The sequence below is a fragment of the Ensifer soli genome, from assembly GCF_041928815.1.
Classification (GTDB): Bacteria; Pseudomonadota; Alphaproteobacteria; order Rhizobiales; family Rhizobiaceae; genus JBHFEI01.
This window is the reverse complement of the sequence record NZ_JBHFEI010000014.1, coordinates 1-57,400: the sequence shown is the minus strand read 5'-3', so window position 1 is coordinate 57,400 and position 57,400 is coordinate 1. Positions and strand designations below refer to the sequence as shown.

Here is a 57,400-nt window from a genome sequence, read left to right as displayed (position 1 = left end):
CCCTCCCACCGTCAGTTCGGACTGACCTTTTCGTTTTCGGCATAGCTGCCGCCCCCGCCTCCGACCGAAAAACCGGCCGATGACGGAGACGCGACCGGCGCCGCAGCACCGCCGCCGAGCGCGCCGCCACCGGCAATCGGCGCGGCCGCGACAGTGCCGTCGCCGACCGCCGCCGCCGGCGCATCGACAGACCCCGTCCGCACCTCGCCGGCGGCGGCCTCGAAGGCGGTGTCGACGGCAGGATCGCCGAGGCCGGCGACCTTCTCCTGAAGCGCCGCCGCATAGCGCGGATCCGCCGCCACGCAGGCGCGCGCGGCCCGGGCGAAACCCGCGCCGATCGCCGCGGCCTGGGCCGGCGTGGCGCCCTGCACGAGGCCGAGGAGCGGATCGACCGTGCGCCGGTCCGAGCCGGCGAGGGCCCGGACCCGGGCCGAAAGCAGGATGCCGCCGTCGGGATGCCCGGAGAGAAGCGCCGGAGGCGCCGCGAGGAAGGCGCCGACCTCCTCTCCGGACAACCGCGCCGCGCCGGCGAAGCAGCCCGCACCGGCCTGGGCGCCGGTCTTGGACTGCGCCGGACCGTCCTCGGCCGCGCCGGGAAACGGCGCCAGCAGCAGCACGGCGAGGACGGCTGAGCGGCGCAAGAGCGCAGTGCCCCGCCGGACGGGGCCGTCCGGCCGCCCAGAAGATCGTGCCCGAGGGGCATCGACGCGTCGCGGCCCAAAGGCCGCCGGCCCGCGCATCACAACGCCCTCAGCGCATCGCGCGTGTCGACGACGTCGCCGCTGACGCCCGCCGCCGTCGCCGAGACGGAATTGGCGATCGTCAGGATCTTCAGCAGTTCCACCGCATCGGCATTGGACACGAAGAGGATGTCCTTGTCGTGCATGGCGAATGTCTGAACGGCGAAGAAGGCCGCCGGATCGCGCAGGTTGGCGCGGAAGATCACCGGCACGTCGCCCGGTCCGAAGCGGGCCGTGTCGACGCCGAGCGCCGAAAGCGTGTCGCGCGGCACGCGGCGGTAGAGCATGACGCGCGCCGGATCCGCCCGCCCGTCGAGAAGGCCGCCGGCCTTGCCGAGCGCCTCGCCGAGCGTCAGGTTCGCCTCCTCGAAATCGAAGCGCCCGGAGAGGCCCGTCGCGCCGAAGGCGAGATAGGTGCGGCGCTCCCGCGTGACGAAGATCGTATCGCCCGGCGCAACGAAGATGTTTTCCGCCGGCGTGGCGACGAGATGGTCGTAGAGCACCGTCGCCGACCGCCCGCGGCGCTGCAGCGTCACATAGGTCTCGATCCCCGGCGCGCCGAGGCCGCCGGCCTGCGAGAGGATGTCGAGAACCCGGTCGCCCGCCGGGCTGAGCTCGAATTTCGCCGGCGCGCGCACGTCGCCGAGCACCGAGACCTGGCTCGACCGGCTGCGGATCGTGGTGATCACCACCTGCGGTTCGATGGCGCGGTTGGCCAGAAGGTCCTCGATCTCGCGCTGCACGGCGTCGACTCCGCGCCCGGCGGCGCGCACCCGCCCGGCATAGGGCACGTTGATCGTGCCGGCCCGGTCGATCGTCTGTTCGGGCAGGGTGACGAAATTTCCCGGGCGGCTGCCGGCATCGACGGGAATGAACAGGCCGCCGGTCTGGGATTCGAAGATCGACACCGCCACCACATCGCCGACGCCGAGCGGCAGGGCCGGCGGCCCGCCCCGCCCGCCGCCGAAACTGCCGAAGCTCGCCGCATCCGCGCCGCCGAAGAAGGGCAGCACGCGCGCGGTGATGTCGACGAGGGCGTAGTCGATCCCGACCTTGCGGTCGGCGGCGGTGACCTTGACATAGGCATTGGCTTCGACGGCGCGATCGTCGGGTCCGGATCGAGGTGTCGCCGCGCAGCCGGACAACACCGATACAACCAGGGCAAGGCCCCGGATCAGCCTGAAATGCCCCAGCATATGAATGTCCTGAAATCGCGCCCGAAGTCCTGTTCGCGGTTGCAGCAACAGGATCGGCAACTTTCACCTGCAATCATGGCAAGTTTTCAGGAAAATACAAGAGATGCCGTGATCATCGATGAATTTTTACATCGGACTGCAGATCTCCGGGCCAATTTATAAAATAAATATCACTTTCGACATCGAAGAAAATTTGAATATCTCAAAAATTTCTTTGATATTCATGCGAAGTATCGAAGTAAAATCTCCACTCATTTACGAATAAGATGGAATCCCGAAACGAGACATGACCCCTGCACACCTGGATCGGGCGTCGACGGCAAGGAAAGAGTGAGTAAGGATTCGTTCATATTCTATCGATGACCTATCATGCGTTGTACCGGGCGAACCGACCGGATGCATGATGATCTTGCGCCGGGCGACATTCCGTCGCGCGGGCCCGGCTCTATACACGGCATGATTGCTGGAGGCCGAACGGCTTTTCCAGCGACTGTTCCAGAATGGCACACCTTCCCGGCGCTGGCGATCGCGCCGGGAGGGTGTGCCCCGCGCGATCAGCGCGAGACGTCGACCGTCATCGTCTTCAGGTCGCACATCTCCATCAGCGTGTGGCGGCCGCCGGTGCGCCCGAGCCCGCTGTTGGTGCCTGCGGCGCCGCCGGCGGGGATGTGCGGCTCCCAGTAGCAGCTCATCTCGTTGACGTTGACGATGCCGACCCGCAGCGTTTCCGTATAGTGGAAGGCGCGCTTGATCGAATTGGTGAAGACGGCGGCCGAAAGGCCGTAGGGGCTGGAGGCGGCGAGCGCGAAGGCCTCCTCGTCGGTGTCGAAGGTCAGCACCGGGGCGACCGGACCGAAGGACTCCTCGACATTGAGCAGGCTCTCCCGCGTCAGGCCGGTGACGACGGTCGGCTCGAAATAGAGGTTGGTCGGCTTGCCCTTGGCGATGCCGCCGCCGGTCAGTACGCGGGCCTGGCGCGCCTCGGCGTCCGCCATGTGCGACAGCATCTTGTCGAGCGAGGCGGCGTTGTTGAGCGGCCCCATCGTCGTTTCCGGATCGAAAGGATCGCCCATCCTCACCTTGCCCGCCGCCTTCACCAGGCCCTCGACGAAGTCGTCATGGATCGACTGGTGGACGAGGAAGCGCTCGGTCGCGGTGCAGATCTGCCCGGCATTGGCAAAGCAGCCGGCGCCGACCTGGGCGGCGGCCATCTCGACATCGGCGTCGGCGAGCACGATGGTCGGGCCGTTGCCGCCCATTTCGAGGAGCAGCGGCTTGCCGGCGCCGCGCCGCGCGATCGCCGCCCCCGTCGCGGAGCTGCCGGTGAAGCCGATCGCGTGCACGCCCGGATGGATGACCGCCTCGTCGCCCACCTCCGCGCCCTCGCCGAGGACGAGATTGACGGCGCCGTCCGGCACGCCGGCCTCGATCAGGCATTCCATCAGCTTGACCGCGATCAGCGACGTGGTCGGCGCCGGCACCCAGACGACGGCGTTGCCGGTGGCGAGCGCCGGCCCGAGATAGTAGAGGCAGGGGAGTGCGGCCGGGAAATTCCACGGCGTGATGATGGCGAAGACCCCCTTCGGCTGCAGGAAGCTGAAGGCGCGCTTGTTGGCGTCGGCGACGGGGAAGCAGGCGGTTTCCAGCCACTTGATCTGCTCGGCGGCGTTGCGGAAGCCGAGTGCCGCGCCGGCGACCTCCGCCTTCGCCTCCTTGTGGAAGGGCTTGCCCTGTTCGAGGCAGAGCAGGCGCGCGAGGTCGTCGGCATGACGGTCGATCGCGTCGGCGACCTTCATGCACAACGCCGCCCGGGCGAAGACGCCCATGCGCCGCAGCGTCTCGCGCGCGCCGTGGGCGGCGGCGACCGCGCGGCCGACATCGGCGCGGGTCGACAAAGCGAGGTAGCCGAGATGCTCGCCGGTCGCCGGGCTGTCCACCTTCAGGAAGCGGCCGGCGCTGCCCGCCACCCAGTCGGCGCCGATGCGGTTGACGCCAACGGTCTTGCCGCTCTCGGTTTCGGTGACGATCGGCATGCCGCGCAGGTTCGGGCCGTCGAGCGAGGATTTGAAGAAGACCGTCATGGAGAACTCCTTTGACCGTAGTCGGATTGCAGCTTAAGAAGCGCGGCGCGGCTTCGCGCCGCCGCCGCTTCGAAGAGGCGGGCGCCGGCCTCTGGCGAGGCCTCGGACGGCGTGCCGATGACGCCGTTGTCGCGGATCACCTCGAAGGGCCGCCAGACGGAGACGGCCGGGCCGGCATAGAGATGCGGATCGGGCCAGGAGGGCGGAGTCGTGCCGCCGGGGATCAGGGTTTTGCGCACGCTTGCGCCGACGGCATGCATCATCAGCGAGGTTTCGAGCGCGCAGGCATGGCCGGTGCCATGGGCGGCATCGGGCAGCACCTCGGCGGCGACGTCGGCGATCAGGTCGAAATAGGAAAAGCCGGCGGAGAGGATACCCTGCCGGCCGAGCGTCGTTATCGCCACCTGGATCGCGGCGCGGTTGCCGCCATGGCCGTTGAGGATCACCGGAAGGAACCCGTCCTTAGCGAGGCAGGAGAGAAGATCGACGAGAACGGCGATGAAGGTCTCCGGCCGGAGGCTCATCGTGCCGGCGAAGGCGCGGTGATGCTCGGAAGAACCATAGGCAAGAGGCTCGCAGACGCGGATGGCGTCCTGCCCTTCCGCCGCCGCCAGCGCCACGGCCTGCGCCAGCCAGATGTCGACGCCGAGCGGCAAATGCGGCCCGTGCTGCTCGACGGCCCCGGTCGGCAGCACGGCGAGCGGCTTTCTCGGTCCCGATGCGGCGAGCGCCTTCGCCTCGGGCGATGTGAGGAAGGCGAAACCGGTCGGCCCCTGGGTGCCGGACGGGCTCATCGCGCCGCCTCGACGAGGCGCGCCTTGCCAAAGGTCATGGCGGCGTCGGCGAGGAGGGCGGCCATGATGATCGCGCCCTTCCACAGTTCGAGGCTCGACGGATCGGTGCCGAAGATGCGCAGCGCCGTCGTCAGCAGGCTGACGATCAGCGCGCCGACGACCGCGCCCCAGACCGTGCCGCGCCCGCCGAAGATCGAGGTGCCGCCGAGGACGGCTGCCGCAATGGCGTCGAGCAGCAGCGAGGTGCCGCCGATGTTCGGCGTCACCACCGGCACGCGGCTGATCATGATGGCGGCGGTGAGGAAGACGAAGAGGCCGGAGGCGCCGTAGACGAGGATGGTGTGGCGCGTCACCGGGATGCCGGCGAGCTCGGCGGCGGCCGGATCGGAACCGAGCGCATAGGTGCGCAGGCCGAAGCGCGTCTGGCGCATCAGCAGCGCGGCGAGAAGCGCGATCACGAGCGTGGCGAGGATGACATGGGGCAGGCCGAGGCTGCGCTCGACGCCGACGAAGCGCAGCCAGGGTTCCTTCAGCATCAGCACGCCCTTCGAGGCGACGGCGAGCGTCGCCCCCTGCAGCACGACCATCATGGCGAGCGTGGTGACGAAGGGCGGGATCTTCAGGAGCGCGATCACCGAGCCGTTGACGAGGCCGACCACGACCATGACGACGAGGCCGATCGACAGCGCGCCCGAAAGGCCGAATCCGGCATCGATGAGGCTCGCGACGAGCACGGCGCAGAAGGCGACGCCGACGCCGGCCGAAAGATCGATGCCCGCCGTCAGCAGCACGATGAGGGCGCCGAGCGCCAGCACCGCGATCGGCGTCGCCTGGGCGGCGATGTTGATCAGGCTGGCGGTGGAGACGACGCGCGGATCGACGATGGCGAAGACGACGGTCAGAACGACGAGCAGGATCAGCGGCGAGAGATCGAGCGCACGGCGGGCGAGACGGTTGCGGTTGGTGCTCATGGTTCTCTCCCGGCCCTCAGATCCGCCAGTCGGCGACGGTCTCGCGCTGGCCGGACGCGACGCTTGCGAGGATCGCGTCGTTGACGGCGACGGCCCGCAGCGCATCCTCGACCGGCATGACGAAGGGGCGGTCGTCAAGGACGGCGCCGATGAAATGGCGGACCTCCTCGTAAAGGTCGCCGGTGATATGGCCATGGGTCTCCGGCCAGTGCAGCCCGTCCGGCAGCGACCACTGCCCGCGCGAGAGGATGCGCAGGCCGTGGTCGCGCACGTCGAGATCGATCATGCCCTCGGTGCCGATCACCTCGGTGCGGGCCCAGATGCCGGTCGGCACGCTCTCGGGAAGGGTCCAGCCGGAATGGAGCTGGCCGGCCATGCCGTTCTCCATCTCGACGGTGGTGAAGATCGCATCCTCGGACGCGACGCCGAGCGAGGGCATCAGCGTCGAGACGGTGCGGGAATAGACGGTCCGGACATTCGAGCCGGTGATCCATTGCAGCATGTCGACGTCGTGGATGCCGAGATAGAAGCAAACGCTCGACCGGCCGTTCATCCGCTGGCCGACCTCTCGGTTGGTCAGGCGGCCGCTCGAGGCATGGATCGGCGTGCCGATCCTGCCCTCGCGCACGGCCTTGGCCGCCGCCGCATAGCGCGGATCGAAGCGCAGGATGTGGGCGACGAGCAGGCGCGCGCCGCTTTTCTCGGCTGCCCGCGCGATCGCCTTCGCGGCCGTGAGAGTATGTGCCATCGGCTTTTCGAGCAGCACCGGCTTGCCGGCGGCAAGCAGGGCGCAGGTGACGTCCTCGTGCAAACGGTCGGGGGCGGCGACGATATAGGCGTCGGCGGCATCCGCCGCGAGTGCTTCCCCGGCATCGGCGAAATGCGGCACGCCGAAGGCCTCCGCCGCCGCGCGGCCGCCCGCAACGTCGGGATCGATGATCGCCGCGACGGTGGCGCGGTCGCTGTCGGCGACGACGCGGGCATGCAGCAGGCCCATGAATCCGGCGCCGACGATGGCGATGCGAAGCGTGCTCATGGCGTTCTCCTCATTGTGCCGGCTGCGGCTGCAGCCGGGCGCCGTTCGATGGCGGCGGCGGGGGCGGGGCGGCGCGTTCGCCGAAGGCGAGTGCCATCACGTCTTCCTCGGAGGCGCCGCGCGCGAGTTCCCCGACCGAGCGGCCCTCGCGCATGACGACGATGCGGTCGGCGACGCCGAGCACTTCCGGCAGTTCGCTCGACACCATCAGGATGGCGGCGCCCTCCTGCTTCAGCCTTGCGATCAGGTGGTGCAGCTCGGACTTCGCCCCGACGTCGACGCCGCGCGTCGGCTCGTCGAGCAGGATGATCCTCGGCTTCGTCGCCAGCCATTTGCCGATGACGACCTTCTGCTGGTTGCCGCCGGACAGCTCGATCGTCGCCTTCTCCGGCTGGGCGGGCCGCACGCCGAGCGAGGCGATCAGTTCCCTCGACAGCGCGGTGATGCGGCGCGGCGAGACGATGCCGAAGGGGCTGTTGCCGCGGATCCAGGCGAGCGAGAGATTGTCGCGGATCGACATGGTGCCGACGAAGCCTTCGAGATGGCGGTCCTCGGGGATGTAGACGATGCCGGCGCGGTTGGCGGCCTTGACGTCGCCGCCCTGCTGCTCGGTGCCGAAGATGCGGATCGCGCCGCGCTCGGGCGCCTCCAGCCCGGCGATCAGCCTGAGCACCTCGGAGCGGCCGCTGCCCATCAGCCCGGCAAGCGCGACGATCTCGCCGCGATGCACGGTGAGCGAGGCGGATTTGAGCAGCCGGCCGTTGCCGATGCCGGCAACCTCGACCGCCGCCTCGCGGACAGTGGCGTCGACATGGGGGAAGATGTCGCCGACGTCGCGGCCGACCATCATCGAGACGATCTCGGCCTCGCTGGTCGCCGCCGTCTCGCGCTCGCCGATGAACCTGCCGTCGCGCAGGACCACGACGCGGTTACACTGGGTGAAGATCTCCTCCATCTTGTGGGAGATGTAGAGGATGGCGGCACCGCGGGCCTTCAGCGTGCCGATCAGCTCGTAGAGATGGTCGCGCTCGCGGTTGGAAAGCGCGCTGGTCGGCTCGTCCATGACGAAGAACCAGGCGTCGGCGAGCACGGCGCGGGCGATCTCGACCATCTGCTGGCGGCCGACCGAGAGCGTGCGCAGCTCCGCGTCGACGTCGATGTCGAGCGCGAGTTCGGCGAGGATCGCGCGCGCCTCCCGGCGCATGCGCGCGCGGTCGAGCAGGCCGAGGCGGGTGCGGGGCTCGCGGCCGACGAAGAGGTTTTCCGCCACCGTCAGGTCGGGCGACAGGCTGAAATGCTGGTGGATGACGCTGATGCCGCGCGCGTCGTTGGGCGAATGGAAATCGGCGACCTTGCCGTCGATGACGATCTCGCCCTCGTCGGGGCGGTAAAGGCCGGAGATGCACTTCACCAGCGTCGACTTGCCGGCGCCGTTCTCGCCGGCAAGCGCCACGACATCGCCGGGGGCGACCGAGAAGGAGACGCCGTCCAGCGCCTTGACGCCGGGAAAGGTCTTGCCGATGCCGTTGAGGACCAGGCTGTGGCCGCCCTTCGCCGGCGGGGCGGGAGCGTCGGCGGCGACCGGCGCCTTGCGGCGATGGCCGCGAAACAGCGCCTTGACGCTTTCCGGCTGGCTGGTCAGCACCGCGACGAGGATCAGCGCGCCGGTGATGTAGTAGATATAGATCTGCGGCACCTGCAGGAAGGACAGGCCGGTGTTGATGACGCCGAGCAGCAGCGCGCCGATCGCCGTGCCCCAGATCGAACCCTTGCCGCCGGAAAGCTTCGTGCCGCCGACGATCGCCGCGGTGATCGCGGTGAATTCGAGGCCGGTGCCGGCGAGCGGCTGGGCCGAGCCGAGACGGCCGATCGTCAGGATGGCGCCGAGCCCGGCCGTGGCGCCGGCGATCAGATAGACCGAGATGCGCACCCATTCGACCGGCACCATCGAGGCCCGCGCCGCGTCGGCATTGCCGCCGACGGCATAGATCCAGCGGCCGTAGACGGTGCGCTTCAGCACGAACCACCAGAGGACGAGGCAGAGAAGCGCGATGACGACGGAGGCGGGCAACAGGCCGATCGAGGCGCTGCCGGCAAAGAGCACGACCGGATCGGCGATCGCGATGCTGGAGGCGCCCGAGAGGCTGAGCGACAGGCCGCGCGCGAACGCCATGGTGGCGAGCGTGGCGATGAAGGGCGAGATGCCGGCCATGCCGATCAGCAGGCCGTTCAGGAGGCCGATCGCCGCGCCGCTGAGGATGGCGGCGGCGAGCGAGAGCACGGCCGAGCCGGTCGCGGCGAAGACGAGGCCGGCGGAAACGCCGGAAAAGGCGAGCGCGGCGCCGACGGAGATGTCGATGCCGCGGGCGATGATCACCGCGGTCATGGCGAAGGCGACGAGCGCGATGACGGCGCTCTGCTGCGCGATCGAGACGAAATTGCCGGCCGTCAGGAAAAGCGGATCGATCCAGCCGAAGACGGCGACGGCAACCGCCAGCACGACGACGAGCACCGGCTCGTTGCGGCGAAGGAGCGTTGAGGTCAATGACTGCGACATGATCGGCCGCCTCTTCTGGACGTTGGCGCCTGCCGGGAGAACGCGACAACCGATTGTCGCGAAGCGGCGGGCGGAAACAAGGAGATCCGGAGCCCGGAGAGGTTCGGGATGAACCGTGCGGACGTCAAGGACAATCGCCCGCCGCTCCCTAGCCGGGCCGGCGCCGGGCGACCCGACGGCAGGCGCCGGCGCGGGACACGCCGCGCCGGCCGCGCCGCCGGATTTACTTGCCGGCGGTCATGGCGCTCGCCGGCAGCTTCGGCCCGAGCTGCTCGGTGTAGTTCTTCGCCTCGACGGCCGCCTTCTCGGTGGAGATATAGTCGAAGGTGACGCCGGCGGCCTTCAGCTTCTCGGCAGTCGCGTCCGAGGTGATGAAGTAGGTCGGCATGTAGAGGTCCTTCGGCATGCCGGTCTCGCCATTGGCGAGGCGGGCGGCGACCGCGATGTTCCAGTAGCCGACGCGGTAGGCGCCGGTCAGCACGTCGATGACCATCTTGCCGCTGTCGATCAGCTCCTTCATCTCGGCGTCGCCGTCATAGCCGCCATAGATCAGGTCCGTGCCCATGGTGCTGGCGACGCTGTCGGCGGCAAGGCACAGGCTGTCGGAGATGCAGGCGATCGCCTTCAGGTCCGGATAGGTGGTAAGCCAGGTCTGCGCGGCGTTGGTCGCCTTGGCGGCGTCCCAGTTGGTCGGCTCGATGCCGACGACCTTGATCTTCGGATATTCCTTGGCGAGCGTGTCGAGGAAGCCCTTCTCGCGCGTGTCGGAGACGAAGTTGCCGCGCGAACCGACCAGCAGCGCCACCTCGCCCTCGCCGCCGAGCGAGGCACCGATGGCGCGGGCGACCATCGACATGTTCTCGTAGTCCGGATAGAGCGTCGAATAGTTCTCGCCGGCCTCGACCTTGTTGCCCATGGTGATGACCGGGATGCCGGCGGCCGTCGCCTTCTGGATCACGGGAACGACGGCGTTCTTGTCGATCGGGTCGATCAGGATGGCGCTGACGCCCTGGTTGATGAAGTTCTCGATGATGCCGACCTGCTTTTCGAGGCTGCCCTCGGCGCTCTGCCAGGTGGCCTTGACGCCATAGTCGGAGGTGGCGACGTCGCCGGCTTCCTTCATGCGGACGAAGAAGGAATTCTGCAGGTCGATGGCGGCGAGGCCGAGCACCTTCTCCTGAGCCATGGAGGGGGTGGCGATCGCCAGCGCCAGAAGGGCGACGGATGTCTTCAGAATGTTGCGCATGTTCAGTTCTCCTCTGCCCCTCGGGGGCCTTTTGACACTTTTGAAAAGGTCGGGCGATTGTTCGCCTCTTCTTGATCTTGTCCGGACGCCGGTCCCCCCAGCGAGGACGGGCGGCCGCAGCACCGGCGCGCAAGCCGCGCCGGGGTTAAGGCGTTTCAGGCGGCGAGCGCGTCGGTCCCGGCACCGCAGACGAGGCCGGCGATGCGGGCGCCTGGTTCGGGCATCACCGCTCCCGCCATCAGGGCCGCCAGCGACGCCGCGCCGCTGAGGTCGGCCGCGATGCCGAACTCGAACCAGAGAAGGTCGGCCGCCCTCTGCATGTCGGCGTCCTCGATCAGCACGATCTCGTCGACATGCCGTCGCGCCGTCTCGTAGATGCGCGCGTCGGTGCGGCCGCAGGCCATGGTGGCGACCCTGGTCGTCACCTGCGGTAGGCGCACGACATGGCCGGCGGCAAACGAGGCGTGGAGCGTCGGCGAGCCGACCGGCTCGACGCCGACGACGCGGGCCTGCGGCTTCAGATGCTTGACCACCTGCGACAGGCCGGTGATCAGCCCGCCGCCGCCGATGGCGACGATGTAGAGATCGGCATCCGGGATCTGCTCGACCATCTCGATGCCGACCGTGCCCTGGCCGGCGACGATGGCGTCGTCGGCGAAGGGATGCAGGTAGAAGGCGCCGCGGTCTTCGGCGAAGGCAAGCGCGGCCTCGTGCGCCTCGTCCCAGACCGCGCCGGCATGGCGCACGTCGGCGCCCCATCTCGCAAGCTTCTCGGCCTTGATCGGGCTGGCGTTCGTCGGCAGGAAGATCGTCGCCGGCACGCCGGCCTGCCGCGCCACATAGGCGGTGGCGAGGCCGTGATTGCCCCCGGAAGCGGCGACGAGGCCCGTCGCGATGGCCTCGGGCGGCAGCGACGTCACCCGGTTGGTGGCGCCTCGGATCTTGAAGGAGCCGCTGACCTGCAGGCATTCGAGCTTCAGGTGGACGTCGTTGCGAAGGTCGAAGCCGGAACAATGGTCGAGCTTCAGAACCGGGGTTCGACGCACGAAAGGCCGGATGCGCTCGGCGGCGGCGGCGATATCCTCAAATCCCATCGGCGAGCGCCTCCGGATAGTCGACGGCGAGCACGAAGCAGCAATTGCCGGGACGCACGCGTCCGGGCTGGCGCTTGGCGAAGACGATGCCGTCGATCGGATGGGTGAGCGTCACCGGTTCGCGGGCGGGCTGGCGCAGGAAATGGATGCGGCCGGCGACGTCGCCCGCCTTGACCATCGCCCCGAGCGGGCTCACCGGTTCGAACACGCCGTCCTCGTCGGAGACGACATAGGCCTTGGCCCCGGGCACAGTGAGCACGCGGGCATTGGCCTCGGGCACAATCTCCGGCTCGCCCTTCAGGATGCCGGCATGTTTCAGCACGTTGCGGATGCCGCGCCGGCAGATTTCGAGCGCCTCGGGGCTGACGAGGCCGCCGCCGGCCATCTCGCTGCCGATCACGACCAGCCCCTGCAGGTTGGCCGCGGCGGTCGAGGTGCGCGTTTCCCCCAGATTGTCGACCATGACGACGGTCGGCGCGCCGAAGGCGAGCGTGGCGGCGATGTTCCGGCGGTGTCCCTCGGGCGTCGGGGAGGGCTCGATGATGGCGCTTGGGAGGATCATCAGGGACGACCCGCCGGAATGGAGATCGAGGAAATAGTCGGAGACCGGAAACAGGCAGTCGTTGACATAGGCGGCGATCTGCTCGGTCAGCGTGCCGTTGAAGTCGCCGGGAAAGGTGCGGTTGAAGTTGAGCCCGTCGACGGGCGAGGTGCGCGTGCCGGCCTCGACGGCGCGGATGTTGATCGCAGGGATGGCGATGATGCGGCCGGAGACCTCGGACGGATCGATCTCGCGCAAGAGCTCGCCGAGCGCGATCGGCCCCTCATATTCGTCGCCGTGGTTGCCGGCCTCGATCAGGATCGTCGGGCCTTCGCCGTTCTTGATGACGGCGAGCGGCACCTGCACCGCGCCCCAGGCGTCGTCATGCGGCGACTGCGGCACGGAGAACGTGCCGATCTGCTTGCCCGGACGGTCGAGGTCGACGGCGCTGAAGACGCTGTTGCGGCGCGGCGCGAGGCGGGCGCGGCCCTGGCTTTCAGATGTGACGACCGTTGGATTTGTCATCGTTCCCACTGAATTTCTTCTTGTCGGAGGCATCATGACGGTTTTATATATGGTGTCAAGTTCGAATATGAAACGAACGCAGCCCGGAACCCCGATGACAAGTCGCCGCTCCCTTCTCTATGGTTCAGCTCGCAACGGAGGCTGCGACGCATGAGCAACGACACGAACGACACGGGGAAACCGTCCTATTCCGCGCCGGCCCTGACCAAGGGCCTCGAAGTGCTGGAACTGCTTGCGGAGGCGAACGCGCCGCTGACGATGAAGGCGATCGCCGACCGGCTTGGCCGCTCGAAGAACGAGATCTTCCGCATGCTGGTGGCGCTGCAGGAGCGGCGCTACATCGAGCGCGACCCGGAGACCGACGCCTTCACGCTCACCGACCGGCTGTTCAAGCTCGGCCTGCACACGCCGACGGCGCAGGACCTGATGACGGTGGCGATGCCGGAACTTTCGCGCATCGCCGAGGAGAGCCGGCAGTCGCCCCATCTCGTCGTCATCCATCGCGGCTTCACCGTGGTGACGGCGGCGGTGCCCGGCGGCGAGGACATGTCGCTGACGCTGCGCCTCGGCTACGGACGGCTCTCGACCGACGCCACCTCGGGACAGGTGATCCTCGCCTTCCAGTCGGAGGCGGCGGCGAGGAAGCTGATCGACGAGGCCGAGCTGCATGCGCCCGCGCCGATCGACCGGGTGCAGCTCGGCCGTCAGCTCCAGGCGATCCGCGCCCGCGGCCACGAGCTGCACGACAGCCGCGACCTCGTCGGCATCACCGACATCTGCTGCCCGGTGATCGGCGCCGACGGCAATGCGGTCGCCTCCGTCATCATCGCCTACATCAACCGGCACATCCGCGTCAGCCGGCACCAGGAGACGCTCGCCGTGCTCAAGGCGGCCTGCGCCCGCATGTCGACGCGGCTCTCGACGCGCGTGCGACAGCAATAGGACAGGACATGGCACCGGACGGCACGACGCCCCTTGATCGGGATCTTCTCAGGCACGGCCTGATCGTGTCGTGCCAACCGGTGCCGGACGGGCCGACCGACACGGCCGAGTTCGTCGTGGGCTTCGCCCGCGCCGCCGTCGCCGCCGGGGCCTGCGCCGTGCGCATCGAATCCGTGCGCTATGTCGCGGCGGTGCGCGCCGCCGTCGCCGTCCCCGTCATCGGCATCGTCAAGCGCGACCTCGACGACAGTCCCGTTCGCATCACGCCCTTCGTCGCCGATGTCGAGGCGCTCGCCGATGCCGGCGCCGACATCATCGCCATCGATGCCACCGACCGGGTGCGCCCGGCAACGGTCGGGGATCTCGTCGCCGCCATCCGCCGCCGCGGCCGCCTCGCCATGGCCGACTGCGCGACCCTTGCCGACGCGGAGCGCGCACTGGCGCTCGGCGTGGCCTATGTCGGCACGACGCTGTCGGGCTATACCGACGGGCCGGTGCCGGAAGACCCCGACCTCGCGCTGGTCCAGGCGATGCGCGCGCTCACGCCCCATGTCATCGCGGAAGGCCGGCTGAAGGTGCCGCAGGATGCGCGCGACGCGGCCGAGGCCGGCGCCTTCGCCGTCGTCGTCGGCTCGGCGATCACGCGGACGGAACACGCGACCGGCTGGTTCCTCGACGCGGCGCGGCAGGGCTGGCGCGCCGACAACGCCGCGCCGTCGCTGGCGATCGACCTCGGCGGCACCAAGACGCTGGTCGCGCTGGTCAGGGGCGCCGCCGTGCTCTCCTCGCAGGTGATCGCCACCGACCGCGCCGCCCGGCCCGAAACCTGGCTGAAAGCCGCGCGCGACCTTTATCACGGCTGGGGCGCGCCGGAGATCGGCGGCGTCGGCCTCGCCGTCACCGGGGTCGTGCGCGATGGCGCGTGGTCGGCGCTCAATCCCGGCACGCTGCCGGTCCCCGAGGGGTTCCCGCTCGTCGACAGCGCGCGCGGCCTCTTTCCCGGCCTGCCGGTGACGGCGCTGAACGATGCGCAGGCGGCCGCCTGGGGCGAACACCGCCACGGCGCGGGGCGCGGCGCGCGCGACCTGGTCTTCCTCACCGTCTCGACCGGCATCGGCGGCGGCATCGTCCTTGACGGACGGCTCAGGCGGGGGCTTTCCGGCCATTTCGGCCAGACGGGCGGTCCGGAGTGTCGTTTCGAGGACGGCGCCAGCGGCCGCTTCATCGCCGACAGCGCCGCACGCGCCGGCCATCCCGCCGATGCGAAGGCGGTCTTCACCGCCGCCGGCGCGGGGGCGGCCTGGGCGGCGGCGATCCTCGACGACAGCGCCGCCCGCATCGCCGGCCTCTGCCGCAACATCCGGCTGACGCTCGATGTCGGGCGCATCGTCATCGGCGGCGGCATCGGGCTGGCGCCGGGCTTTCTCGAACGGGTGTCGGAGCGGCTGGCGCTCCTGCCCGGTCACTTGCGTCCCGACGTCCTGCCGGCGGCGCTCGGCGCCGAGGCCGGCATCGTCGGCGTTGCCGATCTCGCCGCGCGCGCCTGACCCTTGCATGCAAAACAACGACACGAGGAGAACGACATGTTTCAACTGGACGGAAAGACGGTGGTGATCACCGGGGCGGGCGGCGGCATCGGCCGGCCGCTGGTGAAGACCTTCCTCGACGCCGGCGCCCGCGTCGTCGCCTGCGACCGCTCCCCGGAGCTGATCGCCGACCTCGATGTCGCCCACAAGGCCTATTTCGAGCTGACCGACCGGGCCTCGATCGCCGCCGCCGCCGCCGACATCCTCGACACGGTCGGCGTGCCGGACGTGCTCGTCAGCAATGCCGGCTTTACGCGCGGCGAATATTTCGAGAAGGTGACGGACGCGCTCTGGTACCAAGACATCGAGGTCAACCTCAACGGCGTGCGCCATTTCGCCGATCCGATCATCACCGCGATGATCGCAAACGGCGGCGGCACGCAGGTCTTCATCGCCTCGGTCAACGGTTTTGCCCATTTCGGCCATCCCGCCTATTCCGTCGCCAAGGCCGGGCTTCTCGCCTACATGAAGGCGATCGCCACCGAGCATGGCCGGCGCGGCATACGCGCCAATGCGGTCTGCCCCGGCTCGGTGCGCACCGATGCCTGGAACTACCGCATCGCCGGCGAGCCGGATCTGATCGACCGCGCCAGCCGCTATTACGCGCTTCAGCGCCTCGTGACGCCGCAGGAAGTGGCGAATGCGGCGCTGTTCCTCGCCTCGCCGCTCTCCTCCGGCATCACCGGCGCGGAGCTTCCCGTCGACGCCGGTCTGACGGCCGGCAATGTCCGCTTCGTCGACGACATCGTCCGCGCCGCGGTCCTGAAGGACTGAGCCGATGGACCAGGCCGCCAGGACAGGAACCATCGATCGCGAGGAGGTGCGCAGCCTCCTCTGCGCCCTCGTGCGCATCCCGAGCATCAATCCCTTCTTCCGGCGCGAGGACCGGCCGGCGGACTGGTTCGGCGAGGCGCGGCTCGCCACCTTCATCGCCGACTGGCTGGCGGCCGAGGGCATCGAGGTCCGCCTCGAGGAGGTCCTGCCCGGCCGGCCGAACGTCGTCGCCCGGCTTCCCGGCCCGCCCGGCGCGCCGCGCCTCGTGTGGGAAGGCCATATGGACACGGTGCAGGTCGAGGGCATGGAGGCGCCCTTCAGCCCGCGCGTCGAGGGAAGCCGCCTCTACGGGCGCGGCGCCGTCGACGACAAGGGCTGCCTCGCCATGTTCATGCTGGCGCTCAGGGCGCTGAAGCGGCGCGGCACCGCCGCCGAGGTCACCTTCGTCGCCGCGATCGACGAGGAGACGACCTTCGAGGGCGTGCTCCACCATGTGCGCACCCACCCGCCCTATGATCTCGGCATCGCCGGCGAGCCGACGCGCCTGGCAATCGTCACCGCCTGCAAGGGCGTGATCCGCTTCACGATCGAGATCCGCGGCCGCTCCGCCCATGCCTCGCAGCCGGAGGAGGGGATCGACGCGGCACGCGTCGCCGCCGACCTCGTCACCCATCTCGACGCCTATATGCGGGCGACGGACCTGCGCCATCCGGTGCTCGGCCGGCGCACGCTGACCTGCACGCTGATGCAGGCGGGCGAGGGGGTCAACACCGTGCCCGGCCATGCGCGGCTGACCTTCGACCTGCGCACGCTTCCCGCCCAGACAGGGGACGAGGCGTGGGAAGAGGTGGCCGGTGTGGTGAAGGCGTTCGCCGACGGCCATCCCGCCGGCGCGGCGATCGAGATCCGGCGCCCCTTCATCGATTCGGTGTCGATGGAGGTGCCGGAGGATGCCGCCGTGGTGACGGCGCTGTCCGCGGCGCTGCGGGCGTCCGGACACACGCCCGAGATCGTCGGCGTCGCCTTCGGCTCGGACGCCACGAAGATGACCCGCACCGGAACGCCGACCGTGGTCTTCGGCCCGGGACGGATCGAGGAGGCCCATGCCGACCACGAGCATGTCGACATGGACGAGGTGGCGGCGGCCGCCGAGGTCCTGGTGAGGCTCGCCCGGGGGCTCTAGAGCATTTCTGGTGATCTCGGGATCACCTTCAACGCTCTATGCTCTTGTTTTTACCGCATTGTCCGACGCCGAAGCGATCATGCTTCGGCTGGAAATGCTCTAGCGCATGTCCCGTCAGATCGGAATCGGATGCGCCGTCGGACACTGCGTTCAAACAGAGGGATGGAGCATTCCCGGTGAACCCGCGATCGCCGGACATGCCCCAGCGCGTGTCCGTCCGAGGCGGAGCCGCTGCGACGTCGGGCGAGAGGAGGACCATCGCCGGTGATCACCGGACATGGTCCGGCGCCTGTCCGGCCGGGTCAAGGCCGCGCGCGCTGCTGCGCTGGAAAAACAGACGGACGGGGCCGTGTCGTTCGATCCCGGGTCTACGCGACACGGCCCCGTGCCCGGCGGACCCGTTGCGAGGGGCGGGCGGGGCGCGACCTGATCGGGAGGCGGCGATGGCAGGGACGGTCTCCGGCTCAAGCCCGGAGTTTTTGCGAGAAATGCCCGAGTGCGGCCTGCGTGACGGCCTGCGGATCGGCGTCGGCATCGATGTCGAGGCTCGGCGCGCCGGCGGCGGCCTGGGCGGCGCCGTCCTTCAGCGCATGGCCGGAGACGACGAGCACGACCGGGCGCGGCAGATGGTCGAGCCGGCGCAGCGCGGCGAGCGGCGTCACCGAGGCGGGCTCGGCCGCGATCCCCTCGCTTCGGCCGAGGTCGAGCATCGCCCGGCGGATCTCGTCGTCGGAGACGGCGACCGCATGGCCGCCGGCCGCGCGGATGATCGCGAGCGTCCGCGTGCCGTCCGCCGCATAGCCGCGCAAGGGGTCGTTGATCGAGCCGGGCATGCCTGTGACGGGGGGCGCCCATTCCTCGACATGGTCGAGCCCGCGGGAAAACGCCTCGGCGATCGGGGCGCAGCCTTCGCCCTGCACGCCGACCGGCACCGGCAGCGTCTCGATCAGGCCCTGGTCGCGCATCAGCCGCGCCCCTTGCAGGATGCCGTCGAGCATCGGGCCGGCGCCGATCGGCACGACGATCGTGCCCACCTCGCCAAGCTCGGCCTCGCATTCGTAGAAGATCGTCGCATGGGCCGCGGTCATGTAGGGATTGAGATAGGTGGAGGTGAGGTTGGCCCAGCCGGGGCTTGCCGCCTGGATACGGTTGGCGCAGGCATAGGCGTCGCTGAACGTGCCCTCGACCTCCAGCACGATCGCGCCATGGGCCTTCGCCTGGATGATCTTGTTGGCCGGCGTGCCCTTCGGCAGGGCGACGACGCAGGGAAGGCCGGCGCGCGCCGCATAGGCGCTGACGGAGGCGGCGTTGTTGCCGGTCGAGGCGCAGATGACGCCGACCGCGCCGAGCGCCCTTGCCGCCGAGACCGCGACCGCCGAGCCGCGATCCTTGAAGGATCCCGTCGGCCCCATCCATTCCGCCTTGACGTAGACCTCGTCGCCCGGCATCAGCCGGTCGAGCTTCAGGAGGGCCGTGCTGCCCTCGCCGAGGCTGACGCGGGCATCGCCGACCGGCAGGACCGGGGCATAGTCCCAGAAGCCCGCGACCGACAGAGGGAAGGGCGCGGCGGGATCGACCACCGCCGCCAGCGAGCCGCCGCAGGCAAGGCATTGCGTGCCGAGATCCGGCGCCCGCGCCGTCGCGCAGAAGAAGCAGGAAAGCCGGGTCCCGGCAAGGCCACCCTCGATCGTCTTCATAGGTCGTCTTCCCTCTCTGTCCCGATCCGCGACCGTTTCCCCGCCCGGACGTCCGTCGCCGGCCCGCGCCGTCGCGGCCGCCCCGGACGCCGATGCCTCAGGGCGTTGCCCCGTGGCGCGCCGGAGCGTGCCGCGATCCTTCGGATCCGCCCCTGCGCTTCAGATCCTCGTTGTGACGCGTGTCCCTTGGCAAAACTGCGGCTTAGATCCGCGGGACATGCGTCAGATCGCCCGTTCGGTGGCGGCGTCGAAGAGAACGGCGTTCTCGACGGCGGCGGACAGCGTCATCGGCCGGCCGGGCCGCGCCTCGACCTTCGGGCCGCAGCGCGCGATGACCTCGCTGGCGCCGATCCGGCCATGCACCAGCGTCTCCATGCCGAGCGGCTCGACCAGCGTCACGTCGAGCGTCATCGTCGCGCGCGGCTCGGCAGTGGCGACGGTCTCGGCCAGATGCTCCGGCCGGATGCCGAACAGGACCGGGCCGCCGGCATGGGAGCGATAGCGTTGCGGCGCGATGCCGGCGAGCGGCACCCGCGCGCCGTTTTCCAGTTCGACGACGAGCACGCCCTCGGTCTCCGCCAGGCGCGCGGGCAGGACGTTCATGCCGGGGCTGCCGATGAAGGTGGCGACGAAGCGGCTCGCGGGCGCGGCATAGAGGTCCTGCGGCGCCGCGATCTGCTCGATGCGCCCGTCCCTCATGACGACGACGCGGTCGGCGAGCGTCATCGCCTCGACCTGGTCATGGGTGACGTAGATGGTGGTGGTGCGGATCGCCTGGTGCACGCGCTTGATCTCGCCGCGCATCTGCATGCGCAGCTTGGCGTCGAGGTTCGACAGCGGCTCGTCGAACAGGAACAGCTTCGGCTTGCGCACGATGGCGCGGCCCATGGCGACCCGCTGGCGCTGGCCGCCGGAGAGCTGGCGCGGGTAGCGGTCGAGCAGCGGCTCGAGGCCGAGGATGCGCGCCGCCTCGCCGACGCCGCGGCGGATCTCGTCGTCCGGCGTGTCGCGCAGCCTCAGACCGAAGGCCATGTTCTCGAAGACGGTCAGGTGCGGGTAGAGCGCATAGTTCTGGAACACCATGGCGATGTCGCGGGCGCGCGCCGGCAGGTCGTTGACGACCGTGTCGCCGATCCGGATCTCGCCGCCCGTCACCGTCTCCAGCCCGGCGATCATCCGGAGCGTCGTCGACTTGCCGCAGCCGGACGGGCCGACGAGCACGACGAACTCCGCGTCGGCGACGTCGAGATCGATGCCGTGGACGACGGTGACATGGCCGCCATAGCGTTTGACGACGGAGCGGAGGGACAATCTGGACAAGGGCGCGCCGAGCCTTTCCGGAAACGGGAGATCGTCGCCGGCAACGGGGGAAAATCCACTCCGTTCCGGCTGGGTTTCGGCCAATTTATAGCCTTGTCAGGCAAAGTCAAACGTTTTACCATGCCAAAAATGCAGGGTTTCACGCAAAATAGGCCACCCTGCCGGCCGCGGCGCGCGACCGCTCCGGGCCACCCGACCGTCACGATCACGAGAGAGCCGGGATCTCCGGCCGGCAAAAGGAGAACAGCATGAAGAATGTTTCGGTCCGCCAGACCCTTGCCCGCCTTGCGGCCGGCGCGCTCACCGCCGCGGTCGCGCTTTCCGCCGGCATCGCCTCGGCCGAGCCGCTGCAGATCACCCTCTGGCACCAGGAGCAGGTGCAGGCGCGCGTCGACCAGTTCCAGAAGGTGATCGACGCCTTCAATGCCTCGCAGGGCGACTTCAAGGTGGTGCAGCAGGTGCAGGGCTGGGGCAGCATCTTCCAGAAACTGCCGCCGGCGATCCAGGCGGGCGTGCAGCCCGACATCGACTTCTCGATCCCCGATTTCACCGTCACCATCCGCGAGACGGGCGCCGTCCAGCCGGTCGACGACATCGTCGCCGAGATCGAGAAGAAGCATAAGTTCATCGACCAGGCGCTGACACCCTACAAGGACGAGGGCAAGATCTGGGCCGTGCCGGTCTATGGCATGGTGCAGATGCTCTGGTACCGCAAGGACCTGTTCAAGGCGGCCGGCCTCGATCCGGAAAGCCCGCCGAAGACCTGGGAAGAGTTCCTCAGCGCTGCAAAGACGCTGACGAAGGACGGCAAGTATGGCGTCGGGGTGCCGGCCTCCAAGAGCCTCGCCACCGACCAGGTGCTCTATTCGCTGATGAGCGTCAACGGCGGCACGGAGCTCTTCGACGCCGACGGCAAGGTGACCTTCGACACGCCGAAGAACGTCGAGACGATCGGCTTCTACAAGCAGCTCGCCGAGCTCTCGCCCTCCGGCATCGCCTCCTGGACATGGCCGGAGCCGCAGGACGCGCTGAATGCCGGCACCGTCGCCATGGCGATCGAGAAGGGCCAGTACCTGACGCCGTTCGAAGCAACCTCGGGCCAGGCCGCCGACCAGCTCGGCTGCGCGCCGATCCCGGTCGCGCCGGGCGGCGAGCCGCACAGCATCTACTATTCCAACGCCGCGATGGTGCTGACCGCCGACCCGGAGAAGCGGAAAGGGGCGGCCGCCTTCCTTTCCTTCGTGCTGGAGCCGGCGAACTATGCCGAATTCCTGCTCGCCGAGCCCGGCCTGTTCCTGCCGCTGACCGAGGACGGCGCGACCGAGGCCTGGTCCGGCTCGCCGATCCTGGCAAAGTACAAGACCTGCGTCGACATGATGCTGGAGGTCTCCAAGACCGGCGTGCTGCCCGGCTTCAACACCGGCACGATCCACAAGGCGATCGGCCCGATCATGGCGCAGAACCTGCTCTCGCAGGTGGTGCAGAAGGTCGTGGTCGGCGGCGAGGAGCCGCAGGCCGCCGTCACCTGGGGCCAGCAGCAGATGAACGCCGCCGCCGGACAATGACGGGGGCCGCGATCGCCATGACGGGGCAGGGTGCGGCGGCTTCGCCGCATCCCTCCGCCCGGCCGCCGGAACAGCCGGTGCGCGCCCACCTCGGCCGGCTCTTCGTCGCGCCGCTCCTGATCTGGCTGGCGCTGACCATCGCGCTGCCGCTCGGCTATTGCATCTGGATCAGCCTGACCAATGCCAACACGATGGGCGGCACACCCAGATTCGTCGGGCTCGCCAACTACGCCGCGATCTTCGGCGACGGCACGTTCGGGCCGGCCTTCCTGCGCACGCTCGCCTGGGCGGTCGGCGGCGCGGTGCTGCAGACGGCGCTCGCCGCGGGCGCCGCGCTGCTCCTGCACCAGCGCTTTGCCGGCCAGCACATCGCCCGCACCTGGATCATGGCCTCCTGGGTGGTTCCGACCATCGTCACCACCTTCCTCTGGCGCTGGATGCTCAATGCCGATTACGGCATCGTCAACCATCTGCTCACCGGTTCCGGCCTGCTGGAGCGCCCGATCGACTTCCTCGGCTCGCCGACCTACGCCTTCGCCACCGTCGTCTGGATCAACGCCTGGCGCTGGTTCCCCTTCCTGACGCTGCTGATCCTCGCGGCGCTCACCCGCATCAGCCCGGAATATTACGAGGCGGCGCGCGTCGAGGGCGCCACCGAATGGCAGCTGTTCACCAAAGTGACGATGCCCTTCATCCAGCCGGTGCTCTATGTCGTCGGCCTGCTCGGTACGCTCTGGTCGGTCAACGTCTTCGACATCATCTGGCTGACGACGAAGGGCGGGCCGATCGACACGACGACGACGCTGCCGGTGTCGATCTATATCCGCGCCTTCCAGCAGTTCAAGCTCGGCGAGGCGAGCGCCATGTCGGTGTCGCTGGCCCTCATCCTGCTCGTCTTCGCCGTCGTCTATATCCGCTTCGCGCCGAAGGGTGCGGCCGAACAGGAGATCGACTGATATGCGACGCTCCGTCTCGCCGCTCCGCGCCGCCCTCATCGTGCTCCTGCTGCTGGTGATCGGCGCGCCTTTCGTCTGGATGCTGCTCTCCTCGCTGCAGCCGAACGCGGCGCTGGTCCGGCCGGGCAATGTCTTCTCGCCCGGGCTCGTCACGCTCGACAACTATATCAGGCTGCCGTCGGCGACCAACTACCTGCTGCTTGCCCGCAACAGCCTGCTGGTGGCGCTGATCAGCACGGCGATCGCCATTCCGCTGGCGCTGCTCGCCGCCTACAGCGTCTTCCGCACCCGCTATCGCGGCCGCGCCTTCATCTATAACCTGCTGCTGGTCGTCTATATCTTTCCGGGCGTGCTGCTGCTCGCGCCGCTCTTCGGCCTCTTCGCCGTTACCGGCCTGCTCAATTCCTGGGCGAGCCTCGTCATCATGAACGTCACCTTCGCCGTGCCGTTCAGCGTCTGGCTGATGCGCGGCTTCTTCACCTCGATCCCGAACGGCATCGAGGAGGCGGCGGCGATCGACGGCGCCACCGACATGCAGATCCTGCGCAAGGTGATCGTGCCGCTGACGGCGCCGGGCATCGTCGTCACCGCCACCTATACCTTCGTGCTCAGCTGGACCGAATTCATGTTCGCCTCCGTCTTCATCATCGACGACCGGCTGAAGACGCTTCCCGTCGGGCTGGAAGCGCTGGTGTCGCAATATTCGATCGACTGGGGCCTGCTCTCGGCGGCGGCGATCATGGCGGCGCTGCCGGTCATCGCCATCTTCGCCTTTGCCGGGCGCTATTTCGTCGAGGGCATCACGTCCGGGGCCGGCAAGTGAGGCCGGCCCGCGAGACGTCAGAACTGCGGCGGCACCAGGCCGTTGCCAGCATGGGCCATCGCCGCGCGCACATGGCGTTCGCCGCCCTTCAGCGAGAAGGCGCCATGGCCCGGCAGGAAGGCCTCGAAGCGGATCTCGTTCAGCTTGCGCACCGTGGCGATCGTCCTCGGCACGCTGCAATCCTCGATGTCCTGCAAAAACACCCGGCCGCCGCAGAACAGCGCGTCGCCGGCGACGAGGCTGACCTGACCGTCAACGGCGACGGTGTAGCAGCAATGGTCGTCGCTGTGCCCCGGCGTCTCGTGGAGCGTCACCGTGAACGGCCCCGCCCGGTAGCTGGAGCCCTCGGCCAGAACATGATTGACCACGGGCGCGTCCCAGCGGTAGTCGAGCGGGTAATAGCCGCCGCGCGCCTTGTCGAGGCTGATCAGCCGCTCGTCGAAGGCGGCAAGCAGTGCCGCCGTCTTTTCGCCCGCGACGATCGTCAGGCCGGGAACACGCGCCTTCAGCGGCATGCCGCCGCCGGAATGGTCGGCATGGCCATGGGTCAGGAACAGCGTCTTCAGCCCGGCCGGATCGAGCCCGCCGAAGCGCATCTGGGCGAGGATCGCCTCGACATCGATGCCCGCGCCGGCATCGAAGATATGATGCTCGACGCCGTCGGTGAACAGGAACACATTGCAGTCGAGCGCCTGCGTCAGGTTGAACCCGTTGGCGCCGCTTGCGACCATATGCAGGGTATCGGTAATCTTCATCTTACACCTTTCAATACAATGATGGCGCCCGTCTGCGCCGGAAAGAACAGGATCTGCACGCCGTGAGCAAGAGAATTCCCGCCCTTTTCAGCCTCGACGGCAAGGTCGTCATCATCACCGGGGCCGCCTCCGGCCAGGGCAAGGTCGCCGCCGAACTCTTTGCCGAACAGGGGGCGAAGGTCGTCGTCGCCGATATCGACGAGGCCGGCGCGACGAGGGTCGCCGACGCCATCGGCGGCGCGGCGATCAGGGTCGACGTCGCATCGGAAGTCGAGGTCAAGGCGATGGTCGAGTTTGCCTGCGACACGTTCGGCGGCGTCGACATCCTGTTCAACAATGCCGGCGTCGGCTTCAGCGCCTCGCCGCGCTACAGGATGGCGAGCATCGTTGACACGCCGTCGGAGGCCTGGGACGCGATCCTCGACATCAACCTCAAAAGCGTCGCCATGGGCTGCAAGCACGCAATCCCGAAGATGCTGGAACGCGGCGGCGGCGTCATCATCAACAATGCCTCGATCAACGCCATTGCCGGCGTGCACGGCGCCGATGCCTATACCGCCTCCAAGGGCGGGATCGTCTCGCTGACCCGCGTGCTCGCCGCCGATTTCGGCGCGCGGAACATCCGCGTCAACTGCCTCTGCCCCGGCCCGGTGGAAACGCCGATGATCTCGGCGCTGCTCACCGAGGAAAGCTTCTCGCAGGCGATGACGCAGACCGTGCCGATGGGGCGCGTCGGCACGGCCGAGGAGATCGCCGCGGTGGCGCTGTTCCTCGCGACGCCTGCCGCCGGCTACATCAACGGCGCCATCCTGCCGGTCGACGGCGGCTGGTCGGCCCGCTGAGGCGGGCCGTTCTCCGACGGGAGCGACGGGCAAAGGCAGGACAGGCCCTCCTGAGGACGCATAAGTTAAACGTTTTACCTTCTGGCGCCGGATCGCCCCTCCTGTCAATCCCGGTCCGCGCCGCGACACGATGCATGGGAAGTGCAAGCATGGCCTACGACATCATCATTGCGGGCGGCACCGTCATCGACGGGTCCGGCGATCCGGGCTTCGCCGCCGATGTCGCGATCGCCGGCGACCGCATCGTCGCCATCGGCGATCTCTCCCGCGTCGAGGCCGACCGCCGGATCGACGCGACGGGCCGCGTCGTCGCCCCCGGCTTCATCGATAACCACACCCATGACGATGGCGTGCTCCTGACCCACCCCGACATGACGCCGAAGCTCAGCCAGGGCGTCACCAGCGTCGTCATCGGCAATTGTGGCATCAGCCTGGCGCCGCTTGCCGGCCGGCCGATCCAGCCGCCGCTGAACCTGCTCGGCCGGCAGGAGATCTTCACCTATGGAAGCTTCGCCGCCTATTTCGAGGCGCTGGAGCGCAATGGCACGGCGGTCAACGCCATCCCGCTCGTCGGCCACACGACGCTGCGCGTCGCCACCATGGAGCGCCTCGACCGCGCGGCGACCCCGGACGAGGCGGCCGCCATGCGAAAAATGCTGGAGGAGGGGCTGGAGGCCGGCGCCGTCGGCTTTTCGACCGGCGTCTTCTATCCGAACGCCCATGCCGCGACCGCGCAGGAGGTGGTCTCGGTCGGGAAGCCGCTGAAAGGCCTCGACGCCGTCTATTGCGCCCACATCCGCAACGAGGCCGACTGGATCCTCGCGGCGCTGGAGGAGGCCTTCGAGATCGGCCGGCAGCTCGACGCCCACACCGTCATCTCGCATCACAAGCTGATCGGCATCGCCAATCACGGCCGCGCCCGCGAGACGCTCGGCGTCATCCATGCGAGGCGGATGCGCCAGTCCGTCGGCCTCGACGCCTATCCCTATCCTGCCGGTTCCTCGATGCTGAACCGGAAGACCTTCAGCGGCGATGCCGGCGAGAAGGTGATGATCGCCTGGTCCGATCCCCATCCCGAACATGCGGGGCGCGATTTCTTCGAGGTGCAGCAGGAGCTCGGTCTCGACGTCGACGCGGCGATCGATTACCTGTCGCCGGCCGGCGGCATCTATTTCCAGATGGCCGAGGCGGATGTGCGCACCATCCTCGCATATCCCGAGACGATGATCGGCTCGGACGGCCTGCCCAACGACCGCCATCCGCATCCGCGCCTCTGGGGCACATTTCCGCGCGTCATCGGCCATTACGGCCGCGACCTCGGCCTGTTCCCGATCGAGACCGCCGTCTACAAGATGACCGGGCTCACCGCCCGCCAGTTCCGGCTGAAGGATCGCGGCTTCATCCGCGTCGGCTGCAAGGCGGACGTGACGATCTTCGACCCGGAGACGATCCGCGACCTCGCCGACTGGGCCAACCCGCACGAAATGTCGGTCGGCATCGAGCGGGTTCTCGTCAACGGCACCGAGGTCTGGCGCGACGGCCGCCACACCAATGCGACGCCCGGCGAGGTGATCCGGCGGCATGGGCGCACGCTGCCACCGGCGTGACGCCAGGATTGGCGAGAGCAGCGTTCCGCTTCCATCCGTCGGGACCGCGCTCCGGCATTTCCGGCACCAGCCCGACGTCCGATGACGCGCAAGGACGGTCAGGCCTCCAGCGTTCGCGACGTGGCGCGCAGGACGAGCTGGGAGGGAATGGTGACGACCTGGCGCGGCATCCCGGCATCGGAAATGCGGTTGAGCAACAGCCGCCCCGCCGCTTCGCCGAGAAAGGGCTGGTCGATCCTGACCGTCGTCAGCGGCGGCTGCAGGTAGCTCGCCTCGTCGAGATCGTCGAAGCCGACGACGGAGATGTCGCGGCCGGCGACCAGTCCGGCCTCGGCCATCGCCCTCATCGCGCCGCTGGCGATCAGGTCGGAAAAGCAGAGCACCGCCGTCATGTCGGCCCCCTTCTCGATCAGCGCGGTCATGGCGTGGAAGCCGGCCTGCCGGCTGGTCGGGCAGGCCTGGGTGAGCGCCGGCGGCGCGTCGAGCCCGTGATGGCGCATGCGGGCGCGATAGGCGGCAAGGCCGATGCGGGAGGTCTCGGTGGCGAGCCCCGCGCCGATGAAGCCGATCTTGCGGTGGCCGAGCGCGGCGAGATGGTCGATCGCGGCATGGACGCCGCCCTCGTAATCGATGCGCACCTGGTCGAGCGTCGACTGGCGCAGCTCGCGCAGCGCGACGACGAGCGGCACGAAACGCGCGATCGCCTGGAGATCCTCGAGCCGGGTGCCGACCGCCGGCACGACGATCAGGCCGGCCATGTTGTTTTCCAGCGCGGCGGAGAGGAAGGCGGCCTGCTTTTGCGGCTGGTCCTCGCTGTCGCCGAAGACGACCATCCACTCCTGCGACTGGAAGAAATGCAGGAGCCCGGTGAAGATGCGCGCGATCACCGGGTTCTCGATCGTGTTGAGACACACCCCGATCGTGCGCGTCCGGCTCATGCGCAGGTTCGCGGCCTGCCGGTTGTAGACGTAGCCGAGCTCCTTCGCCGCCTTCAGCACGCGGCTCTTGGTGTCGTCGGAAATGCGCGGATGGTTGCGCAGCGACAGCGACACGGTCGCCTGCGACAGGCCGGTGCGCGCCGCCAGATCCTTGATCGAGACTTTCCTCATCGGCGAGTCATGGCCGAACTTGCCGCCCGGATGCAAGGCCTTCGCACGCATATCCTCTTGATCCGGCCTGCCATTCGCGCGACATGACGACAGATGTGATCACGTTTAGGGCTGCGCGCATGTTTCTCGGGATCGATATCGGCACGTCCGTCATCAAGGCCGCCCTCTTCGACCGGGAGGGGACGGAACGGGCGGAGGCGTCGGAGCGCATGCAGCTTCTCGCCGCGCCCGTCGGCTGGTCGGAGCTCGACGGCGAGCGTCTCTGGACGGTGACGGCGCGGGTGATCCGGGCGCTGCTTGCAACCGCCGGCATCGCCCCGGAACGGATCGCCGGCATCGGCGTCACCGGCGTGATGGTCGGCGTCTTCCTGCTCGATCGCGAAGGCCGGCCGATCCGCCCGCCGATCCTCTGGAACGACGCGCGGGCGCAAAACCTCGTCGACCGGCTGGAGGCGGGCGATCCGGCGCTGTTTTCGAAGGTCTTTGCCCATTCCGGCTCGATGATGCAGCTCGGCTGCACGCTGCCGGTCCTCGCCTGGCTGAAGGAGAACGAGCCGGAGGCGCTGGCGCGCGCCGCGGTGACGCTGACGGCCAAGGATTTCATCCGCTACCGGCTGACCGGCGCGCTGGCGACCGAGGAGTCGGAGGCCGCGATGGCGCCGGGCTCGGCGCGCACCCGCGCCTTCGACGCCGAGCCGATGGCCCTCCTCGGCATCCCCGAGCTCGCGCCTCTGCTGGCGCCGGTCCGCCGCGCCGAAACGCTCGCCGGCGCGGTGACGGAGGAGGCGGCGCGCGCAACCGGCCTCGGCGCCGGCACGCCGGTCGCGATCGGCACCGGGGACACCGGCGCCTGCGTGCTCGGCGCCGGCTGCCACGAGCCGGGACAGGCGGTCAGCGTGCTCGGCACGACCTGCCTCAACGGCGTGCTCTTCGACCATGCCGTCTACGCGCCGCCCGATCTCGGCCTGCTCTTCATCGTGCCGGAGCGGCGCTGGATGAAGACCATGGTCAATGTCGCCGGCACCACCGTGCTCGACTGGTGCCTGGCGGCGCTCTGCCCCGACATCGCCGCCGCGGAGGCCCCTTACGAGGCGCTGGGCAGGCTCGCCGGGACGAGCCCGGCCGGCGCCAACGGCGTCGTCTTCGTCCCCTATCTCTCGGCGAGCGGCGTGATCGCGCCGCGCATCGAGCCGCGCGCGCGCGCCGGCTTCCACGGCCTGGCACCCCATCACGGCCGCGCCGACATGGTGCGCGCCGTCTACGAGGGCATCGCCTACGCGATCCACGACTGCTACGGCGCGATCGGCGGCGCGGGCGGCACGATCCGCCTCTCCGGCGGCGGCGCGCGCAGCCCGTTCTGGAGCCAGATGATCGCCGACGTCACCGGCGCGGCGGTGGAGATCCCGGACGGCACGCAGTTCGGCGCCAAGGGCGCCGCGCTCTGCGCCATGGTCGCGACCGGCGCCTATTCCTCGCTCGGCGAGGCCTGCCGCGCCACGTTCCGCGCCCGCCGCCGGCATGAGCCCGATGTCGCCACGGCGGAGATCTATGCGGCCGGCCATCGCCGGTTCCGGGCCGGCAGCGCCGCCGCGCTCGGCGCCCTGAGAGCGGTCGCCGACTGACGGGCGTCCTGCACGGCGGCGCTCATGTCCCGAAGGGACCGAAGCCGACCGTATAGGCCCATTGGCGCGCCTCCGGCGCGACCGTTGCCGACGGGAAGCCGACATGGCGGATGGAGATGTCGAGGGCGACGGGCAGCATGGAGATACGCGACAGTTCGATCGCCGCCCCGGTCTGGTCGCGGGCGCGGCGGAGGGCGAGGAAGATCGCGCTTCCCGCCGCGATGCCGAGCAGCGGGGCGATGTCGTCGCCGGCAAGGGCCGGTATGTAACGGTCCTCGGCGGCGACCACGGTCCGGTTGAAGCCGGCGCGCAGCGCGCCGTAGAGCGACGTGTCGAGGCGGGAGAGGTCGAGCCCCTCCAGCAGCGCGAGGTTGAGGATCGTGTCGACGACGGCGAGCGCGCGCCCGCCCGCCGAGACCAGCCGGCGATGGCGATAGACCTTGGCGCCGTCACCGAGGCCGAAGAAGGCCGCGGCCTCCGCCCCCGCCGCCTCCGGGCAGCTCGCCAGCACGCGGAACTCCGGCGTCAGCCCCTGTCCGGCGACGGCCTCCGTGATCGAGGTAATGGCGCGGTAGCGCGTCTCCACGCCCTTCGGATTGACGAAGGTGCCGAGGCCGTGCCGGCGCACCAGCAGCCCTTCGGCGACCAGCACCTCCAGCGCCTGCTGGATCGTCCGGCGGCTGACCTTCCATTCGCGCGCGAGCGGCAGTTCGCCGTCGATGCGGCCCTCGTACCAGCCGGAAAGGATGCGCGCCCTGAGCGTCTCGGCGATCCGGATATAGACCGGCCGGTGATCGGCCCGGGCGGGGGAAAGGGTCAAGCGGCCTCCTCGAACGCGTCCGTCGGTTCACGGCTGGCGAGCATAGAGGAGCGCCACCCGCTTTGCCATATCGGCGATCACCGCCTCAAGGACGATCCGCCCCTTCTCGGCGGTCGCCGCGCGGGCGTCGCCGAGCACGGGACTGTCGGAGAATTCGGTCCACCGGTAGGGTATGAGCGAGAAGTCCTCGGGGAAGTCCGGATAGTTGGCAATCGCCTTCGCCATGTCGACATGCTCCGGGGCGAGATGCAGCATGTAGGAGGTCTCGATCTCGCAGGCATGCATGAAGGCGGGATGGGCCTGCGGCCTTTCCCGTACGGAGGCGATCAGCGGATCGGCGCCGGGATAGAAGAAATGGGCGAGGACGAAGCCCTCGTCCTTCAGGATGCGCTGCGCCTCGCGGATCGCCGCCGCATTGCCGAGATGGGCGTTGAGCGCGACGAGGGTGGCGAGCCCCTTCGCCTTGGCCGAGCGGGCGATCTCGACGATCGCGCGCGTCACGGTCTCGCCGGAAATGCCGAAGGAACCGGGCGCGTCGGCGAGCGACCAGACCTGGCCGAAGGGCAGCACCGGCAGGCGCAGCAGCGGCGTCGCCCCGCCAACCGCCCGCGCCAGTTCCTCCGTCAGCCTGCCGGCGAGGAGGGTGTCGGTGCCGGCCGGCAGGTGGTCGCCATGGCTTTCGACTGCGCCGATCGGCAGCACGAGCACGGGCCGGCGGGCAAGGGCCGCGACCATCTCGCTGTCGTTCAGCGCGGTGATGTCGGTCGTGTCGCGCATCAGGCCGCTCACGGCGCGAAGACGAAGGCGCGGCGCGGATTGTCGATGAAGAAGGCCCTGAACAGGGCCTCGCCGTCGAAGCCGGCCTCGCCCGCCTGCTCGACGAAGCGCGGCACCCAGCTCTGCAGGATATAGCCGAGGCCGAGGCCGCCCTCGCCATAGTTGCGGAACATGGTACGCCGGGCGATGTCGCCGCCGACGAGGATCTGGTCCTGGTGTCCGTGCCTGACGAGGGCGAGGATGCAGTCGATCAGCACGCTTTCGGGATGGTACTTGATCCGGCTGATGCCGTCGAAGCAGAGAAAGGCGCCGGTCTCGGCGGCCTTGCGGTGCAGCCAGGGATCGGGATTGCGGTCGACATGGGCAATCGTCAGCCGCGCCGGGTCGACGCCCTCCTCCTTCACGACGGCGAGCTGTTCGAGGATCAGCGTGCCGAGTTCGGTGTGGGAATGGAGCGGCGCGCCGGTCTCCTTGTGCGCGTCGAGCACGGCGCGCATCACCTTGTCCTCGGCGTCCGAGACCGTGTTGTAGCCGGTGCCGAACTTGGCGACGCCGCCCTTGAGGTCCGTTCCGTCCATGCCGACGGTCAGTTCCGACACGACGTGGTCGCGGATCTCGGCGCGGCTGTGGCCGTCGATCCAGTCGCGAAAGGTGCCGCCGGTGCCGGCCATCTGGCCCGGCCACATCACCGCCTTGTTGAAGCCGGCGGTGGCGATGATGCGGATGCCGGTGCGCTCGGAGATCGCCTTCAGCGCCGTCGGGTCGCGGCCGTAGTCGATGGCGGTCGCGTCATAGACCGCCTGGCCGCCGGCAGCGGTGAAGAGCGCGACATCCTTGATCGAGCTTTCGAGGTCGTCGATCAGGAAGTCGTCGAGCTTCTTCTCCTTCCACAGGGGCGGAACGCAGAAGAGATGGTCGTGGGCGTAGGTGACGCCCAGGTCCTCGGGCGCGATGTCGCCGGTCAGGGTGCGGATGAAAGCCATGCGGGGTGTCCCTTCGGTTGGCGCGGCGTGAGGCTCAGCGCCCGAGGCCGTCGACGGCGGCGCGCACCCAGTCGAGGCGGCGCTCCGGGATCAGGCCGTAATTGTAGAAATTGATGCCGTCGGCGCCGGCCTCGACCGCCGCTTTGGCGCGGACGGCGAGGTCGGCGGCCCCGGTCATCTCGGGATAGAAGACGCGGAAGCCGGCGCCGAGACATCTGTCCGCTCCGAGTGCCGCGCGCCCCTCGCGCATCAGGTCTTCGACCGCGCCCGGCGTCATGTCATAGCAGCAGAGGATCGCCCCGTCGCAGACGCGCGCCACCGCCTTAAGATCGACGCCGCCGAGCCAGCCGTTCTTGAGGTCGATCAGCACGATCCTCGTCACCGGATCGGCCTTTTCCCGGATCTCGGCGATCAGGCTTGTCACCGGCGCGCTGCGCCATCGAAGGAAGGCGTGGAGCGCCGGAAAGGCCCGGAAGGCGTCGATGCCGGCCTCGGGGAAATCGGGAAAGCGGACCGCCGGGATCTCGCGCTCGCAGGCCTCGGCGATGAAGCCCTTCACGGTCTCGCGCGCCGACCCGATGTCGACACCGGCGTCGCCCGCGCGCGCGGCGCAATGGTCGCAAAAGCAGAGCGACAGCAGGAAATCGTCCTCGGGGAGCAGGCCGACGCCGTCCTTTTCGTGGTGGTACTCATGGGCGAAACCCATGAAGTTCGGGCTTTCGAGCTCCAGCATGTCCGGCCGGTAGGTCTTGGTGATCTCGGCCACCATCGTCACGACATAGTCGCGCGCGGCCGGGCTCGACGGGCAGAGATTGTAGCAATTGGCATTGCCGAAGGCATTGCGGGTGACGTGGCCGGGATGCAGCATGCCGAGCCGGGTATTGTGCAGGCAGACGGTCCAGCAGGAGACCTTCAGGCCGTCGCCCGCGTCGCGCGCGCGGGTCAGCGCCGATAACATGTCGCCGCGCTCGGCGACATTTGCCGCCATCAGCGGGCGGATCTCCTTGCCCGCCCAGACCGCATCGTCGGGTGTGTAATAGACCGTGCCGTCCTCGGGAAAATAGGCCTTCTGCGCCGGGCTTCTCGGCTGGAGGAAGCGCCCGGCATGGTAGGAGGTGGCGAGGCTTACCGTGTTCAGCCCGGCCCGGCCTTCGAGATCCGCCCGGATCCGCGAAAGCCCCTGGTCCTGGACGTCCCAGGGATAGGTCCACATGGAAAGATGCATCGTCCGGCCCCGTCCTGTCGCCCGCGTTGGACACAGGATTCACTTGTCCAGTCAAGTCGTCAAGGGGAGGGGTCCGGCTTTTTGCCGCACGCAACCCTTCGGTGAATTGCCGTCCCGCGATTGTTGACACGCCGCGCATTTGGGCGGAACGTCGTGGCAAAACCGGAGACATTCATGGCCAGCAGGCAGCAATTGCGCCCCGCCGACCCGCGCTTCCAGCCGAAGAACGGGGCGAAAGACGACAAGGCGCAGGACATCCTCGGAACGATCATCGACGCGAAACCGGGCTTCTCCAAGTCGAACCGGCGGATCGCCGAGGCCATCCTCTCGGCGCCGCACCGCTTCGTCGAGCTGCCGATCGAGGAACTGTCGAGCTGGCTTGCCGTCTCCGCGCCGACGATCACCCGCTTCGCCCGCACGCTCGGCTGCGACGGCCTGAAGGACCTGAAGCTGAAGATCATGGGCTCGGTCAGGATCGGCATCCACTATCTCGAGCCGCCGACGCCGCCGGCCTCGATCGCCGAAGTGGCCGAGCGGGTCAGCAAGCGGGCGCAGAAGACGATCGCCGACATGCACAACATGGTCGATCTCGCCCGCGCCGCCCGCGTCATCGAGGCGATCAGCGCCTGCTCGACGCTCTACGCCTTCGGCAATGGCGGCGTCTCGTCCTGGCTGGTCGCCGAGATCCAGAACCGCTTCTTCCGGCTCGGCATCCGCGTCGTGCCCTGCTCTGACGAGCAGATGCAGCTGATGCTCGCCTCGACGGTCGATCGCGGCGACGTGGTGCTCGGCTGCTCGCTGACCGGCGCCAACGAGGGCCTCGAGCAGGCGATGCTGGTGGCGCGCGAATACCATGCCGTCACCATCGCCCTGACGCGCAGCGGCTCCGGCCTTGCCGCCGCTGTCGACGCGTTCCTGCCGATCGACAGCCCGCCCGACGAGGACATCCTCAGCCCCGCCTCGATCCGCTACGCCTATCTGATCGCCATCGACATCATCGCCTATGGCGTGGCGATCGCCCGCAAGGATGCCGGCCGCGAGAAGCTGCGCCGGCTGAAGCAGCAGCTCGCCACCACCCGCGACATGCCCGACACCCAGCCGCTGTGCGATTGATTTTCATGATTATTTTTTGCATTTTCTGATCAAAAATTTTCCATTCGACGCCGATGCTGCAATTGCGAAGTCAAAAATGATCCAAAAATAAAATTTTCCTAGACAGTCTGAAAAAATCGCGCATAGTTACCCCACAAGCAGCGTTCACCGGCCGCGCCCCACGCGCGGAGGACGGGACTTACTGCGCATCTATTCCGGAACACGCCGGAAGCAGACATCAAGAACCGATCGTCAAGGGGAACTAGCAATGACGTCTTCGCTGGAACGACTTCTCATGTCCAGACGGCAGATCCTGGGCGGCGCCGCCGCCCTGTCGGCCGCGAGCCTGATGGGCGGACGGGCCTTTGCCGCCCCGTCGACGCCGCTCAACTTCGCCGGCTGGCAGTACCAGCCGCAGATCGTCGACGAGAACGTCAAGACCTTCATGAAGCTCTACGACGAGAACGTCGCCTACGAGCTGATCACCGGCGACTACCATCCGCTCGCCGAGACGAAGCTGACCGGCGGCCAGCATCTCGACATGCTCTATGCGGAAGAGAACTACATCGCCCGCTGGCACACGGCGGAATGGATCCGGACCCTCGAGGGACTTCCGGGCATCGACGAGATCAAGGCGAAGATGTTCCCGGTCTCGATCCAGTCGCTGTCGCTGCCGACCGGCGAGCTCGCCGGCCTGCCCTATTACGCCGGCTACAACACCTTCCTCTACAACGAGGAGCATCTCGCCAAGATCGGCGTCGAGTCGCCGACGACCTGGGATGCGGTCCTTGAAGTCTGCCGCAAACTGAAGGCGGACGGCATCTCCGACGCGCCGTTCCACGGTATGTGGCAGCAGCAATGGCCGAACATGTCCTGGCACATGTTCGCCTGCTGGTATTCGGAAGGCGCCAAGGTGTTCGACGCCGACGGCAATTTCGTCGACGAGCCGGCGCTGCGCAAGATCCTCGAGGTGCACCAGACGCTCTACAAGGAGAAGCTGGTCGTCGAGGACATCATGACGCTGCCGGGCGAGGGCGTGCCGAGCTACGCCTCCGGCCGCCACACCTTCATGGTCGTGCACGACTACAACCACAAGGTCGCCAACGACCCGGCCGTCTCCAAGATCGCCGGCAAGGTGAAGAACGCGCTGATGCCGGGCGCCACCCGCTCGACCATGGCCTGGACCGCCGCCTATCTGATGGGCGCCAAGCCCGTCGACGAGGAGCGCGTCTGGAACCTCCTGCAGTTCTTCGGCGGCAAGGCGAAGGACGGCCAGTACCACGTCATCAAGCGCTGGGCGCTCGAATTCGGCCTCGGTTCGGGCTACAAGGAGGTGATGGAGGATCCGGAGATCGTCGAGAGCTTCTCCAAGTGGCGCGACCTGAAGATCTCGTCGGAGCAGCTCGGCATGGCGACGGCGCGCTCGATCGGCAAGACGATCTGGTTCCCCGAATGGGACATGTTCATGATGCAGCAGGTGCAGGAATACATCCGTTCCGGCTCGTCCACCGACGCGCTGGTCACCGCGCTCGCCGACAAGGCGGCCGAACTGAAGGCCCAGTATCAGTAAGCAGGCGCCTTCCCGAAGGAAAGCGCAAAGGTCGACGGCCGGCTCGCGCGGCCGGCCGGCGACCGGAGTTCAGCCCCGAACGGCATCGTGCCCGCGTTCCTCCCGCGCACTGCCGATGCCGACCTGCGAGGGACAGACATGACCGTGACCGCCGAGACCGCGACGATGACGCTTCCTTCCAAAAAGCGCCGCCGCATCGGCCGCCTGCCGGCCTTCGCCTACCTGACCGTCACGCCGACCCTGGTGCTGATGGCGCTGATCGTCGGCCTGCCGCTGCTCTACAGCCTCTACCTCTCCTTCAACAGCACCAACCCGATCACCAAGCGCTGGATCTTCGTCGGCTTCGCCAACTATACGAAGATGTTCGAGACCATGGACTTCTGGTACGCGCTGGCGCGCACCGCCTATTTCTCCGCGCTCGCCGTCGTCGGCACCACCGTGCTCGGCACGCTCTTCGCCCTCGTGCTCAACCAGACCTTTGCCGGACGCGGCGCCCTCCGCTCGATCGTGCTGGTTCCCTGGGCGATGGCGCCTGTGTCGATCGGCGTGCTCTGGTCCTTCGTCTATGCCGGCAATTTCGGCCTGCTCAACGGCTTCCTCCACGATATCGGCCTCGGACGCCTCGCCACCGCCTGGTTCGGCGACGGATTTCGCGCGCTGAACCTCGTGGCGCTGACGCAGATCTGGAACCAGGCGCCGCTGACGACGCTGATGATGCTGTCCGCGCTGCAATCCATGCCCGCGAGCCTCAACCGCGCCGCGCTTCTCGACGGCGCCGGGCCGGTCAAGCGCTTCTTCTCGATCACGCTGCCCTGGCTCAAGCCGACGCTGCTCTTCTCCACCATCATCGCCACGATCAACGCGCTGATGACCTTCGACATCATCTGGATCATGACGCGCGGCGGGCCGGGGGCGGCGACCACCACCTTGTCATGGCTCGGCTACATGCAGTCCTTCCAGTTCCTGAAGTTCGGCGAGGGCGCGGCGATCCTCTACGTGCTGACCATCCTCAGCCTCGCCTGCGCCATCCTCTATTTCTTCGTGCTGAGCCCGCGCCGGGCGACATCCGCCAGCGCGCCGGCCGAGGTCGAGGTCGGGGTGGCGGCACGCAAGGCGCGGCCGACCATGGTGGCGATCCCGCCCTGGACCGTCCGCCCCCTCCTGCATCCGGCGACCGCGAGGACGGTGAGGAGCGTGCTCTTCCGGCTGGCCGTCGCGGCGATCGCCATCTGGTCCTTCCTTCCCGTGGCGGCGCTGGTCTTCATCAGCCTGTCGCCGGCGACCGACCTGATCCGCACGCCGCCCTCGATCATTCCCTCGACGCTGACCTTCGAGAACTACCGCATGGTGCTGATGGCCGAGGGCACGGCCGGCGTGCAGGCGCAGCGCGTGCCGGTGTCGCTGTTCAACAGCTTCGTCATCGGCGTCATCGTCTCGGTGATCAACGTCGCGCTCGGCACCTTTGCCGGCTACGGCTTCGCCCGCTACGGCAGGCACCGCTTCTTCTCCGTCAGCCTCTGGGTGCTGCTGCTCACCCGCATGGTGCCGGCGCTGACCCTGGTGCTGCCCTTCTTCGTCATCTTCCGCTCGCTCGGCCTGATCGACACCTATCTCGGCGTCATCATCGCCTATTCCACCATCCTGATGCCGCTCGCCGCCTGGATGATGAAATCGAGTTTCGAGACGGTGCCGCTGAGCCTCGAACGCGCCGCCGAGATCGATGGCTGCAGCCGCTGGACCATGTTCCGCAAGGTCCTGGTGCCGGTGGTGCGCCCCGGCATCATCGCGGCGCTGATCTTCTGCTTCCTCGTCTCCTGGAACGAGTTCCTCTTCGCGATGATCCTCACCTCGACGCCGCGCACCCAGACGATCCCGGTGATCATCGCCGGCTTCCTCAACCAGGCGCGCTTCTACGAATACGGGCCGCTCTTTGCCGCAAGCGTGCTCGCCATCATCCCCCCCGTGGCGGTCGCCTTCTTCTTCCAACGCTACCTCGTCCAGGGTGCGCTGTCCGGCGCGGTCAAGGGCTGATCTAAGGAGTACACCCATGGCATCGATCAAGATCTCCGGCCTCGAGAAGCGCTTCCACACCGTCCATGTGCTGAAAGGTCTGGATCTTGCGATCGAGGACGGCGAGTTCATCTCCTTCCTCGGGCCGTCGGGCTGCGGCAAGTCGACCCTTCTGTTCTGCATCGCCGGCCTCGAGGAGATCAACGAGGGCACGATCCGCTTCGACGGCCGCGACATCACCGATCTCGGGCCCCGCGAGCGCAACATCGCGCTGGTCTTCCAGGACTACGCCCTCTACCCGCATATGAGCGTGCGCGAGAACATCGCCTTTCCGCTGCGCCAGCAGAAGCTCGACGACGGCACGATCGGCAAGCAGGTGGCCTGGGCCGCCGACGTGCTCGGCATCGAGGCGCTGCTCGACCGGCTGCCGGCCGAGCTTTCCGGCGGCCAGCGCCAGCGCGTCGCCGTCGGCCGCGCCATCGTGCGCAACCCCTCCGTGCTTCTGATGGACGAGCCGCTGTCGAACCTCGACGCGTCGCTGCGCGTGCGCATGCGCACCGAGATCCGCAAGTTGCAGAAGGAACTCGGCATCACCGTCATCTTCGTCACCCACGACCAGGAGGAGGCGATGGTGCTCTCCGACCGGATCGCGGTGATGAAGGACGGCATCGTCCAGCAGTTCGCCGCGCCGATGGAGGTCTACAACCACCCGGCCAACCGCTTCGTCGCCGGCTTCATCGGCTCGCCGCAGATGAATTTCCTGCCCGCCGAACTCTGCGGCGCGACGGCCGGCCATGTGGTCGGCGTGCGCCCGCACGACCTGAAGCCCGGAACGGTGCCGGGCGGGCTGACGCTTTCCGGCGAGCTGATGCTGGTGGAGCCCGCCGGCCCCTTCCAGTTCCTCGACGTCGCCGTCGGCGGCCATGTCGTGCGCGCCACCTGTTCCGATCCGGCCGGGCTTTCCCCCGGCGAGCGGATCACGCTGTCGGCCGGCGCCGATGCCGTGCGCTATTTCGCGGCCGACACCGGCCTGCGCCTCACACCCTCCGTTACGGAAACCGAAAGCCGCCTACATGCCCTATGATCTCGTATTGAAGAACGGGCGCGTCATCGATCCCTCGCTAGGGATCGACCGCGTCACCGACGTCGCCTTTTCCGCCGGCAAGGTCGCAGCCCTCGGCGACGGCCTGTCGGGCCTGAAGGAGAAGGTCGTCACCGGCCTGATCGTCACGCCCGGCCTCATCGACCTGCACACCCATGTCTACTGGGGCGGCACCTCGCTCGGCGTCGATCCGGATGCCTTCGCCCGCATGAGCGCGGTCTCGACCTGCGTCGACACCGGCAGCGCCGGCCCCGGCAATTTCCCCGGCTTCCGCAAGCATGTGATCGAACGCTCGACCGCGCGCGTGCTCGTCTACCTGCATGTCTCGTTCGCCGGCATCTACGGCTTCTCGAAGAACATCATGATCGGCGAAAGCCATGACCTGCGCCTGATGGCGGCGCGCGACGCCGTCGAGGTGATCAACGACAACCGCGACGTGATCATCGGCGTCAAGGTGCGCATCGGCCGGCATGCCTCCGGCCCCTCCGGCATCCAGCCGCTCGACATCGCCCTTCAGGTCGCCGACGAGACAGGCCTGCCGCTGATGGCCCATATCGACGAGCCGCCACCGTCCTATGAAGCCGTCGTCGCCAAGCTGCGCAAGGGCGACGTGCTCACCCATTGCTACCGCCCCTTCCCGAACGCGCCCGTCGACGGGCGCGGCAAGGTGAAGGAGGAGATCCTCGCGGCGCGCGAGCGCGGCGTCCTGTTCGACATCGGCCACGGCATGGGCTCGTTCTCGTGGAAGACGGCGCGGGCGATGATGGCGGAGGGTTTTCCGCCCGATACGATCTCCTCCGACGTGCACGCGCTCTGCATCGAGGGTCCGGCCTATGACCAGGTGACGACCATGTCGAAGTTCCTGCCGCTCGGCATGTCGCTCACCGACATCATTGCCGCCTCGACGGTGAATGCGGCGAAGGCTGTGCAGCGCCCCGAACTCGGCACGTTCAAGGTGGGCGCGCAGGGCGACGCCAGCGTGCTCGAGCTGCGCGACGGGGCGTTCCCGCTGGAAGACGTGCGCGGCGAGGTCGTCGTCGCGCCGCAACGCTTCTTCGCCGCCGGCCTCGTCATTGCCGGCCGCGACATCGGCACGGACGCGGCGCCGCTGGCGCATGCCGCCGAATAAGGACAGGGAGAGAGAGATGCACGGAACCTACACGCTGAGGGGCGCGGCCCGCAATTTCATCGGCGGTGAATGGATCGCGGAAGCCGAGACCATGCCGGCGGTCAATCCGGCGACCGGCGAGACGATCGGCGCGCTGCCGAAATCGAGCCGCGAGACGGCGGCAAAGGCCGTCGCCGCCGCCAAGGCCGCGGCACCCTCCTGGGCCGCGACGCCGGTCTTCAAGCGCGCCGAGATGTGCGTCGCCATCGGTGCGGCGATCGACGCCGAGCGCGAGGCGATCGCCCGTCTCCTGTCGCTCGAACAGGGCAAGATCCTCGCGGAAGCCATGGGCGAGGTCGGCAAGGCCGCCGACGGCTTCCGTCTCGCCGCCGAACTCGTCAAGCAGATGGGCGGCCAGACGCTGCCGGCCGAGGACCCGACCAAGCTCGTCATGACCCTTCGCCAGCCGCGCGGCGTCTATGGCGTGATCACGCCGTGGAATTTCCCGGTCAACATCCCGGTCGAATATCTGGCGCCGGGGATCGCCACCGGCAACGCCATCGTCTGGGTGCCGGCGCCGTCGACCTCGCTCGTCGCCTGCGCGCTGATGGAGGTGATCGAGAAGGCGGGGCTTCCGGCCGGCGTCGTCAACCTCGTGATCGGCGAGGGGGCGACCGCCGGCGACGCCGTCGTCGTCCACAAGGATGTCGCCGCCATCGGCTTCACGGGGAGTGCCGCGACGGGCAGGCGCATCGCCGAGCGCGGCGCCGGCAAGCCGATGCTGCTCGAACTCGGCGGCAACGGCCCGGTCATCGTCTACGAGGATGCCGATCTCGACGCGGCGGCGGCGGCCGCCGCCGGCGGCGCCTTCTTCAATGCCGGCCAGGTCTGCGCCGCCACCGGCCGCGTGCTCGCCCACTTCTCGATCGTCGACGATCTCTGCGCCAAACTCACCGTGCATGCGCAAAAGCATGTGCTCGGCGATCCCTTCCACCAGGGCACGACGATGGGCCCGCTCAACAATGCCAAGGTCGCGGCCAAGGTGAAGGAGCATGTCGACGACGCGGTCGCGAACGGCGCCACGGTGCTTGCCGGCGGCAAGCCGCGCCCGGATCTCGGCGGCTCGCTCTATTTCGAGCCGACGATCGTGCGCGGCGTCACCCGCGAGATGAAGCTCAACCGCGAGGAGACGTTTGGCCCGGTCGTGCCCGTCATCGCCTTCAAGGACGAGGCCGAGGCGCTCGATCTCGCGCTCGACAGCGATTACGGCCTCTCCGTCGGCGTCTTCACCCGCGACGTCGCGCGCGGCGTCGAGGTGGCGAAGGCGATCCCCGCCGGCATCGTCAACATCAATTCCGGCAGCACCTACTGGGAGATCCACCTGCCCTTCGGCGGCGGCTCGAACACCAAGAGCGGCATCGGCCGTCTCGGCGGCATGCACACGATGGAGGCGATGACCGAGCTGAAGATGGTCACCGTCACGATCGACCCGAAGGCTGCGGCACGATGAGCGCTCCCGCACGAAGCCCCGAGCGCAATTCGCGCCTCTCGCCGAAGGACAAGGCGCAGATGCTCGCCCTCCTCGTCGACGAACTGATCCCGGGCGCGGAGGATTTCCCCTCCGCCTCCGCCGCAGGCGTGCACGGCATCCTGGCAATGCGGCTGTTCTCCGATCTGGGATCGACGCTCGCCGAGACCGTCGCCGACCGCCTCGGCTTCGCCGACGGCGACCTCGCGAGCGGCGATCCGGAGGCCCGCATCCGCGCCGTCTCCGCCTTCGAGGCGGCCGATCCCGATCTCTTCGACCGGATCTACACCGCCGCCGTCATCGCCTATTACGAGACGCCCTTCGTCATCGAGGCCATCCAGCAGACCGGCCGGCCCTATTCCGCGCGGCCGCATGTCACCGGCTATCCGATGGCACCCTTCGATTTCGGCCGCGACACGCCGACCCATGGCCGCGGCGCCTATCTCAGGACCGACGAGGTGCGGCGCGTGGACATATCCGGCCTCGACCTCGACACCAAGACGACAACCCGATGGGGGCTTGAACGATGACCGATGAGCGTATCTGCGATGTCCTGATCGTCGGCTCCGGCGCGACCGGGGCGCTCGCCGCCCTGACGCTCGCCGAGGCCGGCCTCGACGTCGTCTGTCTGGAGCAGGGCTCCTGGGTGGAGGCGAAGGACCATCCGCATCTCCACTCCGACTGGACCTGGCAGCGGCGCACCAACTGGAGCCCGGACGTCAACAAGCGCACCCACCCCGACGACTTTCCGGTCCATTCGGATTCCTCGCAGATCCTGATGTGGAACGCGGTCGGCGGCTCGACCAATGTCTATGGCGCGATCTGGCCGCGCTACCGGCCGTCCGATTTCCGGAAAGGTACCGAGCACGGGCTGCAGCCGGACTGGCCGATCACCTATGAGGACGTCGCCCCCTATTATGAACAGGCCGACCGTCTCGTCGGCGTCTCGGCGCTTGCCGGCGATCCGGCGATGCCGCCGCGCGACACGCCGCCGACACGGCCGATGCCGGTCTCGAAGGTGGCGAAGCGGCTCGCCTCCGGCTTCGACACGCTCGGCTGGCACTGGTGGCCGGTCGAGGCGGGCACGATCACCGAGGATTACGACGGCCGTCCCGCCTGCAACAATTGCGGCACCTGCAACGGCTGTCCGCGCGGCTCGATGAGCAAATATTCGCTGTCGATCTGGCCGAAGGCGCTCGAGGCCGGCTGCGAGCTGCGCATCAATGCGCGGGTGCTCAGGATCGAGAAGGGCCGCGACGGCCGGGCGACCGGGGCGCTCTATGTCGACCGCAACACCGGGCACGAGCATTTCCAGCGGGCGAAGATCGTCATCGTCGCGGCGAACGGCATCGGCACGCCGCGGCTGCTGCTTGCCTCCGACAACCTCGCCAATAGCAACGACCAGGTCGGCCGCCACCTCATGCACCACACGCTGGTCGCCTGCGAGATGTGGGTGGACGAGCCGGTCGACGGGCAGATCGGCTATGTCGCCTCGCTGCTGTCGCGCCAGTTCGCCGAGACGGACGTCTCGCGCGGCTTCGTCAACGGCTTCAACTTCAACTGCATCACCTCGACGGCCTCGGCGGGCGAGCTTGCCGCCGGCTGGTTCACCTCGGCCCGCGCCCCCTGGGGCAAGGGCCATCATGAGTGGTTCAAGCGCCGCTTCGGCCATTCGATCGGCGTCTTCGCCATCGGCGACGACATCCCCAACCCGGAAAACCGCGTCACGCTCGACCCGGTCTTGAAGGATTCCGACGGTGTTCCGGCGGCGCGCACCCATTACGCGCCGGGCGAGAACGACCGGCGGATGATGAACTACATGCTCGACCGGCTCGAAGACCTCGCCAAGGCCTGCGGCGCCTTCGACTACCGGCTGCAGGACTACCGCGACAAGGACGGCGTCTACCGCACGCCGGCCTGGCACATGATCGGCACCTGCCGCATGGGCGCGGATCCGGAAACCTCCGTCGTCAACAAGTGGCACCAGACCTGGGAGGTGCCGAACCTCTTCATCGTCGACGGCAGCGTGCTCGCGACCGGCGGCGTCGTCAATCCGACCCCGACGATCTCGGCGCTGGCGCTTCGGGCCGCCGCCTATATCCGCGACAATTTCGAGACGCTGTCGACCGCGACGCGGCCCTCGATCGCGGCGTAAGGAGCGTGACGATGTTGCAGAGACCGCCGGCCGAGCCCGGCATGGACGAATCCGAGGTCGATACGCCCGCCCTCATCATCGATCTCGACGCGATGGAGGCCAATCTCGACCGGATGGCCGCCTTCTGCCGGGAAAACGGCGTGGGCCTCAGGGCGCACGCCAAGACGCACAAGTCGCCGGTCATCGCCCGCTGGCAGATCGCGCGCGGCGCCGTCGGGCAATGCGTGCAGAAGACGGCGGAGGCGGAGGCGCTCGCCTGGGGCGGCGTTTCCGACATCCTCGTTTCGAACGAGGTGGTGACGCCGCGGAAGCTCGCGCGTCTCGCGGCGCTGGCGAAGATCGCCGATGTCGCGGTCTGCGTCGACGATGCGCGCATCGTCGGGCTGGTCGAGGCGGCGGCGGAAGCCGCCGGCGCGCGCATCCGGGTGCTGGTCGAGATCGACGTGATGGGCATGCGCTGCGGCGTGGCGCCGGGAGCCGATGCGGCGGCGCTCGCCCGCCGGATCGCGGCGAGCAATTCCCTCATCTTCTCCGGCCTGCAATCCTATCAGGGCGCCGCCCAGCACCTGCGCAGCGAGGAGGAGCGGCACGGCGCGATCGCAAAGGCCGTGCGCGAGACGGTTGCGACGATCGAGGCGATCAAGGGCGAGGGGCTCGACTGCGCCATCGTCGGCGGCGCCGGCACCGGCACCTTCACCCATGAGGCGGCAAGCGGCGTCTACAACGAGCTGCAGGCCGGCTCCTACGTGTTCATGGATGCCGATTACGCCCGCAACGTGCCGTCGCCGGATTTCCGCCAGTCGCTCTTCGTGCTCTCGACGGTGATGAGTTCGGCGCGCGACGGGCTTGCTGTCGTCGATTGCGGCCACAAGGGGGTGGCGGTCGACAGCGGCCTGCCGCTCGTCGACGGGCGGCCGGACATTACCTATGTCGGCGCCTCCGACGAGCACGGGTCGATGACGCTCGACGGCCGTCTGACGGTCGGCGAGACGCTGCGCCTCGTCCCCGGCCATTGCGACCCGACCGTCGACCGCTACGACTGGTATGTCGGCATGCGCGGACGCCGGGTCGAATGCGTCTTCCCGGTCGCGGCCCGGGGCATGATGCAATGACGCGGCATGCCGGTGACACGGGGCTTTCGCTGCGCTGCGTCGCCTGCGGGACGGCGCGGGCCGCGACGCTCCTCTACCGCTGCCCGGCCTGCGGCGGCATTCTGGAGGTCGAGCGGCCGAGACCGGTCTCCGGCCGCTGGCGGCGCGGTGATTTCGTCTCCGACGCGGTGACGCTCGGCGAGGGGGAAACGCCGCTCCGGCAGGTCCCGCCGGCGCTGCTTGCTCCGGATTTTCATGGAAACCTGTTCCTCAAGGACGAGACGCGCAACCCCTCCGGCTCTTTCAAGGACCGGCTCGTCGCCGCCGCGCTGACGCGGGCGCTGGAGATGGGTGCGACCGGCATCGTCAGCGCGTCGAGCGGCAATGCCGGGGCAGCGGCGGCCTGCTATGCGGCGAATGCCGGCGTTCCGGCGATCGTCTGCTGCCCGGAGGCGACGCCGCATGGCAAGCTCGCCCAGATCCTCGCCTATGGCGCGGCGCTCGAACGCGTCCCCGGCCATTACGGCAATTCCTTCGCCCGCGCCATGGCGCTCGCCGGGGAGAAGGGCTACGTCAATCTGACGACCACCTATCTCAACCCCTACGGCGTCGACGCGCTGCGCCTCGTCGGGCAGGAGATCGCCGAGGACCTATCCGGCGATACGCCGGACTGGATCGTCATCCCGACGAGCTCCGGCCCGCTGGTCAAGGGCGTGCATCAGGGCTTTGCCGATCGCGGCGGCGCGATGCCGAAGCTCGTCGCCGCCCAGTCGGAGGGCTGCGCGCCGATCGCCCGCGCCTTCGTCGAAGGGTCGGCCGAGGTCCGGCCGTGGGAAAACCCGAAGACGATCGCCTCCGGCATCTCCGATCCGCTGACGACCTATCCCTTCGAAGGCAGCCACACGCTGGCGCTGGTGAGAGACAGCGGCGGGCAGGGCGTGGCGCTTGCCGACGACGCGATCCGCGCGGCGATGCACGATCTCGCTCGCCGCGCCGGCCTCTTCGCCGAGCCGACCGGGGCCGCCTCGCTCGCGGCCGCCCGACGCCTCTTCGCCGACGGGGCGATCGCCGCGACCGACACGATCGTCTGCATCGTCACCGGCCATGGGTTCAAGGATTTCGCCGCCTTTGCCGACAGCGGCGCCGGCCCCTGACGACGGGCGAAAGCGCCTTGCATCGGGCGTGATCTGGACTAAGCATGGTCTGCAACCGGTAAGGGTGGTGGGGGCCATGGTCGATACGGGGCGCGGGGGCAGGGCGGGCGACGTTCGGGCGCTGGAGCGGCGTTTCCGGCTGCTGGTCTCGGCGATCGGCCTTCCCGTCGTGCTGATCATGGCGCTGCTCGTCTACCGCGAATACCGGGCGGCGATCGACGACGACCTCGCCGTCCACGAGATCAAGGCGCGCGAATACATCGCCAAGATCGACGCGCTGGTGACGGCGGCCGACGTCTACGTCGCGGCGATGCGGCTGTCGATGGAGCGCAGCCTCGCCCGGCCGGCGGATCCGGCATCGGCGCTTCCCGCGGGGGGCGATGCGGTGCGCGACCTCGCCGGTGCCGTTCCGGACCTCGGCTTCGGCAGGGACCTGCTCGCCATGGCGCTTTCGGACGGCGTGGCCGGCCGGCCGGCGGCAGCGGCGGAGCTGCGCGGAACGGGCGAACTGCTGCCGCTTCAGCTTTCCGCCCATGCGACGCAGGCCTATTTCCGCTGGAGCTATTTCTTCTCGTCGGCGAAGGATCTGGTGGTCATCCACCCCTCGGCCCCGATCGCCGCGCTGATCGGCAGCGACGACCAGAGCGAGACGTTCCGCTCCTATTTCGACTATCCGCTCTACACCCTGGCGACGCCGCGGGAAAATCCCGGACGCAACGCCGTCTGGGCGCCGGTCTACCACGATGCCGGCGGCACCGGGCTGATGGTGTCGCACACCGCGCCGCTCTATGTCGACGGCGTCTTTCGCGGCATCGTCGGCACGGACGTGCTGGTCAAGGTCGTCTCCGACATCCTGATGCGCAACAAGGCCGGCCGCGAGGTGATGGTGCTCTCCGACCAGCGCGGCCACGTCATCGGCGATTCGCTCGGCCGCGCCGCGGCTGCGCCGGAGGTCCTGGCCGCCTCCGCGCTGCTGTCCTTCGCCGATGCCGACGCCGTCCCGGGGCGCTTCTTTCGGCAGGGCGACGCCTATGTCTATGCCGCCCGGATCGCCGGCACGCCGTGGCGCTTTCTCTATGCCGTCGATGTGGCGGCGGTCGAGGGCGATGCGCTCGGCGACGTGGTGCCCTATCTCGCCTATCTCGGCCTGCTCGTCCTGGCCCTGATCGCCAGCAACCTCGTGCTGGTGCGCATCTTCGTGCGGCCGGCCTTCCGGCTGCTGCATGCGGTCGAGGCGCTCGACGCCGGGCGGGCGCCGGTGCTCTCCGGCATTCCGCCGCTGTGGCGGCCGTGGTTCAACCGCATCGTCGCCCTCTTCTCCTCGCTCGCCGGCAGCCTGAGGAACGAGGCCGCCGCCGCCGCCAAGTCGCGCGCCGTCATCGACGTGGCGCTCGACGGCGTCGTCACCGCCGACCGCGACGGCATCATCCGCGATTTCAACCCGGCCGCCGCGCAGATGTTCGGCCTTGCCGCCGGCGAGGCGACCGGCAGGACGATCGGCGCGGTCATGGTGCCGGACGCGCACCGCGCGGGCCACGAGGCCGGCATGGCGCGGATGAAGCGGGGCGGGCCGTCGCGCATCCTCGGCGGCCGCGTCGAGATCACCGCCCGCCACAGCGACGGGCACAGCTTTCCGGTCGAGCTGCAGATCCACGAGGTCACCGACATCGGCGACATCCGCTACGTCGCCTATGTCCGCGACCTGACGGCGCAGCACGCCGCCGCCGAGGCGCTGGAGCGGCAGCGGCAGAAGCTCTACCAGGCGGAGAAGCTGAGCGCGATGGGATCGCTTCTGACCGGGCTCGCCCACGAGCTCAACAACCCGCTCTCCGTCGTCATCGGCCAGAGCGCCATGGTCGAGGCGGCGGCCGGCGCGGGCGCCGCGCGCGAGCGGGTCGTGAAGATCCGGCTTGCCGCCGAGCGCTGCGGCCGCATCGTCAAGACCTTCCTCGCCATGGCGCGCCAGCAGACGCCGGAGCGCAGCCTCGTGCTTCTCGGCGACCTCGTGCGCACCGCCGCCGAGATGCTCTCCTACGGTCTGCGCTCGGCCGGCGTCACGGTCGAGGTGGAGGATGCCGGCACACGGCCGGTCGAGGCGGACGCCGACCAGCTCTCGCAGGTGATCATCAACCTGATCGTCAACGCCGAGCAGGCCTTCGGCGACCGGGCGGGCACGCGCCTGATCCGCATTTGCATCGCGGAGGAAGGCGACGAGGCGCTGCTGTCGGTCGAGGACAACGGCCCCGGCGTGCCGGCGGCGCTGAAGGCGCGGATCTTCGAGGCCTTCTTCACCACCAAGCCGGTCGGCGTCGGCACCGGCGTCGGCCTCGCGGTATCCGCCAACATCGTCGCCGCCCATGGCGGAACGCTGACGGTCGGCGACCGGCCAGGCGGCGGCGCCGTCTTCAGCCTGCGCCTGCCGCTCGCGCCGGCCGAAGCCGCGAAAGCCCCGCCGCCCCCCGAAGAGGCCGCCCCGCCCGGGGCCGCCTCCGGCGCGGTGCTGATCGTCGACGACGAGCCGGACATCGCCGAGATCCTCGCCGATGTCCTTGAGACGGACGGCTACCGGCCGCAGATCGCCGGCTCCGTCGCCGAGGGCGTGCGCCATGCGCTCGAAAACGCCTATGCGCTGATCTTCTGCGACCTGCGCATGCCCGGCGGCGGCGGCACGGCCTTCTGGAAGGCGGTCACCGCCGCCCGCCCCGCGGCTGCCCGGCGCATCGTCTTCGTCACCGGCGACACGGTGAGCGGCCCGGACCTGATCGCCGAAGCGACCGGCAGGGAGAACGCCGTCATCCTGGAAAAGCCGTTTTCGCGCGAGGCGATCCGGAAAGCGATCGCCGATCTCGCAACCCTCTGAGATCGTGTCCACGACTGTTTCATATGCAAATCACAGTTTACATATGAACTCTTTTATGGTCTGCTCCCCCGTACCGCATCGGGGCGCCGCACGCCCGTTCCACGGGCCCCGCCGTCGCCGCAGACCCATGCGTCGTGTGACCACACCATCAGGGGAAGAATGCCATGTCGCATGATGTGATCGTCGTCGGAGCAGGGGCGGCAGGCGCCGTGCTCGCCGCGCGGCTGACGGAAAACCCGGACGTCCGCGTGCTGCTGATCGAGGCGGGTCCGGACTATCGCAGCGCCGAGCAGCCGCCGGAGATGGAAAGCCCGAACCCGTTCAACCTGCTGCTGCCGCGCCATTTCCAGGATGCCTACATGTATCCGGACCTGATGGCACGGCGGACGAAGGCGCAGGCGCACCGCGTCTACTGGCGCGGCAAGGGCATGGGCGGCTCGACCGCCGTCAACGGCCAGATCGCCATCCGCGGCATCCTGCACGCCTTCGACCGCTGGGCGCAGGCCGGCTGCACCGGCTGGTCGGGCGAGGACGTGCTGCCCTTCTTCAACAAGCTGGAAGACGACCCGATCGAGGTGAACCACCATGGCAAGGGCGGGCCGATCCCGATCCACCGCGCCCCGGTCGAGGACTGGGGCCATGTCGACCGGGCGATGCGGGAGGCGGCGCTTGCGCTCGGCCATGCCTGGCACGACGACCTCAACGCGCCGGACGCCGAAGGGGTCTGCTGCTATCCGATCAACAATCGCGGGGCAAAACGCGTCTCGACCAATGACGGCTATCTGGAGCCGGCGCGCGACCGGCCGAACCTCACCATCGTCGGCAACGCCACCGTCGACAGGGTGCTGCTCGACGGCCTGCGGGCGACCGGCGTGCGCGCCGTCGTCGACGGCAAGCCCACGGAGTTCCACGCGCCGCTCGTGCTGCTGTCGGCCGGCGCCATCCACTCCCCAGCCATCCTGCAGCGCTCCGGCATCGGCCCTGCAGGCCTGCTTGAGACGCACGGCATTCCCGTCGTCCGCGACCTGCCGGTCGGCAGGAACTTCTTCGACCACCCCTATTGCCGCATCGAATTGAAACTGAAGCCGGAGTTCAAGGCGAGCGACGTCGATGCCCGCCACACCAATTGCTGCATCCGCATGAGCTCCGGCCTGCCCGGCACCGAGCGCGACGACATCCTCTACGTCGCGATGAACCATGGCGGCATCGGCGTCCAGTCCGACAGCGCCCAGTTCGGCGAGGCGATGATCAACCTGATCCTGATGGAGGCGAAGAGCCGCGGCACGGTCGAGATCACCTCGGCCGATCCCTTCGCCCAGCCGGTGGTCGAGGAGAACATGCTCGACCATCCGCTCGATCTCGCGCGCATGCGGCAGGCCTATCGCCATCTCGGCGAGATCGCGCGAAGCGAGGCGGTGCAGGCGATCGCCGAGCGCATCCTGCTCGGCGATTCCGATCTGGCGCTCGACTGGCTGGCGACGGCGAGCGACGCGGAGCTCGACGCCTTCCTGCTCGCCCAGTCCTCCGACGCCCAGCACGGCATCGGCGGCTGCACCATGGGGCCGGAGGGCACGTCGGTCGTCGATCCCGACTGCCGCGTCCACGGCTTTACGGGCCTGCGCGTCATCGATGCCTCGATCATGCCGCTCGACTGCCAGGCGAACACCAACCTCACCTCGATCATGATCGGCGAGAAGATGGCGGCCGCGATCGCCGCCGAGCTCGAGACGCAGGTGCCGGCGCCGGACGCCTATGCGCGGCTGAGGGCGGCCGGGCTCACCCTGCCGAAGACGCCGTCGCCGGCCGGAACCTATGTCCCGGCGAAAATTGCCGGCGACCTCCTCTATCTCGCCGGCCAGGGACCGGCGAAGGAGGGCGGCGGCTTTTATGTCGGCAAGGTCGGCGCCGACGTCACCATCGAGGACGCCTACCGGCATGCCCGCCTCGTCGGCCTGCAACTGCTCGGCGTCGTGCACGACACGGTCGGCGACCTCAACCGGGTCGAGGTGATCAAGGTGCTGGGCATGGTCAATGCCGTGCCGGATTTCGCCGACCATCCGAAGGTGATCAACGGCTGCTCCGACCTTCTGGTCGAGATCCTCGGCGAGGCCGGCCGCCATGCCCGCTCGGCCGTCGGCATGGGCTCGCTGCCGAACGGCATGACCGTCGAGGTCGAGGTGATCCTGCGCGTGCGCCCCGCCTGAGGGCGCCGCGGCTTCGATTTTCCCGCCCACGCCCGCGCGGGGGCCGTGCTTCGGCCGACGCGGTTGCGACCGCCGGCCGTCCATGCCGCGGCACTCCCCCGCCCGGCATGTCCGCTGCCCCGGCCCGAGCGCCGGGGCCTTTTTCCCGAAGGATCGCCCGGGCGGGCGCGGGTCCGGCGCGTCGGGACGACGTGCCATCGGACGCCAGACGATGCCAGAATGCGCCGATCTCCGCTGCCTTGCATATCATCCCAGACAGAGATTTGAGATTTTTTGCGCATTTACCGCGAGTTTCACTGAGATTTGCACGCCTCAGGAAGTGATTTGACAGATGCCCCTGCTTCAATCGATTTGCGCATGGTAATTTTGCTCATTATTGCTCATTTTTGATTGACACTCATCCAATTCTTCCATCATGATGGCGACGGTTGAGAGAACACGACGGGAGGCGTGCATGCTCGACGGTACGAACCCCGCCGATTCCTATCGCCTTCTGTCGGGCCGGCTCGCTGCGATCGCCGCCTCGGCGCCGCTGACGCTGTGCGGCATGAGCGCCTGCGTCGACGCCCGGATCCTGCTCGCCGGGGCTTCGGCGCTCATCGATCCGGGCGCGCCGGACGACGCCGCCGCCTTCGGCGCGATGCTGAAGGACCGGGCGCGGCGCGGCGTCGGCGGCGAGGTCCGCGTCGACTGGCCGGACGGTCCGGCCTGGCTTGCCGCCCATGTGCCCGCGACCTATGCGCTCGGCGGCGTCGGCCCGCAGGCGGCCTGGGTGCTCTCGACGCTCGGCGCGCCGGCGCTGGTCAACCTCGAAGACCGAAGCCGCCACATGCTCGACCGCCTGCCGCCCGCGATCCTCGTCGCCGAGGACGGGCGCGCCGTCAGGGCCGACGCGCTGACGGAACGCGGCGCGCGCCGCCCGGACATCTACATCTTCGAATATCAGGCGGGCGTGGCGATCGGCGACGTCGTTCCGACGCGCTCCTCGCGCATCATCGTCCGCTTCTACGATCCGGGCCTCGAGCATGACGGCGCCTTCGACGCGTTGTCGCTCCACGGCGCGGCGACGGCGGGCGCAGGCCTCGTCGCCGGCTTCAACGCGGTGCCGGAGGGTGATCTCGACGCGGAGACGACCCGTGTCTTCGCCATGACGCGGGCCTGGGCGGCGGCCGGTCTCGACACCGTCCACCATGAGCTCAGCGGCTACGACCATCCCTCCTTGCGCGACCGGGTGCTGGCGGCCGGCCGCGGCGCCGTCACCTCGCTCGGCATGAGCCATTCGGAATTCCTCGACCTTTCACCCGAAGCGCGCGATCCGGCAGGCATGTTTTCCGCGCTCCGCGCGCTCGGCGAACGCCTGTCTCTCGACCGCGTCTGCATCCATGCAGACGACTGGGCGGCATCGGTGACGCGGCGCGATCCGGAGACGGAGGAACAGGCGCTGATGGCCGGCTGCCTCGTCGCCGCCACCCGGGCGGCCACGGGCAGACCGGCGCGGCCGGACGGGTTGCCCGAAGGGGCGCGCTTCGCGCCGCTGCCCTTCGGCGCGCGCGCCGGGGAGGGCGGCTGGCATTTCGTCGCGGTGCCGAGCCCCTATCTCGAACGTCCGGCGACCACGCTCGGCCTCGGCGACACCTTTACCGCGGGCTGCCTGCTCGTCCTGGGTGCGACAGGCCGCCTCGCATCGACCGGGGAGGTCCGACGGGCGGCCGTCTGACCGCCGCCCCACGCCCCGAACGACAAAAACAATCACGGCAACATATGGAGGAGACAATGAAGCCGATGAAAATGCTCACCCTTGGACTGCTGGCGAGCGTATTCGCCGGTCCGGCGCTCGCCGAGACCACACTGACGATCGCCACCGTCAACAACAACGACATGGTGGTGATGCAGCGCCTGTCGAGCGCCTTCGAGGAGGCCAATCCCGACATCAAGCTGAACTGGGTGGTTCTGGAGGAGAACACGCTGCGCCAGCGCCTGACCACCGACATTTCCACCAATGGCGGCCAGTACGACATCCTGACGATCGGCATGTTCGAGGCGCCGATGTGGGGCGAGCGCGGCTGGCTCCGGCCCTTCGACGCCGTGCCCGCCGACTACGACCTCGACGACGTGCTGCAGTCGGTGCGCGACGGCCTGTCCTTCGACGGCAAGCTCTTCGCGCTGCCCTTCTATGCCGAAAGTCAGATGACCTTCTACCGCAAGGACCTCTTGGAGGCCAAGGGCATCACCATGCCCGAACGCCCGACCTGGAAGGACATCGGCGAGATCGGCGAGAAGATCCACGATCCGTCGAACGGCGTCTACGGCGTCTGCCTGCGCGGCAAGCCCGGCTGGGGCGAGAATGTCGGCCAGATCACGCCGGCCGCCAACAGCTACGGCGCGCGCTGGTTCGACATGGACTGGAAGGCGCAGCTCAACACGCCGCAGTGGAAGGAGGCGCTGACTGACTATGTCGACCTCCTGAAGAAATACGGCCCTCCGGGCGCCTCCTCGAACGGCTACAACGAGAACCTCGCGCTGTTTGCCTCCGGCAATTGCGGCATCTGGGTCGACGCCACCGTCTCGGCCGGTTTCCTCGCCGATCCGAACCAGAGCACGGTGATCGACAAGGTCGGCTACGCCTATCCGCCCTATGGCAAGTTCGACAAGGGCAACCACTATCTGTGGGCCTGGTCGCTGGCGGTGCCGGTGTCCTCGAAGTCGCCCGAGGCGGCCGAGAAGTTCATCTACTGGGCGACCTCGAAGGACTATATCAACCTCGTCGCCAAGGACACGGGCTGGGCGACGGTGCCGCCGGGCACGCGTGAATCGACCTATGCGAATGCCGAATACATCGAGGCGGCGCCCTTTGCCAAGCTGACGCTCGACACGATCCAGTCGGCCGACGTCAACGGCCCGACGCAGGAGCCCGTGCCCTATCGCGGCATCGGCTTCGTCGGCATCCCCGAATTCCAGGCGATCGGCACCTCGGTCGGCCAGGAATTCGCCGCCGTCATCGCCGGCCAGAAGACGGTCGACGAGGCGCTCGCCGCCGCCCAGGCGCTGACCGAGCGGGCGATGGACCAGGCCGGCTACACCAAGAAGTAACGAAGCTCCCGGAAGAGGGGGTCGGCCGCTCCTGACCGGCCGGCCCCCGACATGCCTTCGACCACGGCGACGCACCATGCGGGGGGTCCGCCCGCAGGGCGCCTCGCCGTCTTTGCCGCCGATGGGTCACATGATGCAAACTCTGAACGGAACCGATCCCCGCATGGTGGCGCGCATGCGCCCGCTGCTCGCGCCCGCCGTCGTCCTGCTGCTCCTGTGGATGATCGTGCCGCTGGCGCTGACGCTGTGGTTCTCGGTGCAGCGCTACAACCTGCTCGCGCCCGGCACCGGCGGCTTCGTCGGCCTTGCCAACTACGCCTTCCTCTTCACCGATCCGGGCCTGATCAACGCACTTCTCAAGACCGTGCTGCTCGTCGGCGGCGTGCTGGTCGCGACCGTCGTCTTCGGCGTCGCCTTCGCCGTCGCGCTCGACCAGCATTTCCCCGGCCACGGCATCGCGCGGCTCCTCTGCATCGCCCCCTTCTTCGTCATGCCGACCGTGAGCGCGCTCGTCTGGAAGAACCTGCTGATGCACCCGGTCAACGGGCTCTTCGCCTATATTTCCCGCTCGCTCGGCCTGCCGGTCGTCGACTGGTTCGCGACGCTGCCGCTCTTCTCGATCGGCATCATCGTCGCCTGGCAGTGGATCCCCTTCGCGACGCTGATCCTGCTCACCTCGCTGCAATCGCTCGACCGCGAGCAGATGGAGGCGGCGCGCATGGACAGCGCCCGTGGCTTCAGCCTGTTCCGCTTCATCATCCTGCCGCATCTCTACCGCGCCATCACGATCGTGGTGATGATCGAGACGATCTTCCTGCTCTCCGTCTTCGCCGAGATCCTGGTGACGACCGCAGGCGGCCCCGGCAGCGCCTCGACCACGCTTCCCTTCCTCATCTACAAGACCGCGCTTCTGGACTTCGACGTCGGCGGGGCGTCGGCGGGCGGCGTGCTGGCGATCATCCTCGCCAATGTCGTCGCCTTCTTCCTCGTCCGCACCATCTCGCACAATCTGGATCGCTGACCATGCAGACGAAAACACGCTACACGATCATCGCGAGTGTTTGCGGCTGGGGCGCCGCGCTGATCATGTTCTTCCCGATCTTCTGGATGACGCTTGCCGCCTTCAAGACCGAGCCGATGGCGATCGCGACACCGCCTAAGCTCTTCTTCGAGCCGACGCTGATCAACTTCAAGACCGTGCTGGAGCGGGCGAACTATCCGCACTTCTTCATGAACAGCGTCGTCGTCTCCTTCGGCTCGACGCTGCTCGGGCTCGCGATCGCGCTGCCCGCCGCCTACGCGCTCGCCTTCTATCCGGGCAAAAGGGCGAAGGACCTGCTCGTCTGGATGCTCTCGACCAAGATGATGCCGGCGGTCGGCGTGCTCGTGCCGATCTACCTGATGTTCAAGGACAGCGGCCTGCTCGACACGCGCATCGGCCTGGTGCTGCTCTACATGCTCGCCAATCTGCCGATCATCGTCTGGATGCTCTACACCTTCTTCCGCGACGTGCCGAAGGAGATCCTCGAGGCCGGACGGCTCGACGGGGCGCGACCGTTCCGGCAGTTCGTCTTCCTGCTCCTGCCGCTGACGGCGCCGGGCATTGCCTCGACCGCACTGCTCTCGATCATCCTCGCCTGGAACGAGGCCTTCTGGAGCATCAACCTGACCGCCTCGAAGGCGACGCCGCTGACGGCCTTCATCGCCTCCTTCTCCAGCCCCCAGGGGCTGTTCTGGGCCAAGCTTTCCGCCGCCTCGCTTCTGGCGATCGGCCCGATCCTCGTCTTCGGCTGGCTGACCCAGCGCCAGCTTGTCCGGGGGCTGACCTTCGGCGCCGTGAAATAGGACACGACCATGGCCACTCTCTCGCTCAAATCCATCCGCAAGTCCTACGGCGCCTTCCAGGCGGTCAAGGGCGTCGACCTCGAGATCGCCGACCGCGAATTCATCGTTCTCGTCGGCCCCTCCGGCTGCGGCAAGACCACGCTGTTGCGCATGGTCGCAGGCCTCGAATCGATCACCGGCGGTGATCTCCTGATCGACGGAAAGCGCGTCAACGACGTCGAACCGGACCAGCGCGGGCTCGCCATGGTGTTCCAGTCCTACGCGCTCTATCCGCACATGACGGTCGCCGACAATATGGGCTTCGCGCTGCGCATGGCGGGCGTTCCGAAGGAGGAACGGCGGCGCAAGGTCGAGGAGGCGGCGCGCATCCTGCAGCTCGAACCCTATCTGGAGCGCCGGCCGGGGCAGCTTTCCGGCGGCCAGCGCCAGCGCGTCGCCATCGGCCGCGCCATCGTGCGCAAGCCGAAGGTCTTTCTCTTTGACGAGCCGCTGTCGAACCTCGACGCCGCGCTCCGGATGCAGATGCGCATCGAGCTCGCGCGGCTCCACCACGAGCTCGATGCCACGATGATCTACGTCACCCACGACCAGGTCGAGGCGATGACGCTCGCCGACCGCATCGTCGTCGTCAATGGCGGCGTCATCGAGCAGGTCGGCGCACCGATGGAGATCTATTCGAAGCCCGCCACCGTCTTCGTCGCCGGCTTCATCGGCTCGCCGAAGATGAACCTTCTGACCGGCGCGCTGACCGGATCCTCGGTCGTGCTCGACCATGGCGAGACCGTGCCGCTTCCCGTCCGCCCGCCGCTTTCCGAAGGCGCGAAGGTGACGCTCGGCGTCCGCCCGGAGGCGCTTGCCGTCGATCCCGGCGGCAGCGTAACGGGCAAGGTCACGGTCATCGAGCATCTCGGCGGCGAGACGCTCACCCATATCGACATCGGCCGCGGCCGGCTCGTCACCGTCAAGACCGCCGAGACCGCGCCGGCGGCGATCGGCGATCCGGTGAAGCTCCGGCCCGATCCCGGCCGCCTCCATCTCTTCGGTCCCGACGGCCGCGCCGTCGCGCTGGCCGGCTGACGTTACGCGAAGAACAGGAAGAGCATCGATGTATCTCGGGAAATACGACCTCAAGGGCCAGACGGCGCTGATCACCGGCGGCGGGCGGGGCATCGGCCTCTGCGCGGCGGAGGCGCTGGCGGAAGCGGGCGCGAAGGTGATCCTCTC

The 57,400-nt window shown here is 68.6% G+C and carries 46 protein-coding genes and 1 pseudogene; 29 read left to right on the top strand and 18 right to left on the bottom strand.

Going from position 1 to position 57,400, the window contains the following annotated elements:
* Window positions 1-11 precede the first annotated feature (11 nt).
* The 10 genes from ACEVQ6_RS19065 to ACEVQ6_RS19020 all read right to left on the bottom strand — a co-directional run bounded on the left by ACEVQ6_RS19065 (window position 12) and on the right by ACEVQ6_RS19020 (window position 12,781).
* The gene (locus tag ACEVQ6_RS19065) at window positions 12-641 is read right to left on the bottom strand and encodes a hypothetical protein (protein WP_374890634.1); all 630 of its coding nucleotides are present in this window, start codon (window positions 639-641) and stop codon (window positions 12-14) included.
* Window positions 642-739: 98 nt separating this feature from the next.
* Complete coding sequence (locus ACEVQ6_RS19060) at window positions 740-1,936, bottom strand: polysaccharide biosynthesis/export family protein (protein ID WP_374890633.1); 1,197 nt, start codon at window positions 1,934-1,936, stop codon at window positions 740-742.
* 554 nt (window positions 1,937-2,490) lie between these two features.
* The gene (locus ACEVQ6_RS19055; protein ID WP_374890632.1) at window positions 2,491-4,017 is read right to left on the bottom strand and encodes an aldehyde dehydrogenase family protein; all 1,527 of its coding nucleotides are present in this window, start codon (window positions 4,015-4,017) and stop codon (window positions 2,491-2,493) included.
* Window positions 4,014-4,811 carry a creatininase family protein gene (locus ACEVQ6_RS19050; protein ID WP_374890631.1) on the bottom strand — a complete coding sequence of 266 codons (798 nt, stop codon included), beginning with the start codon at window positions 4,809-4,811 and terminating at the stop codon, window positions 4,014-4,016. The genes ACEVQ6_RS19055 and ACEVQ6_RS19050 overlap by 4 nt, the downstream gene beginning before the upstream one ends.
* Window positions 4,808-5,782, bottom strand: coding sequence for an ABC transporter permease (locus tag ACEVQ6_RS19045; RefSeq protein WP_374890630.1), 975 nt, complete (start codon window positions 5,780-5,782; stop codon window positions 4,808-4,810). The genes ACEVQ6_RS19050 and ACEVQ6_RS19045 overlap by 4 nt, the downstream gene beginning before the upstream one ends.
* A 16-nt stretch (window positions 5,783-5,798) precedes the next feature.
* Complete coding sequence (locus tag ACEVQ6_RS19040) at window positions 5,799-6,818, bottom strand: Gfo/Idh/MocA family protein (protein ID WP_374890629.1); 1,020 nt, start codon at window positions 6,816-6,818, stop codon at window positions 5,799-5,801.
* A gap of 10 nt (window positions 6,819-6,828) precedes the next feature.
* A complete protein-coding gene (locus ACEVQ6_RS19035) occupies window positions 6,829-9,375 on the bottom strand; it encodes an ATP-binding cassette domain-containing protein (RefSeq protein WP_374890628.1) in 2,547 nt (848 codons plus the stop codon).
* 223 nt (window positions 9,376-9,598) lie between these two features.
* Window positions 9,599-10,621: a sugar ABC transporter substrate-binding protein gene (locus ACEVQ6_RS19030; protein ID WP_374890627.1), complete on the bottom strand. Its 1,023-nt coding sequence runs from the start codon at window positions 10,619-10,621 to the stop codon at window positions 9,599-9,601.
* 155 nt (window positions 10,622-10,776) lie between these two features.
* A complete protein-coding gene (locus ACEVQ6_RS19025) occupies window positions 10,777-11,715 on the bottom strand; it encodes a threonine ammonia-lyase (RefSeq protein WP_374890626.1) in 939 nt (312 codons plus the stop codon).
* The gene (locus ACEVQ6_RS19020) at window positions 11,705-12,781 is read right to left on the bottom strand and encodes a succinylglutamate desuccinylase/aspartoacylase family protein (RefSeq protein ID WP_374890625.1); all 1,077 of its coding nucleotides are present in this window, start codon (window positions 12,779-12,781) and stop codon (window positions 11,705-11,707) included. Before ACEVQ6_RS19020 ends, ACEVQ6_RS19025 begins: the two co-directional genes overlap by 11 nt.
* 150 nt (window positions 12,782-12,931) lie before the next feature.
* On the opposite strand from ACEVQ6_RS19020, the gene ACEVQ6_RS19015 reads away from it, so the two are divergent.
* From ACEVQ6_RS19015 to ACEVQ6_RS19000, 4 genes are read left to right on the top strand one after another with little or no spacing between them, the layout of a single operon-like run.
* Window positions 12,932-13,723 (top strand): IclR family transcriptional regulator, encoded by a 792-nt coding sequence (locus ACEVQ6_RS19015; RefSeq protein WP_374890624.1) that lies wholly within the window; start codon window positions 12,932-12,934, stop codon window positions 13,721-13,723.
* Between the two features lie 8 nt (window positions 13,724-13,731).
* Window positions 13,732-15,270: a putative N-acetylmannosamine-6-phosphate 2-epimerase gene (locus ACEVQ6_RS19010; protein WP_374890623.1), complete on the top strand. Its 1,539-nt coding sequence runs from the start codon at window positions 13,732-13,734 to the stop codon at window positions 15,268-15,270.
* Window positions 15,271-15,306: 36 nt separating this feature from the next.
* Window positions 15,307-16,083 (top strand): SDR family oxidoreductase, encoded by a 777-nt coding sequence (locus ACEVQ6_RS19005; RefSeq protein ID WP_374890622.1) that lies wholly within the window; start codon window positions 15,307-15,309, stop codon window positions 16,081-16,083.
* Window positions 16,084-16,087: 4 nt separating this feature from the next.
* Window positions 16,088-17,266, top strand: coding sequence for a M20 family metallopeptidase (locus ACEVQ6_RS19000; RefSeq protein ID WP_374890621.1), 1,179 nt, complete (start codon window positions 16,088-16,090; stop codon window positions 17,264-17,266).
* Between the two features lie 464 nt (window positions 17,267-17,730).
* On the opposite strand, the gene ACEVQ6_RS18995 is transcribed toward ACEVQ6_RS19000, so the two are convergent.
* Together ACEVQ6_RS18995 and ACEVQ6_RS18990 are read right to left on the bottom strand one after the other, a co-directional pair.
* Window positions 17,731-18,963 (bottom strand): pyridoxal-phosphate dependent enzyme, encoded by a 1,233-nt coding sequence (locus ACEVQ6_RS18995; protein ID WP_374890620.1) that lies wholly within the window; start codon window positions 18,961-18,963, stop codon window positions 17,731-17,733.
* 222 nt (window positions 18,964-19,185) lie between these two features.
* On the bottom strand, window positions 19,186-20,283 hold the full coding sequence (locus tag ACEVQ6_RS18990) for an ABC transporter ATP-binding protein (RefSeq protein ID WP_374890619.1): 1,098 nt from the start codon (window positions 20,281-20,283) through the stop codon (window positions 19,186-19,188).
* 248 nt (window positions 20,284-20,531) lie between these two features.
* Between ACEVQ6_RS18990 and ACEVQ6_RS18985 the strand changes: the two genes are divergently transcribed.
* From ACEVQ6_RS18985 to ACEVQ6_RS18975, 3 genes are read left to right on the top strand one after another with little or no spacing between them, the layout of a single operon-like run.
* A complete protein-coding gene (locus tag ACEVQ6_RS18985; protein WP_374890618.1) occupies window positions 20,532-21,848 on the top strand; it encodes an ABC transporter substrate-binding protein in 1,317 nt (438 codons plus the stop codon).
* On the top strand, window positions 21,845-22,804 hold the full coding sequence (locus ACEVQ6_RS18980) for a carbohydrate ABC transporter permease (protein ID WP_374890617.1): 960 nt from the start codon (window positions 21,845-21,847) through the stop codon (window positions 22,802-22,804). The genes ACEVQ6_RS18985 and ACEVQ6_RS18980 overlap by 4 nt, the downstream gene beginning before the upstream one ends.
* Window position 22,805: 1 nt before the next feature.
* Window positions 22,806-23,627: a carbohydrate ABC transporter permease gene (locus tag ACEVQ6_RS18975; RefSeq protein ID WP_374890616.1), complete on the top strand. Its 822-nt coding sequence runs from the start codon at window positions 22,806-22,808 to the stop codon at window positions 23,625-23,627.
* 17 nt (window positions 23,628-23,644) lie between these two features.
* On the opposite strand, the gene ACEVQ6_RS18970 is transcribed toward ACEVQ6_RS18975, so the two are convergent.
* The gene (locus ACEVQ6_RS18970; protein WP_374890615.1) at window positions 23,645-24,382 is read right to left on the bottom strand and encodes an MBL fold metallo-hydrolase; all 738 of its coding nucleotides are present in this window, start codon (window positions 24,380-24,382) and stop codon (window positions 23,645-23,647) included.
* Window positions 24,383-24,444: 62 nt separating this feature from the next.
* Between ACEVQ6_RS18970 and ACEVQ6_RS18965 the strand changes: the two genes are divergently transcribed.
* Both ACEVQ6_RS18965 and ACEVQ6_RS18960 read left to right on the top strand, forming a co-directional pair.
* Window positions 24,445-25,224 (top strand): SDR family NAD(P)-dependent oxidoreductase, encoded by a 780-nt coding sequence (locus ACEVQ6_RS18965; protein ID WP_374890614.1) that lies wholly within the window; start codon window positions 24,445-24,447, stop codon window positions 25,222-25,224.
* A 149-nt stretch (window positions 25,225-25,373) separates the two neighbouring features.
* Complete coding sequence (locus ACEVQ6_RS18960; protein WP_374890613.1) at window positions 25,374-26,831, top strand: N-acyl-D-amino-acid deacylase family protein; 1,458 nt, start codon at window positions 25,374-25,376, stop codon at window positions 26,829-26,831.
* A gap of 98 nt (window positions 26,832-26,929) precedes the next feature.
* Here the strand turns inward: ACEVQ6_RS18960 and ACEVQ6_RS18955 are convergent, their stop codons facing one another.
* The gene (locus ACEVQ6_RS18955; RefSeq protein WP_374890612.1) at window positions 26,930-27,991 is read right to left on the bottom strand and encodes a LacI family DNA-binding transcriptional regulator; all 1,062 of its coding nucleotides are present in this window, start codon (window positions 27,989-27,991) and stop codon (window positions 26,930-26,932) included.
* A 68-nt stretch (window positions 27,992-28,059) separates the two neighbouring features.
* On the opposite strand from ACEVQ6_RS18955, the gene ACEVQ6_RS18950 reads away from it, so the two are divergent.
* Entirely contained in the window at window positions 28,060-29,562 is a 1,503-nt protein-coding gene (locus ACEVQ6_RS18950) for an FGGY-family carbohydrate kinase (RefSeq protein WP_374890611.1), read from the top strand.
* Window positions 29,563-29,584: 22 nt separating this feature from the next.
* On the opposite strand, the gene ACEVQ6_RS18945 is transcribed toward ACEVQ6_RS18950, so the two are convergent.
* Genes ACEVQ6_RS18945 through ACEVQ6_RS18930 form a run of 4 tightly spaced genes read right to left on the bottom strand, consistent with a single transcriptional unit; the run spans window position 29,585 to window position 33,367 of the window.
* On the bottom strand, window positions 29,585-30,382 hold the full coding sequence (locus ACEVQ6_RS18945) for a GntR family transcriptional regulator (RefSeq protein ID WP_374890610.1): 798 nt from the start codon (window positions 30,380-30,382) through the stop codon (window positions 29,585-29,587).
* A gap of 27 nt (window positions 30,383-30,409) precedes the next feature.
* Window positions 30,410-31,159, bottom strand: coding sequence for a creatininase family protein (locus ACEVQ6_RS18940; protein ID WP_374890609.1), 750 nt, complete (start codon window positions 31,157-31,159; stop codon window positions 30,410-30,412).
* 8 nt (window positions 31,160-31,167) lie between these two features.
* Entirely contained in the window at window positions 31,168-32,142 is a 975-nt protein-coding gene (locus tag ACEVQ6_RS18935) for a phosphotriesterase family protein (RefSeq protein ID WP_374890608.1), read from the bottom strand.
* A gap of 34 nt (window positions 32,143-32,176) precedes the next feature.
* Window positions 32,177-33,367, bottom strand: a complete 1,191-nt coding sequence (locus ACEVQ6_RS18930) for a hypothetical protein (RefSeq protein WP_374890607.1) — start codon at window positions 33,365-33,367, stop codon at window positions 32,177-32,179.
* Between the two features lie 174 nt (window positions 33,368-33,541).
* Here ACEVQ6_RS18930 and ACEVQ6_RS18925 point away from each other — a divergent pair, with 174 nt between their 5' ends.
* The 19 genes and pseudogenes from ACEVQ6_RS18925 to ACEVQ6_RS18840 all read left to right on the top strand — a co-directional run.
* Entirely contained in the window at window positions 33,542-34,480 is a 939-nt protein-coding gene (locus ACEVQ6_RS18925; protein ID WP_374890606.1) for a MurR/RpiR family transcriptional regulator, read from the top strand.
* A 274-nt stretch (window positions 34,481-34,754) separates the two neighbouring features.
* The gene (locus tag ACEVQ6_RS18920) at window positions 34,755-36,029 is read left to right on the top strand and encodes an ABC transporter substrate-binding protein (RefSeq protein ID WP_374890605.1); all 1,275 of its coding nucleotides are present in this window, start codon (window positions 34,755-34,757) and stop codon (window positions 36,027-36,029) included.
* 138 nt (window positions 36,030-36,167) lie between these two features.
* Complete coding sequence (locus tag ACEVQ6_RS18915; protein WP_374890604.1) at window positions 36,168-38,060, top strand: ABC transporter permease; 1,893 nt, start codon at window positions 36,168-36,170, stop codon at window positions 38,058-38,060.
* Between the two features lie 16 nt (window positions 38,061-38,076).
* Complete coding sequence (locus ACEVQ6_RS18910; RefSeq protein WP_374890603.1) at window positions 38,077-39,123, top strand: ABC transporter ATP-binding protein; 1,047 nt, start codon at window positions 38,077-38,079, stop codon at window positions 39,121-39,123.
* A complete protein-coding gene (locus ACEVQ6_RS18905; protein WP_374890602.1) occupies window positions 39,113-40,270 on the top strand; it encodes an amidohydrolase/deacetylase family metallohydrolase in 1,158 nt (385 codons plus the stop codon). The genes ACEVQ6_RS18910 and ACEVQ6_RS18905 overlap by 11 nt, the downstream gene beginning before the upstream one ends.
* Before the next feature lie 16 nt (window positions 40,271-40,286).
* Window positions 40,287-41,759 (top strand): aldehyde dehydrogenase family protein, encoded by a 1,473-nt coding sequence (locus ACEVQ6_RS18900; protein ID WP_374890601.1) that lies wholly within the window; start codon window positions 40,287-40,289, stop codon window positions 41,757-41,759.
* On the top strand, window positions 41,756-42,307 hold the full coding sequence (locus tag ACEVQ6_RS18895) for a hypothetical protein (RefSeq protein WP_374890600.1): 552 nt from the start codon (window positions 41,756-41,758) through the stop codon (window positions 42,305-42,307). The genes ACEVQ6_RS18900 and ACEVQ6_RS18895 overlap by 4 nt, the downstream gene beginning before the upstream one ends.
* A complete protein-coding gene (locus ACEVQ6_RS18890) occupies window positions 42,304-43,932 on the top strand; it encodes a GMC family oxidoreductase (protein WP_374890599.1) in 1,629 nt (542 codons plus the stop codon). Before ACEVQ6_RS18895 ends, ACEVQ6_RS18890 begins: the two co-directional genes overlap by 4 nt.
* Before the next feature lie 11 nt (window positions 43,933-43,943).
* The gene (locus ACEVQ6_RS18885; RefSeq protein WP_374890598.1) at window positions 43,944-45,044 is read left to right on the top strand and encodes a DSD1 family PLP-dependent enzyme; all 1,101 of its coding nucleotides are present in this window, start codon (window positions 43,944-43,946) and stop codon (window positions 45,042-45,044) included.
* A complete protein-coding gene (locus ACEVQ6_RS18880) occupies window positions 45,041-46,177 on the top strand; it encodes a pyridoxal-phosphate dependent enzyme (protein WP_374890597.1) in 1,137 nt (378 codons plus the stop codon). The genes ACEVQ6_RS18885 and ACEVQ6_RS18880 overlap by 4 nt, the downstream gene beginning before the upstream one ends.
* A gap of 76 nt (window positions 46,178-46,253) precedes the next feature.
* On the top strand, window positions 46,254-49,037 hold the full coding sequence (locus tag ACEVQ6_RS18875; protein WP_374890596.1) for an ATP-binding protein: 2,784 nt from the start codon (window positions 46,254-46,256) through the stop codon (window positions 49,035-49,037).
* Window positions 49,038-49,201: 164 nt separating this feature from the next.
* Window positions 49,202-50,740: pseudogene (locus ACEVQ6_RS18870) on the top strand (GMC family oxidoreductase); the annotation flags it as partial.
* The gene (locus tag ACEVQ6_RS23680) at window positions 50,720-51,241 is read left to right on the top strand and encodes a RidA family protein (RefSeq protein ID WP_454952418.1); all 522 of its coding nucleotides are present in this window, start codon (window positions 50,720-50,722) and stop codon (window positions 51,239-51,241) included. The pseudogene ACEVQ6_RS18870 and the gene ACEVQ6_RS23680, both read left to right, overlap by 21 nt.
* A gap of 454 nt (window positions 51,242-51,695) precedes the next feature.
* A complete protein-coding gene (locus tag ACEVQ6_RS18865; RefSeq protein ID WP_374890594.1) occupies window positions 51,696-52,958 on the top strand; it encodes an ADP-dependent glucokinase/phosphofructokinase in 1,263 nt (420 codons plus the stop codon).
* 56 nt (window positions 52,959-53,014) lie between these two features.
* Window positions 53,015-54,331 carry an ABC transporter substrate-binding protein gene (locus ACEVQ6_RS18860; protein WP_374890593.1) on the top strand — a complete coding sequence of 439 codons (1,317 nt, stop codon included), beginning with the start codon at window positions 53,015-53,017 and terminating at the stop codon, window positions 54,329-54,331.
* A gap of 121 nt (window positions 54,332-54,452) precedes the next feature.
* Window positions 54,453-55,352, top strand: coding sequence for a carbohydrate ABC transporter permease (locus ACEVQ6_RS18855; protein ID WP_374890653.1), 900 nt, complete (start codon window positions 54,453-54,455; stop codon window positions 55,350-55,352).
* The gene (locus ACEVQ6_RS18850; protein ID WP_374890652.1) at window positions 55,349-56,176 is read left to right on the top strand and encodes a carbohydrate ABC transporter permease; all 828 of its coding nucleotides are present in this window, start codon (window positions 55,349-55,351) and stop codon (window positions 56,174-56,176) included. The genes ACEVQ6_RS18855 and ACEVQ6_RS18850 overlap by 4 nt, the downstream gene beginning before the upstream one ends.
* 9 nt (window positions 56,177-56,185) lie before the next feature.
* On the top strand, window positions 56,186-57,253 hold the full coding sequence (locus tag ACEVQ6_RS18845; protein ID WP_374890592.1) for an ABC transporter ATP-binding protein: 1,068 nt from the start codon (window positions 56,186-56,188) through the stop codon (window positions 57,251-57,253).
* A 28-nt stretch (window positions 57,254-57,281) separates the two neighbouring features.
* A partial coding sequence (locus tag ACEVQ6_RS18840) for an SDR family NAD(P)-dependent oxidoreductase (protein ID WP_374890651.1) occupies window positions 57,282-57,400 on the top strand: 119 nt, incomplete at its 3' end.

What these genes read in the sequence shown, in the direction of transcription:
- ACEVQ6_RS18980 (WP_374890617.1), top strand. Translation starts at nt 21,845, where the DNA reads ATGACGGGGGCCGCGATCGCCATGACGGGGCAGGGTGCGGCGGCTTCG.
- ACEVQ6_RS18920 (WP_374890605.1), top strand. Translation starts at nt 34,755, where the DNA reads ATGTCCAGACGGCAGATCCTGGGCGGCGCCGCCGCCCTGTCGGCCGCG.
- ACEVQ6_RS18845 (WP_374890592.1), top strand. Translation starts at nt 56,186, where the DNA reads ATGGCCACTCTCTCGCTCAAATCCATCCGCAAGTCCTACGGCGCCTTC.
- ACEVQ6_RS19000 (WP_374890621.1), top strand. Translation starts at nt 16,088, where the DNA reads ATGGACCAGGCCGCCAGGACAGGAACCATCGATCGCGAGGAGGTGCGC.
- ACEVQ6_RS18970 (WP_374890615.1), bottom strand. Translation starts at nt 24,382, where the DNA reads ATGAAGATTACCGATACCCTGCATATGGTCGCAAGCGGCGCCAACGGG.
- ACEVQ6_RS19055 (WP_374890632.1), bottom strand. Translation starts at nt 4,017, where the DNA reads ATGACGGTCTTCTTCAAATCCTCGCTCGACGGCCCGAACCTGCGCGGC.
- ACEVQ6_RS18955 (WP_374890612.1), bottom strand. Translation starts at nt 27,991, where the DNA reads ATGCGTGCGAAGGCCTTGCATCCGGGCGGCAAGTTCGGCCATGACTCG.
- ACEVQ6_RS19005 (WP_374890622.1), top strand. Translation starts at nt 15,307, where the DNA reads ATGTTTCAACTGGACGGAAAGACGGTGGTGATCACCGGGGCGGGCGGC.
- ACEVQ6_RS19030 (WP_374890627.1), bottom strand. Translation starts at nt 10,621, where the DNA reads ATGCGCAACATTCTGAAGACATCCGTCGCCCTTCTGGCGCTGGCGATC.
- ACEVQ6_RS18860 (WP_374890593.1), top strand. Translation starts at nt 53,015, where the DNA reads ATGAAGCCGATGAAAATGCTCACCCTTGGACTGCTGGCGAGCGTATTC.
- ACEVQ6_RS18935 (WP_374890608.1), bottom strand. Translation starts at nt 32,142, where the DNA reads ATGGCTTTCATCCGCACCCTGACCGGCGACATCGCGCCCGAGGACCTG.
- ACEVQ6_RS18975 (WP_374890616.1), top strand. Translation starts at nt 22,806, where the DNA reads ATGCGACGCTCCGTCTCGCCGCTCCGCGCCGCCCTCATCGTGCTCCTG.
- ACEVQ6_RS18950 (WP_374890611.1), top strand. Translation starts at nt 28,060, where the DNA reads ATGTTTCTCGGGATCGATATCGGCACGTCCGTCATCAAGGCCGCCCTC.
- ACEVQ6_RS19040 (WP_374890629.1), bottom strand. Translation starts at nt 6,818, where the DNA reads ATGAGCACGCTTCGCATCGCCATCGTCGGCGCCGGATTCATGGGCCTG.
- ACEVQ6_RS19035 (WP_374890628.1), bottom strand. Translation starts at nt 9,375, where the DNA reads ATGTCGCAGTCATTGACCTCAACGCTCCTTCGCCGCAACGAGCCGGTG.
- ACEVQ6_RS18960 (WP_374890613.1), top strand. Translation starts at nt 25,374, where the DNA reads ATGGCCTACGACATCATCATTGCGGGCGGCACCGTCATCGACGGGTCC.
- ACEVQ6_RS18865 (WP_374890594.1), top strand. Translation starts at nt 51,696, where the DNA reads ATGCTCGACGGTACGAACCCCGCCGATTCCTATCGCCTTCTGTCGGGC.
- ACEVQ6_RS18930 (WP_374890607.1), bottom strand. Translation starts at nt 33,367, where the DNA reads ATGCATCTTTCCATGTGGACCTATCCCTGGGACGTCCAGGACCAGGGG.
- ACEVQ6_RS18985 (WP_374890618.1), top strand. Translation starts at nt 20,532, where the DNA reads ATGAAGAATGTTTCGGTCCGCCAGACCCTTGCCCGCCTTGCGGCCGGC.
- ACEVQ6_RS18855 (WP_374890653.1), top strand. Translation starts at nt 54,453, where the DNA reads ATGGGTCACATGATGCAAACTCTGAACGGAACCGATCCCCGCATGGTG.
- ACEVQ6_RS23680 (WP_454952418.1), top strand. Translation starts at nt 50,720, where the DNA reads ATGATCGGCGAGAAGATGGCGGCCGCGATCGCCGCCGAGCTCGAGACG.
- ACEVQ6_RS18890 (WP_374890599.1), top strand. Translation starts at nt 42,304, where the DNA reads ATGACCGATGAGCGTATCTGCGATGTCCTGATCGTCGGCTCCGGCGCG.
- ACEVQ6_RS19050 (WP_374890631.1), bottom strand. Translation starts at nt 4,811, where the DNA reads ATGAGCCCGTCCGGCACCCAGGGGCCGACCGGTTTCGCCTTCCTCACA.
- ACEVQ6_RS18895 (WP_374890600.1), top strand. Translation starts at nt 41,756, where the DNA reads ATGAGCGCTCCCGCACGAAGCCCCGAGCGCAATTCGCGCCTCTCGCCG.
- ACEVQ6_RS18885 (WP_374890598.1), top strand. Translation starts at nt 43,944, where the DNA reads ATGTTGCAGAGACCGCCGGCCGAGCCCGGCATGGACGAATCCGAGGTC.
- ACEVQ6_RS19010 (WP_374890623.1), top strand. Translation starts at nt 13,732, where the DNA reads ATGGCACCGGACGGCACGACGCCCCTTGATCGGGATCTTCTCAGGCAC.
- ACEVQ6_RS19045 (WP_374890630.1), bottom strand. Translation starts at nt 5,782, where the DNA reads ATGAGCACCAACCGCAACCGTCTCGCCCGCCGTGCGCTCGATCTCTCG.
- ACEVQ6_RS19020 (WP_374890625.1), bottom strand. Translation starts at nt 12,781, where the DNA reads ATGACAAATCCAACGGTCGTCACATCTGAAAGCCAGGGCCGCGCCCGC.
- ACEVQ6_RS19015 (WP_374890624.1), top strand. Translation starts at nt 12,932, where the DNA reads ATGAGCAACGACACGAACGACACGGGGAAACCGTCCTATTCCGCGCCG.
- ACEVQ6_RS18905 (WP_374890602.1), top strand. Translation starts at nt 39,113, where the DNA reads ATGCCCTATGATCTCGTATTGAAGAACGGGCGCGTCATCGATCCCTCG.
- ACEVQ6_RS18900 (WP_374890601.1), top strand. Translation starts at nt 40,287, where the DNA reads ATGCACGGAACCTACACGCTGAGGGGCGCGGCCCGCAATTTCATCGGC.
- ACEVQ6_RS19025 (WP_374890626.1), bottom strand. Translation starts at nt 11,715, where the DNA reads ATGGGATTTGAGGATATCGCCGCCGCCGCCGAGCGCATCCGGCCTTTC.
- ACEVQ6_RS18925 (WP_374890606.1), top strand. Translation starts at nt 33,542, where the DNA reads ATGGCCAGCAGGCAGCAATTGCGCCCCGCCGACCCGCGCTTCCAGCCG.
- ACEVQ6_RS18995 (WP_374890620.1), bottom strand. Translation starts at nt 18,963, where the DNA reads ATGAAGACGATCGAGGGTGGCCTTGCCGGGACCCGGCTTTCCTGCTTC.
- ACEVQ6_RS18915 (WP_374890604.1), top strand. Translation starts at nt 36,168, where the DNA reads ATGACCGTGACCGCCGAGACCGCGACGATGACGCTTCCTTCCAAAAAG.
- ACEVQ6_RS18940 (WP_374890609.1), bottom strand. Translation starts at nt 31,159, where the DNA reads ATGCGCGACACGACCGACATCACCGCGCTGAACGACAGCGAGATGGTC.
- ACEVQ6_RS18880 (WP_374890597.1), top strand. Translation starts at nt 45,041, where the DNA reads ATGACGCGGCATGCCGGTGACACGGGGCTTTCGCTGCGCTGCGTCGCC.
- ACEVQ6_RS18875 (WP_374890596.1), top strand. Translation starts at nt 46,254, where the DNA reads ATGGTCGATACGGGGCGCGGGGGCAGGGCGGGCGACGTTCGGGCGCTG.
- ACEVQ6_RS19060 (WP_374890633.1), bottom strand. Translation starts at nt 1,936, where the DNA reads ATGCTGGGGCATTTCAGGCTGATCCGGGGCCTTGCCCTGGTTGTATCG.
- ACEVQ6_RS18910 (WP_374890603.1), top strand. Translation starts at nt 38,077, where the DNA reads ATGGCATCGATCAAGATCTCCGGCCTCGAGAAGCGCTTCCACACCGTC.